A 57,671-nucleotide genomic window follows, 5' to 3' on the forward strand; every position below is an offset into this window, starting at 1 on the left:
CCATTTTCATCGCTGTGGCTGGCGCCCCACGTGGTGGAATTCTCGACGCGTCATCCGGAGATCGCGGTGAACCTGAGGGTGTTTGACGACGAACCCGACTGGCAGAATGACACGATCGATATCGCGATTCTGCGTGTGCCGTTGACGAACTTGACCAGCGATACGCCGGACCCGCATCCGAGCGATCGGGCGCTGGTCCGCGAGACTGTGTTCCCCGTGTGCAGCCCGCTGTTGCTGGACCCACGGACCACTACGCCGCAGACGCTGACCGAGCATCGGTTGCTGCAGGAGGAGCACCACGAGTCAAGTCGTGAAATAGACTGGCAGACGTGGTTTGCGCTGCTCGGAGCGGGAGCGCTTCCGGAGCAGAATCTGGTCCGGTTGAGCAGTTTCAGCCCGATCATCGGCGCCGCGATTGCGGGAAAGGGTGTTGCGCTAGGCCGTTCACCGTTGATCGATTTTGACTTGGCCCACGGCCGCCTGGTTCGCCTGTTTCCGGAGCATGAATTGCCGGGGTCTTGGCAGTTTGTTATTCGCTTGCATCCCGAGCGCTCGTCCGATCCGACGTTGATCCAGTTTCAGACTTTCATGCTCGAGCGCTCGGCGATCTGACTCCTTCGAGTTTGTTGATAGCGCGCGCTGCGCTGAAAATCAGCGACTCTGCTTTGATCGATATCAGAAAATCTTCGTTGGTCGGATTTATCGGCTTGTTTAGACTCCATTTCATCTTGTCATAACAAGTTGAAATGACTGCTCCCACTGCCACCTTGCTGCCACTGTCCGCCGCCCCGCTCTATGCCCGGTTAAAGGAAGTGCTGCGCGCCCGCATCCTTGACGGGACTTATGCGCCGCATGGGCAAATGCCATCCGAGCATGAGCTCTGCGCAATGTTCGAGGTCAGCCGGATCACCGTGCGACAGGCGCTTGGCGACCTGCAGAAAGAGGGCTTGCTGTTCAAGATCCACGGCAAGGGAACTTTCGTTTCCAAGCCAAAAGCCTTTCAGAACGTGACGTCGCTACAAGGCTTTGCAGAGGCGATGTCATCGATGGGATATGAAATCGTCAACCAGTTGCGCACGTTCAGGGTAGTCAAGGCCGATCGCCACGTCGCAGGCCGCTTGAATATTCCGGAGGGCTCGGGGGTCGTCGAAATCCATCGGGTGCGGCTGCTCAACCGAGCGCCCGTCTCACTGGAAATCACCTACGTACCCGAGGCGCTCGAAAAGCGTCTTGCGAATGCTGACCTCGTGACCCGCGACATCTTTCTGATCCTCGAGAACGACTGCGGACTCGCGCTCGGTCACGCCGATGTATCGATCGATGCGATTCTCGCCGACGACGAAATCGGCGCTGCGCTGCAGGTCGAGGAGGGCAGTCCGGTGCTGCGGATCGAACGCCTCACCCATTGCGCTGACGGCACGCCAATCGACTATGAATACCTTTATTTTCGGGGCGATGCATTCCAGTACCGGATGCGTATCGACCGGGAAAAGAAACGCAGGAATGCGAGGAAAGCGCGATGAATACACATGTTCTCGAATACGACGTCGTGGTGGTAGGAGGCGGAACGGCTGGACCCATGGCCGCAGTCAAAGCGAAGGAACGCGATCCTTCGCTCAGGGTGTTGCTGCTGGAGAAGGCCAACGTCAAGCGTAGCGGCGCAATCTCCATGGGCATGGACGGTCTCAACAACGCGATCGTTCCCGGGCACGCAACGCCCGAGCAATACACGCGGGAGATCACCATCGCGAACGACGGCATTGTCGATCAGTCGGCGGTGTACGCCTATGCGCGGCATAGCTTCAAGACGATCGAGGAACTGGATCGCTGGGGTGTCAAATTCGAGAAGGACAGCACCGGCGACTACGCTGTCAAGAAGGTGCATCACATGGGTTCCTATGTGCTGCCCATGCCTGAAGGGCACAGCATCAAGAAAGTACTTTATCGCCAGCTCAAGCGCTCACGTGTCGCCATCACCAACCGGATTGTCGCGACCCGGCTTCTGACCGACGCAACCGGACGTGTCTGCGGCGTAATGGGTTTCGATTGCCGCACCGCCGACTTTTATATCGTGCGCGCCAAGGCTGTGATCCTGAGTTGCGGTGCCGCAGGCCGGCTGGGGTTGCCCGCGTCGGGATACCTGATGGGCACCTACGAAAACCCGACCAACGCAGGTGACGGCTACGCCATGGCCTATCACGCCGGGGCCGCGCTTTCCAACCTTGAGTGTTTCCAGATCAATCCGCTCATCAAGGACTACAACGGTCCGGCTTGCGCGTATGTGACCGGACCGCTTGGCGGCTTCACGGCGAACGGCAAGGGCGAGCGTTTTATTGAATGCGACTACTGGAGCGGCCAGATGATGTGGGAGTTCTACCAGGAACTGCAAAGCGGCAATGGGCCGGTGTTCCTGAAGCTCGATCATCTGGCGGAGGAAACGATCAAGACGATCGAAGACATCCTTCATACCAACGAGCGCCCGAGCCGCGGACGTTTCCATGCGGGACGAGGAACCGATTACCGGCAGCAGATGGTGGAGATGCACATCTCGGAGATCGGCTTTTGCAGCGGTCATAGTGCGTCGGGCGTGTATGTCAACGAGCGCGCGGAAACCACGGTGGCGGGTTTATATGCAGCGGGCGACATGGCTGCGGTGCCGCACAACTACATGCTCGGCGCGTTCACTTACGGCTGGTTCGCGGGATGGAACGCGGCCGGCGATGTCGCGGGCCGCGAGTTTTCACCGCTCAACGACGAACAGATCGAGGCGGAGCGTCAACGGATCTATGCGCCGCTCGAACGCGAATCCGGACTTGCCCCGGCGCAGGTCGAATACAAGTTGCGGCGCACGGTGAATGATTATCTGCAGCCGCCCAAGGTCACACGAAAGATGGAGATCGGGCTGCAGCGGTTCGAGGAAATCAGCGCGGATATTGGCGAGATGAAAGCCAATAACCCGCACGAACTGATGCGCGCCGCAGAGGTTCGGGCCATCCGGGACTGCGCGGAGATGGCCGCACGAGCGTCGCTCTTCAGGACCGAGAGCCGCTGGGGACTTTATCACCACCGGGTGGATTATCCGCAGCGTAACGACAGCGAGTGGTTCTGCCATACGCACCTCTTCAAGGATCAGTTCGGCAGGATGACGAGCGCGAAACGCCCGGTCGAGCCCTACGTGCTTCCGCTCGACAACGACGAGAGCGATGCGTATCAAAAGTTGCGCATTGGCGAGCGTGTGCGCGCGCCTGCAGCCGTGCCGGAATCTGCTTGAAAGGAGCCTCCATGTCCTATACGTCTCATGAAATTTTCCATCGCAGCACGGCGCCCGTCACTGTCGACGAAGACAAATGCATCGCTGACAAGGGCTGCACCGTCTGTGTGGACGTCTGTCCGCTCGACCTGCTGGCGATCGACCTGTCCAAGGGCAAGGCCTTCATGAAGTTCGACGAATGCTGGTACTGCATGCCGTGCGAACAGGATTGCCCGACCGGTGCGGTCAAGGTAGAGATTCCTTATTTGCTGCGCTGACACGGCGTTCAGATTCGCGGCGTACCCACTATCTACTCGGGGTTGAGTAATGAACATTCGGACACTGCTTCAGGCTTGCACGGCGTTGGCCTTCATCATGGCGTCATTGAGCGCCGCGCAGGCGGAAACGATCCGCGTGGCTATCGGCACGCAGGACACCACGATCAACTGCGCGACCGGCGGTCTCATGATCCGGGAGCTGCATCTGCTCGATAAATATCTTCCGCACGACGGCAAATACAAGGACGTCCAGTACGACGTGCAGTGGAAGGACTTCACATCCGGCGCACCGCTGACTAACGAAATGGTGGCGGGCAAACTCGATTTCGGCGCGATGGCGGACTTTCCCGGCACGCTCAATGCGGCCGCATTCAAGAAGGCCGGCAAGCGCAGCGAGTTCATCACGGTCCTGTCGGGCAGCATAGAGGGTAGCGGCAATGGCATTGTCGTCCCGACCGGGTCCCCGATTCATTCTGTGGCCGACCTGAAGGGCAAGACAATCTCTGTGCCGTTTGCATCGACTGCGCATAGCATGCTGCTGCGCGCGATCAAGGCGCAAGGCTGGGATCCGGACACTGACGTCAACATCATCACGCAGGCACCGGAAGTGGCGGGCAGTGCGCTCAAGGCGCACAAGATTGACGCACATGCCGACTTTGTGCCGTTTGCCGACCTGTTTCCGTACCGCGGCTTCGCAACCAAGATCTATGACGGTTCGCAAAGCCACGCGCCGACTTTTCATGGCGCGCTCGTCGACGCGGACTACGCGAAGAAGTACCCGGAAATTGTCATCGCCTACTTGCGCGCGACCATTGAGGCGAATCGCCTGATGGCGCAGGACCCGGAAAAGTACAGCCTGCTGATCGAGAAAGTGACGGGCATTGAAGCGCCGGTCGACTACCTGTATCACGGGCCGCTCGGTTTGCAGACCCGCGACCTGACCTGGAAGCCGGAGTATCGCCAGGCAGTGGCGAGCGCGATCGACACACTCAAGCTGCTGAAAAAGACGGACGTCGAGCTCGATGCGAACAGCATCATTGACGACCACTTCATCCGGGAGGCGTTCAAGCAGTCCGGCCTCGATTACGATGCCGCGCTCAAGAACTACGCGAAGCAGCCATTGACGGCCAATGACGCGCAAACGGGCAAGAGAATCACCCATTTCAACGACGTCGCTCAAGTGTGGGTCGAAGGTGAAGACGCTGTTCGCAGTTACGCGCAACCACAAGAAGCGTTAAGCGCGCAGGAAGCATTGACGAAACAGGGCAAGACTGTGCGCGCCGTGTTTGTGCAGGATCACACGAGCGGGTTGAAGCTGTTGGCTGGGCAAGCCTGGTATGTCCGCTCTGGCAACAGGCAAATTGCGGCCTTCCTGCTGCGCGCCGGTGCGGATGATTACGCAAAAAAGGTCAGCGGCCAAGTCTCGGACTATGCCTCGGTTCGCGCTGATGCAGCTCAGGCCGTGGCCGCACGCTGACGCTCGACAGGTCCGACGCCTTCTACAGGAAATCGATAATGGCCACTTCGTTCGAAAGCACCGAAAGCCGCGACTTGCCGGCGCTTGACCGGCCGCGTTCGTCGGCGGTGTTGACGCACACGCCTGTCAGCCGTTCGATCTGGCGTTGCGCGTCTCTCGTCGCCTGCCTCGGCCTGTGGCAGATCGCAACGCAGTACAAGGTCTCGCTCGGCTTCGTGACAATGGCGAATGTTCCCGCACCGACTGAGGTTGCGCAGGCGTTCTGGCAGCTGCTGCATTCGCCCAAGCTGCCCATGCACCTGTTCGCCAGCATCATGCGGGTGCTGGTTGGATTCAGCGCGGCGGCTATGGTCGGGATTGGTTTTGGCTTGGCGATCGGACGGTATCGCGCATTCGAAGATACCGTGCTGCCGTCGCTGGAAGTGCTGCGGCCCATTCCCGCAGTGGCATGGATTCCGCTGGCGATCCTGATGTTTCCATCGTCGGAGGTGAGCATGATGTTCATCACGTTCATCGGCGCGCTGTTCCCTATTCTGCTCAATACCATTCACGGCGTGGAAGGCGTCGATCCACGCCTGGTTGCAACCGCGCGCAGTCTCGGCACCCGTGGCCTGTCACTGTTCAGCGAAGTGATCCTGCCGGGCGCGGCGCCTTCCATCCTGACCGGTTTGTCGATAGGCATGGGCACTGCGTGGTTCTGCCTGATCACGGCCGAGATGATCGCGGGGCAGTACGGCATCGGCTATTTCACGTGGGAGTCGTACACCTTGCAAAACTACGCCGATATTGTCGTCGGCATGCTGCTGATTGGCGGCCTCGGCATGGGCAGCAGCGTGCTGGTCAAAAGGCTCGGACTGATGCTGATGCCGTGGCACCGGCTGAGCGAGGCGCGTCGATGAATATTGCGTTCACCGAGCTGTTGACCGAGGCGACCTTGGGCCGTGTGGACGTGCGTTCGCTAAGCGTTGACGTGGGATTATCGAGCGAACGATTTACGGCGCTCGACCGCCTTGATTTCACCGTTGAGCCGGGCGAATTCGTCTGCGTGCTCGGACCGTCAGGTTGCGGCAAGTCGACGTTGCTGGGTGCAATCGCGGGACATGTGGCGCCCACCGGCGGCGAGATCGCGGTCGATGGCAAACGGGTCGAAGGCCCGCATCGAAACCGTGGCCTTGTGTTTCAGCAGCACACGTTGTTTCCGTGGAAACGGGTGATCGACAACGTTGCGTTCGGATTGAAGATGAGCGGGTTCGGCCTGGAGGAACGACATCGCGAGGCGCTTGCGCTGCTCGAACTCGTCGGCCTGCAGGGCTTCGAGGCGCGTTATCCGGCGCAACTGTCGGGCGGCATGCAACAGCGGGTGGAAATTGCACGCGCGCTGATCAACCGGCCGCACATCCTCCTGATGGACGAACCGTTCGGTGCGCTCGACGCGCAGACGCGGCGGATGATGCAGAGTCTCTTGCTTGACGTGTGGGCGCGTATGCGCACGACGGTGATGTTCGTGACTCACGATATAGACGAGGCGCTGTTTCTGGCCGATCGCATTCTCGTGCTGTCGCGCCGGCCCGCGCGAATCGTCGCCGATATCGTGGTGCCGCTCGCCCGTCCACGCGATGACGAGAGCACGGTTGCGGCGGAATTCATCGATATCAAGCGCCGTTGCCTTGCGCTATTGCGCGAGACTAAATGACCGTGGGTTGCACGCCATCCCGACTATTCATGCCTTATTTGAAAGCCCACTCATGACTGTTTACTCTCCGCTGACTTTCGATCCGGACGCGCCTGATCCCGAAGCGGCGGCCGTGCTGCCGCGCTTGTCCGATACTGACCCTGTGGTTCGCCGCATTGCGCTCCTTGAACTCGCGGATCTGGAGGACGAAGACCTGTTGCCGCCGATCGTCCATGCCCTGCGCCATGATGAATCGGCTGATGTCCGACGGGAGGCCGCGCGCGTGCTGGCGGCCTGGGAAGGGGCGGAGGTTGTCGACGCGCTGTGCCGTTCTCTTCTCGACCCTGATGAAACGGTGCGCCTTGCTGCGGCACAAAGCCTCTCGGAACTCAAGGAGGTGACGTCTGGCCACGTGTTGCTGGAATGGGTCGCTGATCCTGCCCCGTTCGTACAGGCCGCGATACTCCGGGCGTTGCGTGAATTGCGCCTCTCCGATGCGCTGGCCCCGGCTCTGCGAGCACTCTCGCATCCGCTTGCGTCGGTGCGTCTGGAGGCAGTCGGCGTCGCAGGCTGGCTCAAGGACGAGCGCGCGCTTGCGCAACTCGCGCAGGTGGCCGCTGGCGATACCGATCCCGACGTGCGCCGGGCCGCAGTGGGTTCTTTGGGACTGGGCTCGGAGCCGGCGGAAGCCATCGTCGATGCTTTGCTCAGTGCGTTACGCGACAATGCGTGGCAAGTGCGTGAGGAAGCCGCCGCGACGCTGGGCAAGCTGCGTGCGGGCCAAGCCCGCGACGCGTTGATCGCGTCGCTCGACGATCCTTACTGGCAGGTCAGGCTGAAGTCCGCGCGAGCGCTCGGCCGGTTGCGCGACCCGCGTGCGGGAGCGGCGCTCTCCGGGCTGCTGTCGCATTCCATCAGCAATCTGCGCAAGGAGGCGGCGCTTGCGCTCGGCGAGCTCGGCGACCGTGGTTTGCTGCCGGCTTTGCAAGCTGCTCAAGGCGACCCCGATCCGGAAGTACGCAAGGCCATTCGCATCGCGCTGCAACAGATCGAAGGTCTTCCAGCATGAACGTACCCGAACGCATCGATCTCGACTCGCGAGCCCATACCCTGACGCTGCACTGGCCGGGGGCGCGATTGCAATGTATCAGCCACGCGGCCTTGCGCGGCGCATGCCCATGCGCCGGATGCCGTCGTATTCGCCTCGCCGCAGGCCTCGTGCAGGCACCCGAGGATGTCGCAGTCGTGGACATTCATTCGATGGCGTATGGCGTGCAACTCATCTTTAGCGACGGTCACGCGCAGGGGATCTACCCCTGGCCGTTTCTCGAAGCACTCGGGACGGTTGCCGCATGAGATACGCCCACGGACAATCACCGACGCGGTGAACTCAGGGTTCCGACTGCGAGCACGACGAAGATAAGAATCCCGATGGCGACCTGCTGCCAATAGAAGTTCCATCCGATAAGAAGCAACCCGTTTGCCGCAAAGCCTAGCAACAGGACACCTGCCAGCGTTCCCGGCACGTTGGGACGGTGCGAAGAAGAAAGCGTCGCGCCTATGAATGTGGCACCAATTGCGTTGAGCAGGTAACCGTTGCCTGCGAGCGGCACATACGCCTTCACGTTCGACGACAGGATCAACCCGACCAATCCGGAACTCACCGCGCTCAACGCGAACGCGAGGTATAGCAACGCGCGCACGGGAAGACCGGAATAGCGCGCGACGCCTGCCTGAACGCCGAGCACAGTGATGCCGCGCCCATGCCGTGAGCGCGCGAGCAGCAGGTGTAGGAAGCAGGCAAGAGCTACGACAAGATACAGGGGCAGTGCGACACCGAAGAGACGGCCATGACCGAGCGTCGAGAAAGCAGGCGGCAAGATCTGGTTCAGGAGGTAAATGGGCTGTCCGCCGTCGGTCGCGAGTTGCTGGATGCTCTGGCCTATGAACAATGTACCAAGGGTGGCCAAAAAGGGCTCCACGCCGAACGTTGCAATCAGTATGCCGTTGAACAACCCAACCGCGAGGGCCGCGCCAAGTGCCGCGACGATCGCGATCGGCAGGCCGACGTGTCGCGCTACGAGCGTCACGAATGCAAGGCTGGCGAGATCGACGGCCGTGCCGACCGAGAGATCCACCGCGCCGAGCGACGCCACCACCGTCATGGCAAGGGCCACGATCGCGAGCGGCGCGACCGTATTGAGCAGCACGCTGTCGATGTTCGAGAGCGTGGCGAACGCAGGAGCGAACACGGCGAAGAATGCGATTGCCGCAGCGAAGGCGAAGACCAGCGCATAGCGCGTCAAGCTGTTGATTGGGGCGGTACGCGCGAAGGGACGAAGGATGAGCTCACGCATGGCTGCGCTTCTCCAGGTTGCGTCGACGCAGCAGCGCCGTGAGCGAAACGACGAACAGGATCAATGCGCCTTCAACGCCGCTGATCCAGTAGCTCGACACGTTGTCCAACTGGAAGCCGTTCGCGACAAGACCGAGGAACACAACGCTCAACCAGGTGCCTGCCACGGTCGGCACGAGTCGTCGCGAGAACACGACACCAAGCAGCGCGGCAGCGATCACGGCGAGAAGATTGTCTCCGGCGCCGGGTGCGCTGCCGCTCAGAAGTGCAGTGGAGGCAAGGGCAGCGATGCCGGCCGACAGCCCGCACACTACATAGCTCGCCGCGACGTAGCCTTCAACGCTCAGTCCAACCGCACGGACCGCTGCCGGATGACTGCCCGATGCGTGTAGCCTCAGACCGAAGCGCGTAAAGTGTCCGAGCCAGACGAACATCAGGCCCACACCGACAAACGCATAAGAGAGCCATGGAATGGCGAACGGGCCGTTGTCGAGAAGGGCGGCAAGCGTTGGCCCGGTTGCGGAAACGGTCGAGTTTTTAGTCACGACCAACTCCAGCCCCGCCACGATGTTCATCGTGGTGAGCGTTGCAAGAAGGGGAAGCATGCGCAGCACGACAACCGCGAACGCATTGAATACGCCAATCGCCGTACCGGCTGAGAGCGTGAGCGCGATTGCCGCCGGAGACGCTAGACCGTTGGCTAGCGAAGTCGCATAAACAGCCGCACAGAAGCCGAGGTTCGCTGCAATCGAGAGATCGATGCCGCCGGCGATGCCGTTCACGCCACCACCGATCAAGACGAGCGTCAGGCCGAATGCAAGCGTGCCGATCACCGCCGACTGCTGCATCACATTGGCGAGATTGCCTACGGTGAAGAAGAGTGGCGAGCTTGCCGCGAAGACTACCAGCACCGCGAGAATGGCTAAAAGCGCGCCGCTTTGCAGCCACCATTGCGGCAGTTTGAAGGATCTGGCGAGAGCGAGCACGTTGCCGCGCGATTGTCTGGTTTGAACTTGACTCATGCTTGCACCGCTTCATGACCGTGGGTCGAACTCGCGCTCGCGCTCGCGCTCGGACTCGAACCCGAACCGGAACCCGAACCTGCCGCGCTCGCCCAGCCGAGGATTTCCTGATGGCTGGTCTCTTTCGAGACCAGCTCCCGCACAAGCTTCCCGCGCGCGAGGATAAGAATCCGGTCGGTGATTCCCTGCAATTCGATGAGGTCGGTCGAAAACAGCAGCACCGCTGCGCCCTGCGCGGCGAGTTCGTCGATGACCCGGTAGATTTCTGCTTTCGCGCGAATATCGACACCCACGGTGGGTTCGTCGAGCAAGTACAGGTTCGCGCGCGTGCTCAACCATTTCGCCAGGACGACCTTCTGCTGATTACCGCCAGAGAGCTGACGCGCAGGCGGTGTGGCGTCGGTGAGCGGCGCTCAACGTGCAGTTTCGATGCACGATATGCACGCGCGAAAGGTCAACGAAAACATTCGTTATTTTTCCGATGGTACTACTTAGGTATACAAATTTTTTCGCAATGGGCCGGGCGAGGTCGGAAGTGTTCAATCGACGTGGAGGTGAACGACCTCGATCTGCACCAAAACGAAGGCATCTGACGCTCAAGTACCGCCTGATTGAATCCCCCAAACTGGTGCCAAACGGTGATTAGCATTCAACGAACCATTCTTAGACCTTTGAAGTCCCCGTCCTTAAAATCGCGCAACACTCATTCAACGTTAAAGAGAGTGTCAACATGATGCGCCGGGCCCTACGCGTGATGACTGTTGTTGCTACTTTCACGATGTCGCATGGCGCGGCCTTCGCAGCGGATTCCGCACCTTTGAAGGTGGGCGTGCGTGGCGGGGAAGATGAGCAGATCTACGCGCGCGCTGGTCATTCTGCGCGATCACAATCTGATCACGCTGCGCGACGAATTTGACTCGTTCACGGGATCGGCAACGCTGCACGTGGGCAGCGTTCGTGCTGCTTGGCGCGAACCTCATACCGTTCGTTGCGCGGATCGCGCGGGTCTCTATTGTGCAGTTCGCCGGCGAATGGCTTGCACGTCGCACTGACCATAAGCGTTGAGGGATTCGGACGCGCGGAACGGGTGATGACTCACATTGAATGAATCCAGGAATCGATAGGTTCATAAGTCGCTTGGAGTGGGTTGGACGCGCAACTACCATACTTAGGATCCCATCTTAGTCAGGATAGTCAATGAAACTCACGCAGGTTACCCTTCTTGATCGCATGCAGATTGGCCGTGACTATAACCCAACGTATCTGGCGCAATATTTTGATGTGACCACCGCGATCTTGCGCGACGAACTCTGCGCACTTGCCCAAGAGGGGTTCGTAAAAATGATCAATAAAGCGGATGGGAAAATAGCATTCCGTCGGGTAAGAAATGACTTCCCCGTACAAGGTGACAACCCCGCCGAGCAGATCAGGAGTGTCGCAACTTTCCCCGTTACACGTCGCTTGACGGGCATTCTTAGCGACTATGGTGCCTCATTGGCAAGCGTTCGAGATCTCGCGCTATCGACACGAAGGGCCTAGTTTTGCAAATAGGCTCGGTCTCAAGTAAATATTTTCCTTACGAGACATTGATGCGCTGTTCCCACTCCCCGTCGCGCGGGCGTCAGGGCATCGCCCTACAAAACGCCATGGTTCGGGGCCTTCGCGCTCAGTGCCATAGGGGCGGCCAGTTCAGGATCTTCGATAACTCATCCACTATTACGCAATATCGCTTCGCAAGAGAAGGAGAGGGGTGAATTGCAGGTGCGCCCCATTTCCCCGACCGAGCTCGATCAACTGCTGCTTCTCTATCACCACCTGCACGCTGCAGATGAGCCGCTCCCGGATGTATCGGTCATTCGCTCAGTCTGGAACGAGCTCATGGCGGACCCTGGCCATACCTTGTTCGGCGGCTACAAGGATGGCGAGCTGGTTTCCAGCTGCACGCTGACTGTCATACCCAATCTCACGCGTGGTTGCAGGCCCTATGGCGTCCTGGAGAACGTCGTGACTCATAGCGCTCATCGCGGGAAGGGTTACGGCCAAGCAGTGCTTAGGGAGGCTTTGGCATCAGGCTGGTCGGCTGGTTGTTATAAGGTCATGCTGCTGACGGGAAGAAAGGATAGAGCAACCGTCCAGTTTTATGAGTCAGCGGGCTTTGACGGGCAGGAAAAGCTCGCATTCATTGCGAAGCCACGACGGTAACCGTCAGCGGCCGGCTTCTCGACATCAACTTGTTCGGATGCCGTCACTCGTCAGCGAGCGAATGGCTGTGATAACAAACGCAGGCGAAATACGCGTCAAGTTCTGGTGAATAGCCGGCGACGCGCTAACTCGACATCGGAAAATCGATGTGCGCGGCAAGTGATCAAGCGTGCAAGTCCGACACATCATGAATCCCGGGCTGCGCTTCATGGAGCGTTTTATGAGCATTTCGACCGGCCTAAGCGCAGGCTGGCTCGATATACGCCGATCTAGACCTCGCTATAGTGCACCGCGCACCGAATCCGGCCGTGCTTGCACGAAAAAATCTCCAGCAGCACTACTGCGCGACATCGAATTTCGCATATTCCGGCAGAAAAGCCGTGCATTTACATGGTCTGCTTTTTGCATTAATTCATTGATCTTGAATACAAGACGGAATTCAAGATAATTCAGTCGGATACTTTATGACGACGCGTCCAACGTCTGCCTGACCGCGCGCGCCCGTCATCACCGGGAGCGAAACAAGTGTCTACTCAAGCCGTAGTTCATCCGGTCGATGAAGTCTTGCCGTTTCCACTTCTATTCGTGTTAGGGCTACAGCACGTATTGGTGATGTATGCGAATGCTGTCGCGGTACCGCTGATTCTGGGTGGGGCGCTACATCTACCGAAAGAACAGATAGCAATGCTGATCAATGCAGATCTATTCGCGTGTGGTATCGCGACCTTGATTCAGACGATTGGCTTCGGCCCTGTCGGCATTCGCTTGCCGATCATCATGGGCGTGACGGCCGTTGCGATCTCGCCCATGTTGGCGATGGCAGCCATGCCGGGGTGGGGCTGACTGGCATCTATGGCGCGGTTCTGGTCGGCGGCCTCTATGCGTTGTTGGTGGCCCCGTTGATCAAATACGTTTTGCGGTTCTTTCCTGCCGTGGTGACCGGCACGATCATCACAATGATCGGCGTGTCATTGATGCGCGTCGGCGTCGCCTGGGCGGGGGGCGGGGCGGGTGTCGCCGACTTCGGTGCAACCGGTTATATCGGCATGGCAGCCCTGGTGCTCGGGGTGATTCTTCTGGTGATCAAATTTGGGCGTGGTTTCGTGGGGAATATGGCGGTGCTGCTGGGTATCGCGGTCGGTTACCTGGTGGCAATTTCACTCGGCTGGACTGACTTCTCCGGCTTGTCCGCCCAACCCTGGGTGCGTGTCGTGTTGCCCTTGCAATTCGGCTTGCCGACCTTTTCGCTGGTGCCTTGCCTGACCATGTGTCTGGTGATGACGATCGTGTTCATCGAGGCGACCGGCATGTTCTTGGCGATGGGCGCGATGACCGGCTGCACCGTGGGCGCGGAGCAGATCAAACGGGGCTTGCGCGCCGACGCAGTGGGAACACTGGTCGGCGGATTGTTCAATACTTTTCCCTATGTTTCCTATTCGCAAAACATCGGTCTGGTTGGTGTTACAGGCGTCTATAGCCGCTGGGTCTGCGTCACGGGTGGCGTGATCATGCTGTTTCTCGGGCTGGTGCCGAAACTTGCTTACATAGTTGCGTCAGTGCCGCAGGCCGTATTGGGAGGAGCGGCCTTCGTCATGTTCGGCATGGTGTCGGCAACCGGCATCAAAATTTTGTCAAACGTCGACTACACCACGCAGCGGCACAATGTGCTTGTCATCGCGATCTCGATCGGATTCGGGCTGATCCCGATTATCTCGCCAACGTTCTTTCACATCATGCCGCAAGTCTTGCGGCCGATTTTCACCGATCCAATCATGATGACATCTATCACGGCGGTGGCATTGAACGCCTATTTCAACCGGACGTCCGGCGCGTCGGCGAGCCAGGATGCAATGCATGCGGCGCAACAGGCCGAAACGCTGTGAGCTAGCTCGTGTGCGGACAATCAGGCACTGGCGAGCAACCTCTCGAAGATCCCATTAGACTGACCACTCGCGCGACGGCCGGACGCCGTCGCTCTCCTTGGAGGAGTCTGCGTCGCAAGGTTGTCATTTCCCACTGACCACAGGAGCTAAACGCACGTCACGTTCCGACGTCGGCGAACTCACAACCGCATTGCCGCGATCACGTCTGCCGGGTGAGAACGGAAACGAAATTCGCCGTTTCTGGCTGCTTCGGCCGGTTGAAGATGTCGTCTGCCAAACCGGATTCGATCACGCTGCCACCGCTAAGGAAAACGACCTCGCGAGCAATCGATGCGGCCAGACGTAAATCATGCGTAGCAAACAGCATGGTCATGCCTTCTTTCGCGAGCTGGCTCAATACGTCGATCACTTCGGCCGCGAGTCCGGGGTCGAGCGCAGAGGTCGGTTCATCGCACAGAAGAATGTCCGGAGAGGGCGCCAGCGCTCGCGCAATGGCTACCCTCTGCTGTTGCCCACCGGAGAGCGTGGCCGGCCAGGCATCGGCCTTCTGCGAGATGCCTACCTTCTCCAACAGCGCGCCTGCTCGTGCCCGCGCGCGCTCCTTGTCCCATCGCTGCACGGTGATGAGACCCTCCATCACGTTCTGTATCACCGTCCGGTGCGGGAACAATTGAAAGCTCTGGAACACCATTCCCGTCTTGCGGCGTATTCTGAGTACCGAATCGCGAGACGGTTTCTCCGTGCTGCTGAATTCGACCCGCTCGTCACCTAGCGTGAGCGATCCGGTGTCCGGAATCTCAAGCAGGTTCACGCAACGCAGGAGCGTGCTCTTGCCGCTGCCTGACTGCCCGATCAGTGCCGTGACCGTACCCTGTGCGAGCGTCAGATCGACCGACTTGAGCACATGATGTGTACCGAAGGTTTTCTGGATTTTATCGAGGGCGATCATCATTGGCCCCTCTTGAACAGAGCATGTTGGCCGAGTCTTCTTTCAAGGTGAACCTGAGCCGAGGACAACACGGAACTGAACACCAGGTAGATCAATGCCGCTTCCGAGTACAGGATAAGCGGTTCATACGTTACCGAAGCAATCCGTTGAGCCGCCTGAAAGATCTCCGGCACGGTGAGCACCGCGGCAAGCGAGGTGTCCTTGATGAGCGAGATAAACGAGTTCGCCAAGGCAGGCAGGGCGACCCGCGCAGCCTGCGGCAAGATTGTCCGACGCAGTGCTTGCGAGCGCGTCATGCCCATTGAATACGCGGCCTCCCATTGTCCATTGGGAATCGATTCAACCGCACCCCGGATCACTTCCGAGTTGTAGGCGCCCACGTTCAGCGAGAAGCCGATAATGGCCGCAGTGAGCGGGTCGAGCACGATACCGACGTTGGGCAGGCCGTAGAAAATCACGAAGAGTTGCACCAGTAACGGTGAGCCCCGGATCAGCCACACGTAGAACTGTGCAATCTTCACCGCCCATCGCGGTCCAAACAGCCGCACAAGTGCGGTTGCAAATGCCAGTGTCAAGCCTAGCGCAAACGATGCAATGGTGAGCGGCACCGTGAACACGAGGCCTGCGTACAGGAGTGGCCAGAGTGACTCGACCATCAAGTGGAGCCATGCCGGCATATTTTCGGCTCTCTAAGAATGAGGTATGGGCGGTGCTGAGCGCGATGCTACTTCGATACATCCTTGCCGAAGTATTTCGTCGATATCTGCTTGTAGGTACCGTCTGCCTTGATCTCGGAAAGCGCTTTGTCAATGGCGGCCAGAAGCTGGGGGTTGCCCTTCTGGATAATGACGCCGGAGTACTCGCTGTCAGCCGAATTGTCGATTGCAGCGATCTTTACCTTAGCGTCCGGCTTGTGCTTCTTGAAGTCGAGGAAGGAGAGACTGTCGTTCACCGTTGCATCGACGCGGCCTGACGTCAGCAAATCAATTGATTCGTTGAAGCCCTGCACGCCCACTACGTCAGCGCCGTGATCTTTCGCGATCTTGCCGAAGTTGCTGGTCAGGGTATTGGCTGATTTCTTGCCCTTCAGATCGTCGAAATTTTTGATCGTCGTGTTATCCGAGCGCACGATCAGGGCCGCATGGGATGCGATATAGGGCTGCGAGAAATCGTACTTGGCCTTGCGGGCGTCGGTAATGGAGACCTCGTTGATGACCGCGTCGTAGCGGTTCGCGTCGAGCCCTGCAATCAGCCCGTCCCACTTGCCTTCGACAAACTCCGGTTTAACACCTAGGCGTTTGGCGATGGCCTGACCGATTTCTACGTCGAAGCCTGTCAGCTTGCCCGATTCGTCGTGATAGGTGAAGGGTGCGTAAGTGCCTTCGGTCCCGATCTTGATGACACCGGCGCTCTTGATGCTTGCCAGGTCGTCGGCTGCGAAGGCAGTAGAAACAGCAGTCAGTTGCACGATGCCGGCAAGCAGCATGACGTTTAGAATTTTCATGACGGGTGACTCCTTAGGAATTATCTTTTGTCTGTTTCATCTTCGACTAGCTAAGACGCAACGCTTCGGCGCGACTTTAACAAGGGGGTTTGGTTTCACAAAGCATATTGATGTAGAAGGATATGTCTGGATCGAATAAAGGCGGCGCGGGTCGTTTGTCTAGTAGCCCCGGTGGATATCGACAAGATCTTCCAGCGACGTACCGTGAGTAAAAGCGCTGAAATTGCGTGCGAACTTGGCGGCCAGTTCGGCCGCATTGTGCGGGCCGATCGCCGACGTGTGTGGCGACAGGCGGATGCGCGGATGCGTGTAGAACGGATGCCCGGCCGGCAGCGGCTCGGGCTCGGTGACGTCGAGCGATGCCGCATCAATTCGGCCGTCAGCAAGCGCCTCTAGCAATGCCTCGTTATCGATTAATGAACCACGCGCGACATTAATCACGTGTAATCCCGGCTTCGCTCGAGCAAGCAACTCTCGACTGACAATATGACGGGTTGCTGCAGTAGCCGGCGCCGCGAGTACGAGATGGTCTGCTTCTCGAACCAGTTCGCCGATATCGGCAACAAGCGTGACGCCCGGCAGGTCCGGCGCGGTAGAAGCTTGGCGCCGCACTGCGATGACCCGGGCGCCGAGCGCAAGCGCTTTCTGCGCAAGAGCCTGCCCGATCGAGCCCAGGCCGAATATGCCGATCGTGCTGCCGTGCACGGTTGCGAGGGGCGTCAATGCCCATTGCTGCGCGTCGTGAATCCAGATGTCCGGCAGACGTTTCGCGTGAGCAAAGATTGCTGCCAACGCGAATTCTGCAATGGCTGTTGAGGAGGTGCCGCGCGCGGTAGTAACGGGCAGGCCTTCGAAGAACCAGCCCGGATAAAAGTCGATCCCCGATGAACCAAGTTGTACCCAGCGCAGCCCGAATGGCCAGCCGGCGGGGGCATGCTCCGGTGCCCGTGCGCCTCGTATGATGATGGGCGCGGCGACCAGGATCGACGTCTCGTCAGGTAGTTCGGCCGGCACCCCTCGGGGGATACCTACTACCCGGACACCAGGCAGAAGCGCACGCACTGCATCATTGAATGGCTCGGCGAGCTGGCTGGCTATTGTGACCATGGATTATCAGAAAGGGGAGTAGCGGTACGCCTGATCAGGGAGCGCTGACGGATTGATCAGGACTGCAGGAAGAAGATAGGAGGAAGCGTAAGACCTGGCGAAGCGCAGCGCATTGAATTTGAAGCGCACGTCGGGGCGTCTGAAACAGACGCGCCGACGTGCGTATGTAGATACAGGCGGGAAAACCTCAGAAATCGAAGCCCGGCCCACCCGCACCCGGTCCGCCCGCTTGCCCTGCAGGGGCCGCGTTTTTCGGCGCTTCAGTTATCGTTGCATCGGTCGTGAGCAGCAAGCCCGCGATCGATGCCGCGTTTTGCAATGCAGTGCGCGTGACCTTGGTCGGATCGAGCACACCCGATTCGACCAGATCGCCGTATTCACCGGTCTGCGCGTTGTAACCAAAGTTACCCGTGCCCTCGGCGACCCTCGCGACGACGACGCTTGCTTCCTCACCGGCATTCGTGACGATCTGACGCAACGGTTCTTCCAATGCGCGCAGTACGATCTTTACGCCGGCGTCTTGATCTGCGTTGGCGCCCTTCAGACCGCTGATTGCCTGCTTGACGCGGATCAGCGCGACGCCACCACCCGGCACGATACCTTCTTCAACTGCCGCACGCGTCGCGTGCAGTGCATCGTCAACGCGGTCCTTCTTCTCCTTGACCTCGATCTCGGTGGCACCGCCCACCTTGATGACCGCCACGCCGCCGGCCAGTTTCGCGACACGCTCCTGCAGCTTTTCGCGATCGTAGTCTGAACTCGCTTCTTCAATCTGTACGCGGATCTGCTTGACGCGTGCCTGGATATTCTTCGTGTCTCCGGCGCCGTCGATCACGATGGTGTTTTCCTTGCCTACTTCAATGCGCTTGGCTTGGCCCAATTCCGCCAACGTCGCCTTTTCCAGCGTGAGGCCGGTTTCTTCTGCGATCACCTGGCCGCCGGTCAGGATCGCGATATCCTCTAGCAGTGCCTTGCGACGATCGCCAAAGCCCGGCGCCTTGACTGCCACTGTCTTCAGAATGCCGCGGATGTTGTTGACCACGAGCGTCGCGAGCGCTTCACCTTCAACGTCTTCCGCGATGATCAGCAATGGCCGTCCCGCCTTCGCGACCAGTTCCAGTACCGGCAGCAGATCGCGAATATTTGACACCTTCTTGTCGTGCAGCAGAACAAACGGATCTTCCAGAACGGCGACTTGTTTATCCTGATCGTTGATGAAGTAGGGCGACAGGTAGCCGCGGTCGAACTGCAGTCCTTCGACCACATCGAGTTCATCGTCGAGGGACTTGCCGTCCTCGACCGTGATCACGCCTTCCTTGCCGACACGGTCGATCGCTTCGGCAATCCGCTGGCCGATCGACTCCTCGCCATTCGCCGAGATGGTCGCGACCTGGGCGATTTCCTTGCTGGTCGTGGTGGGCTTGCTGATCTTTTTAAGTTCTTCGACTGCGGCGATCACGGCCTTGTCGATACCGCGCTTCAGGTCCAGTGGATTGAGACCTGCAGCCACGTATTTCAGCCCTTCGCGTACGATCGCCTGCGCCAGCACGGTCGCTGTGGTGGTGCCGTCACCGGCGTCGTCGCTGGTGCGCGACGCGACTTCCTTCACCAGTTGCGCGCCGATATTTTGCAGCTTGTCGGCCAGCTCGATTTCCTTCGCTACCGACACGCCGTCTTTCGTCACAATCGGTGAGCCGAAGCTGCGCTCCAGTACTACATTACGGCCTTTCGGGCCGAGCGTTACTTTCACTGCATTGGCGAGGATGTTGACGCCTTCGACCAGTTTCGATCGTGCGCTGTCGCTAAAGACAATTTCTTTGGCTGCCATTTCTGAAGCTCCGTTATTGTTGGGTGACTACGGCGACAATGTCTTCTTCGCGCAGTACGAGCAGTTCGTTGCCGTCGACCTTGACTTGCTGGCCCGAGTATTTGCCGAACAGCACGCGTTCGCCGACCTTCAGGTCGGGCACGATGCGCTTGCCATCGTTATCACGCTTGCCGGGGCCAACGGCAATGACTTCGCCCTGGTCGGGTTTTTCTGCGGCGCTTTCGGGAATGACGATGCCCGATGCGGTTTTTGTTTCCTGGTCGAGACGTTTGATGATCACGCGGTCGTGGAGCGGACGAAGGCTCATAGTCGGTTTTCCGTTGGGGTCAATGAGTAGCACTCCTTGCAGCCGGGCGCTAACAGGAATTGAGTATAAGAATGTGTCGAGGCTCGATCCAATAACGAATACTTGAAACGTTATCCGCGTTTGGCATTTCAGCTTGCCGCGCGTTTCTGTATAGCCTGTACATAGCGATTTTCCGGACGCGGAAGTCCCAGGTTCTCGCGTAGCGTCGTGCCTTCATACTCGGTGCGAAAGAGTCCGCGTCGCTGCAATTCAGGCACGACCAGTTCTGCAAACTCAGTCAGCCCGCCTGGCAACCATGGCGACATGATGTTGAAACCGTCGGCGCCTTCTTCTTCGAACCATTGCTCCAGTTGATCCGCGATACTCTCCGGAGTGCCCACGACCTGCTGGTGTCCGCGAGCCCCGGCTATGCGCAGATACAGGTCGCGAATGCTAAGGTTCTCGCGCCTCGCCAGGTCGAACAGCAGTTGCTGCCGGCTTTTGCCGCCATTCGTTTCAGGCAAGTCGGGCAACGGCCCATCGACGGGGTACTTTGATAAATCGACACCGCCAGTCATTTTCGACAGCAGTGCGAGGCCGACATCGGGATGAATGAGGTCCTGCAGTGCGTTGAACTTTGCACGCGCCTCGTCGTGGGTTCTGCCGATCACCGGGAAGATGCCCGGCATGATCTTCAGATCGTCTGGCTTCCGGCCATATTTGGTGAGCCGCCCCTTTACGTCCTGATAGAACGCCTTGGCTTCATCGAGTGTCTGGTGCGCAACGAAGATCACTTCCGCGGTCTGCGCGGCGAGCTCGCGGCCGGCATCCGATGCGCCGGCTTGCACGACCACCGGCCAGCCCTGCGGCGAGCGAGCGACATTGAGCGGGCCGCGCACCTTGAAATGCGCGCCGCGATGATCCAGCGTATGCAGTTTGTCAGGATCGAAATAGATGCCGCTTTCACGGTCGCGAAGGAAAGCGTCGTCTTCCCAACTGTCCCAGAGGCCTGCGACGACGTCGTAGAATTCGCGTGCACGCTCGTAACGAACTGCGTGAGCCGGGTGTTGCTCGAAACCGAAGTTCAGCGCTTCCGTCTCGCTGCTGGACGTAACCAGGTTCCAGCCTGATCGGCCGCCGCTCAAATGGTCGAGCGAGGCAAACTTGCGTGCGACGTTGAATGGTTCATTGAACGTGGTGGAGACCGTCGCGATCAAGCCGATGTTTTTCGTCACTACGGACAAGGCGGCCAGTAGGGTTAGGGGTTCGAAGTGGTCGGCGCGGGCCGTGCGCGAGAGCGACGCGAGATTCGTATCGCGGATGCCTACACTGTCCGCGAAAAACACCGCGTCGAACTTCGCGCGTTCGGCGATCTGCGCGAGTTCAGCATAATGTGAGAAATCGAGGCCGCCAGCCAGATGCGTATCGGGATGACGCCAGGCAGCGATATGGTGTCCTGTCTCCATCAGGAAAGCACCCAGCTTGATCTGCCGCTTGGCCTTGCTCATTGTTTGCTCCACGTCGTTGGGTGGTTCGGATGGGGGGATGCATATTCTTGGCCGTGGACACGTTTTCAACAATCAACGATTTTTGCTTTGCATATTCAGTGCAATGGCTAATGCATGGCGTTAAACCACAAATACGTCCGCGAGGTTGCCGCTCAGGCCGTCGGCGGTGAGCGTATGGTTGTGTACGCGTTTGTTGTAGATAGTCACCTGCTTCAATGTCACCAGGTCGACGATCGGCAAATCACGTCCGACTATCTGTTGAAACTGCCTGAAGTAATCCACTCTTTTACGCGGGTCGTTTTCGACAGCCGCGGTTTCCAGCAGCCGGTCGACCTCCGGGCTTTCGTAATGTGTTGCGTTCGAGAACGGTACGCCTTTTTTGAAGTTGTGCGACCAGTAGAGACGCTGCACACCGACCGTCGGATCGAAGGTATTACCCAGGAAGTTCGCGTCGAGATCGAAGTCACGATCGGTATAAATACGCTTCACATAACTGCCGAAATCCTGCGAGCGCACGGTTGCCTCGATGCCGGCGCGCCGCAGGGTTTGCCGCAGATACTCCGCCAACCGGACGAACGTGGGGTCATAGGGGTTGTAGTCGAGATTCAGCTTGAAGCGGAAGCCGTCGGACTGACGTGGAAAGCCCGCCTCGTCTAATAGTTGTTGCGCACTGGCAAGGTCGTACGGCAACGCTTTCGCGGCGGGATCGTAGAACTGGGTAAGCAGCGGACTGATGGGTGACGGCGAGATGATCCCGTAGCCGTACCAGACCGAGCGAAGGATCGCTTGTCGATCGATCGTATGGGCGATCGCCTGCCGCACTTTCGGATTGGCGAGGTAGCGGTTGTCGAGATTGAACTGCAGTTGAGTCAGTGCCGCGTCGTAGCTGTAGCCACGCGTTTCGAGCGCCAGATGCGGCAAAGCCTGTAGCCTGGCAATGTCGGTCAACGGGACCGGATTCTCTCCAGCGAGATCCAGTTCCCCCGTTTCCAGCGCAACAGCGCGCGCTGCCGGGCCGCTCATGAAGCGCACTACCAGCTCGTCGATGTAAGGCTTCGGCGCATCCCAGTAGTCTGGATGACGGGCGAAGACGGCGTGACTGCCGCGCGCCCAGGTTTTGAAAATGAAAGGTCCGGTCCCTACAGGATTAATATTGTGAGGATTACTCAGCGGCTCGCTGCCGTCGTATAAATGAGCGGGCAAGATGGGCGATTCGGACGCAGCCAGCGCGTAGATGAGGTAGGGCGCCGGTTTCGACAATCGCAGTACAGCAGTGTGAGCATCCGGCGTCGCGACTTCGATCACGTTCGCGAAGGTCGAGCGTCCTCGCGAATGGTACTGCTTCAGCAACCCGATTGATGTCGCAACATCTTTCGACGTAAACGGCTTGCCGTCGTGCCAGCGTACATTCTGACGAAGCGTGAAGCGGTATTCACGGCCATCCGCGCTAAGGGTCCACTGCGTCGCCAGTTGAGCTTGCGGGCGAACGTCGAAGTCGTAGCTCAACAATCCTTCTGTCACTTTCGGACTGATTTTTTGCTCGGCGCCTGCAGTGGTCGCGAAGTTGATTAACGCGTTCGGCTCGGGATTGACCAGCAATGTAATCCTGCCACCCCGTCTCGGCGCTACCTCCGGCGCCGCTGACGTGCCGACGGCACTGGCTGCCAGCGATGTCAGCGGAGCCAGTGCGACTCCGGCCGCGCCGCTCGCCAGACTGAGGAGGGTGTTGCGGCGGCTGGACTGAAAGGGTTTGCGCTGAATCATCGATAGTTCTCAAGGTTGGCAATAGGGTTAAAGCAGTCGGGTTAAAGCAGTTGGGTTAAAGCAGTTGGGTTAAAGCAGTTGGGTGAATGCAGTTGCGCCGGATGGGGACGCCACGCTTGGCGTGTCGCACCTCAAGTCGCCACACGCGCAATCATAGGATCCGAGTTAGCGTACGGGCCTAAGGCGCGGGACTCAACGAAGCAATTGCGGGATCTTTATGATTAGCGAGGTGGTTGGCCTAAGTCGTGGTTTGATTTACCCGTATTGATTATTCCGTCTGACGCTTAGCACAACACGAATCGATGGTTCGTCACGGCCCGGTGCGCTGTTACATTTCCGGCTGTGATGCACCGCTTGTGTGCTCGCTCTATCTACAACTGCGCAGACCAACACATAATGAAAATCAAACTTCTCACCGCAGCTTTCATGGGGTCGCTGCTGATCATGTCGAGCCTGGCGCATGCCGATCGCCTCGACGATATCAAGAAGGCCGGCGTGCTTCGCGTGGCGACTTTTGACAGCAATCCGCCGTTCGGCTTCGTCGATCCGAAGACCAACAAGATAGTCGGGCTCGACGTGGACTACGCGAAAGCCGTCGCTGACAAACTCGGCGTGAAGCTTGACATCCAGCCGACCAACCCGGCCAACCGCATCGCATTTCTGACATCGAAGAAAGTGGATCTGGTTTTCGCCAACTTCACTATCACCGACGAACGCAAGAAGGAAGTCGATTTCAGCACGCCGTACTTCGCGTCGGGCACGCAGTTCATCGCGAAGAAGGGCACGCTGAAGTCGCCGGATCAACTGAACGATTTACGTATTGGCGCGGATAAAGGCACGACTAACGAGCAACAGGTTCGCGCTCAATTCCCGCGGGCAACGATCGTGGCCTATGACGACACACCTTTTGCATTCGCTGCGCTTCGAACGGGCAACGTCCAGGCGATCACGCAGGATGGTCCGAAGCTCGTCGGCTTGCTTGCTAACGTGCTGGACCGCGACAAGTACGAAATCCCGGCTTTCACCATATCGAACGACTATGAAGGCGTGGGTGTTCCGAAGGGTGAGCCGAGGCTGCTGGGTTTCGTCAACGACACGCTGACGGGTCTCGAAGCAAACGGTACCGCGAGCCATATCTACGACCAGTGGTTCGGGCCGAAAAGCCGCGCGCCGCTGCCGCGTCTGTTCAAGATCGGTGATCCGCAGAAGAGCTGATCGCTACGTGTTTCATCATGCCCGGTTCGACCGTGGACGGTCGAACCGGGCATTTCAATCCAATCTTTCCATCCGTATTTACCTGAATGATTCCAATGAACGGATGGCTTGCGCCGAAGTACCTGATCTGGCTGCTGCAGGGTTTCGGCATGACGCTCGGATTGTCAGTCACGGTGATGGTCACGGCGACGTCATGTGGCTGCCTGCTGGCACTTGCGCGCACTTCGCGCTTGGCGCCGGTGCGTCGTGCCGCCGCGCTCTATGTTTTGGTGTTTCGCAACTCGCCGCTGATCGTACAGCTGCTGTTCTGGTATTTCGGCGTGGCGACGCTTTTGCCTGAAGCGACAATGGTCTGGTTAAACACCCCGCATGCGGTGGATCTCGGCCTGTTCAAGTTGCATTGGCCATCGTTTGAATTTGTCGCCGGCTGGATCGGGTTGACGTGCTATTCAACCACGTTCATTGGCGAAGAATTTCGCTCGGGATTATCGGGTGTTCCAACGGGGCAGCACAACGCGGCAGCCGCGCTTGGACTCACACCGTTCGCTGCATTCGTTCACGTGATCTTGCCGCAGGCGGTGCGCATTGCGACGCCGCCCTTGTTCGGGCAGTACATGAATATCGTCAAGAACTCGTCGTTGACCATGGCGATCGGGCTGGCCGAGTTGTCGTATTCGTCGCGTCAGGTCGATACGGAAACCTTCAAGACGTTTCAGGCATTTGGCATGGCAACGGTGCTGTACATACTGACCATCGCGATGCTGGAAGTTGCGCTCGTGGTAGTCCAGCGCAGCGGTTCGCGAGCGGCGGTGCGCCGATGAACAACGCCTTTTCCGCCATCCTGTCCAATCTGCCGTACTTGCTCGTCGGCACGTTTCCCGATGGCCCTTTAGGGGGCGCCGCGCTGACGCTGGTGATGGCCTCGATCTCCGCCGTGTCGTCCGCGATCCTCGGGCTGGCAGGCGGCATTGGATTGGCCATGACGCGTAGCACGGGCCACTTGATCCTGCTCGCGGTAATCGGATTCTTCCGCGCCATACCCGTCCTGATGCTGATTTTCTGGACCTTCTTCTTGCTGCCGGTTCTGCTTCACATCAACGTTCCCGGTTTGGCGACTGTCGTGGCCGCGCTATCGCTGATCGGCGGTGCCTACCTGTCGCACTCGGTTCACGCGGGTATCGAAGCGGTGGGGAGAGGGCAGCGGCAAGCGGCGCTGTCGCTTGGGTTGACCCGCTGGCAGGCGATGCGGCATGTACTGCTGCCGCAGGCCATCCGCATCATGGCGCCGTCGTTCATCAACCAGTGGGTGTCGCTCGTCAAGGACACCTCGCTGGCGTACATCGTTGGCGTGCCGGAACTCGCGTTTCTCGCCAACCAGGTAAATAGCCGGCTCATGATCTATCCGGTGCAGATATTTCTGTTCGTAGGTCTCGTCTATTTGATTCTATGCACATCGCTCGATGCATTGGCGACTCGCCTGCTGCTGGGACGCGCGCAAGGCGCTGAGCAGCGGGTGACAGCGCCGCCAGCGGCTATTGTCCCGGCTCCGGATTGAGGTCAACGTCGGCCTCGCTTGCTTTCAATAATTACGCGAAAGGCGCACGCCCGTTGCGCGATCTTTTCTCGTCCAACGATTACCGATGTGCCTAAGCCTGCTTTAGAAATACGTTTTTATTGGTTCAGCTTCTGATCGGCCTCTTTCATAGTGTCAATTGATGGCTATAGACGGTTGCATTTCCCCTGGCAACCGTCTCGCCTCGCTGAGTTTTCAAGTGACAGTACAAGGAGACGTCATGGCAGTTGAATTGGAAGAACGCGTAACTCACGAATCTCATGCGGCATTGGACGCAGCGCGCGCAGCAGCGTCAGCGAACCAGCTGCCTTACGCGGGAGGCATTTCACCTCGCGACGCGTTTGCGCTGATCGAGTCGGGTTCGGCGGTACTCGTGGATGTCAGGACGGCCGAAGAGCGCAAGTTCGTGGGTTCCGTGCCGGGCAGCATCCACGTGGCTTGGGCGACAGGCACGTCGCTTACGCGCAACCCGCGCTTTGTTCGGGAACTGGAAGCAAAGACTGGCAAGGACGCAGTGGTGTTGCTGCTCTGCCGCAGCGGCAATCGTTCAGCGCTTGCCGCGGAAGCTGCGACGAAAGCAGGCTTTACTCAAGTGTTCAACGTCCTTGAGGGATTCGAAGGGCGACTGGATTCGCAACAGCGGCGAGGCGTGCAGGATGGCTGGCGCTTTCAGGGTTTGCCGTGGATTCAGGATTGATCTAACTCTAATGGCTTGACGCCGAAGGATCTCCGACTGTGGCCGCATTTGACATCGACGACATCGTCCAATCGCTCCAGACGGTGCGCCAGCAATGGCGCGAAGTGCAGAAGCGCTCGCTCGAGCCGGGCGGGCGCGAACTACCCGCGCGAGAGGCGCTGGCCGATATTCTAGAGACCTTGAAGGGCGTGCTTTTTCCAATGCGGCTTGGGCCGCACGATCTGCGGCAGGAAAGCGAAAACTTCTACGTGGGGCATGCACTGGATTCAGCCTTGCATGCGCTATTCGCCCAGGCACAACTCGAATTGCAATACCGCGATCGTCATCTGTCACGTGACGATGAGAACATCGCTACACGTGCAGGCGTTGCGGTTCGAGCGTTCGCGGCCAGGCTTCCCGAGATCCGCACGCTCCTTGATAGCGACGTGCTCGCCGCCTATCACGGCGATCCGGCCGCCGGCAGTGTGGACGAGGTGCTGCTTTGCTACCCCGGCGTTCTCGCCATGATTCATCACCGGCTGGCGCACGAGCTATACAAACTCGACCTTCGCCTGCTTGCGCGCATTGTGGCTGAACTGGCGCACGGCGCAACCGGCATAGACATCCATCCAGGCGCCCGGATAGGCAAAGGATTTTTTATCGATCATGGGACGGGCGTGGTGATTGGCGAGACCACAGTCATTGGCGATCGCGTGCGAGTGTACCAAGCTGTTACGCTCGGCGCGAAACGGTTCCCCCGCGATGCAGAAGGGCATCTGGAGAAAGGGTTGGCGCGGCATCCGATCGTGGAAGATGAAGTCGTGATCTATGCGGGCGCCACGATTCTCGGCCGCGTCACGCTTGGCCGGGGGGCGGTGATCGGCGGCAATGTGTGGCTCACCCACGACGTTGAACCGGGTGCGAACGTCACGCAGGCCATCTCGCGCAATGACGGCGTGCAACCGCGCGTTGCGGCGACCGTGTCATGACCGAAGTCGTCCGCAACTTCGGCGCAGCCGTCAGGCTTTTACGTGAGGCGCAGGCCTGGTCGCAGGAGCAGCTAGCCGAGCACGCCGGCCTGAACCGCTCCTATATTGGTGAGATTGAACGCGGCAGGGTGACGGCATCCATTATTACGGTGCACAAACTCGCCCGCGCGCTCGACGTTCCCATGGCGGAGTTACTACAACCCGAGCCAGTGACCGGGCCAGGGTGATCATTTTTTCCGAAATGCCGTCTATAGCATGTTGAATGATCGGGGTCGTCGTCTTGATAATGACGTCTCCTGATAAGCATTCCCGTTTTTCTTCTATAGACTTTGGAGCTTCACATGACGGCAACTGTGGGCGGCCAGACGGCGCTCGGCGATAACGCAGCACGGCAACTAGCCAATGCCACCAAGACCGTTCCCCAGCTATCGACTATCACCCCGCGATGGCTCACGCACTTGTTGCAGTGGGTCCCGGTCGAAGCTGGTATCTACAGGTTGAACCAGGTCAAGAATCCCGAGGAAGTGAAGGCGGCGTGTACGCAACGTGAAGACGAAAGCGAGCTGCCGCGAACGTTCGTTCCTTACGACGAAAACCCGCGTGAGTATTTTCTTAACGCGGTCAGCACGGTCCTCGACGTGCAAACCCGTGTGTCGGATCTCTATAGTAGTCCGCATGATCAGATCAAGGAACAGCTGCGCCTGACGATCGAAACGATCAAGGAATTGCAGGAAAGCCAGCTCATTAACAACCCCGATTACGGCCTCCTGGCGAATGTTGCTGAAGAACAGCGCGTGTTTCCGCTGACTGGCGCACCGACTCCTGACGATCTCGATGAACTGCTGACGCGCGTCTGGAAAGAGCCCGCGTTTTTCCTGACTCATCCGCTCGCCATCGCGGCTTTTGGGCGCGAGTGCACGCGTCGCGGTGTGCCGCCGCCGACCGTGAGTCTGTTCGGTTCCCAATTCCTCACGTGGCGTGGCATTCCGTTGATTCCGTCGGACAAGGTTCCTGTTGCCGATGGCAAGACCAAGATCCTCTTGCTGCGCGTAGGTGACAAGCGCCAGGGTGTGGTTGGCCTCTTCCAACCGGGCGTTGCAGGCGAGCAAGGGCCGGGGCTTTCAGTGCGCTTCATGGGTATCAACAACCATGCGATTGCCTCGTACCTGATTTCGCTGTATTGCTCGCTCGCAGTGCACTCGCCGGACGCACTGGCGGTTCTGGATGACGTGGAGATCGCCAAGTACCATGACTATCCTGACACCTACAAGTAAGCCAGTGAACAGCGCTTCGCTTCCTGATGTTCCGCCGGGCGCGGCGCCCGTGGGCTTGCCGGATGCCGCCATGTTGTCGCGTCTTGCGAATGCGTTCTTTTCGGCCTTGCCGGGGAGTGCTACGCCCGCGCTTGCGAGCCTTGGCAGTGGCAGTGGTGAGTCGCTCTCGGCAGGGTTGCCGGTGGCGGCACCCGTGCTTGCTTCGGCGAGCAACCCGGCGCCCCCTGGGTCGCCGTTGGCGGGGCCGGGCGGTGCAGGGACGGGTGTGCCGGGCCTGAGCCTTCCGCAGGGCAAGGCGCCAGGCGCCAACCTGCTTCCTTCGTCGCCCACGCACGTATTGTCATTGGGCAATCGGGTGCCGGCGCTGGCGCCGCATGCGGTTTCGCAAAACAACGTACCTGACTCGGTGACGAGCGCCGCACCGGCGCTGGAACCTCGCTTCGGCGGCGCTGCGCTGGGCGTTGGCGCGCCTGATGCCGGTCAACGTGATCAATCGGCGTCGCCGTTTTATTTCCTTCGAGACACGAGCGCAAGCCGAGAATTGCCGTTGCCCAGTCATGATGTGCCCACGTCCGAATCGCTCGGCTTGCCCTCTATTGACGACTTGCGTTCGTTCAACGGACACGAGCGTTCGGTGTCGACGAGTGGTGAGCCTGACCGTAGCGGTTCGTTCTACTTTCTCGACAATGCCCGTGCGCCACATTCGAATGAACACTTGCCGCAGACCGGTTCCGCGCATCCCCCCTTCGATGTCAACGCTATTCGTCGCGACTTCCCGATTCTGCAGGAGCGCGTGAATGGGCGTCAGCTCGTGTGGTTCGACAACGCTGCGACCACGCAGAAGCCGCAGTCGGTTATCGACCGTCTGTCGTATTTCTACGCGCATGAGAACTCGAACATTCACCGTGCTGCGCATGCATTGGCAGGACGCGCGACCGACGCATATGAAGGTGCGCGCGACACGGTGAGGCGCTTCATTGGCGCCGCATCGGCGGAAGAAATCATCTTCGTGCGCGGCACGACAGAAGGCATCAACCTGATCGCGAAGACGTGGGGCGTCCAAAACGTTGGCGAGGGCGACGAGATCATCGTGTCGCATCTGGAGCATCACGCCAACATCGTGCCCTGGCAGCAACTCGCCGCACTTAAGGGCGCGACGCTGCGTGTGATTCCAGTCGACGACTCGGGTCAGGTCCGTCTCGACGAGTATCAGAAGCTGCTCAACAGCCGCACGAAGATCGTTTCGGTAACGCAGGTGTCGAACGCATTGGGTACCGTTGTGCCCGTGCAGGAGATTGTTGCGATGGCGCATCGTGCTGGCGCCCGGGCGCTGGTTGACGGCGCGCAATCGGTCTCGCACATGCGTGTGAACGTGCAGGAAATCGATGCTGATTTCTTTGTGTTCTCAGGCCACAAGCTGTTCGGTCCTACCGGTATCGGCGTGGTCTTGGCAAACGCGATCTGCTCGAGGACATGCCGCCGTGGCAAGGCGGCGGAAACATGATCGCGGACGTGACGTTCGAGAAGACAGTGTTCCAGGCACCGCCAAATCGCTTCGAGGCGGGCACGGGCAACATTGCCGACGCAGTAGGTCTTGGGGCTGCGATCGACTACATGACGCGCGTGGGCATCGAGAATATCCGGCGCTACGAACACGATCTGCTGGCCTATGCGACGAGCGTATTGCAGCCGGTGCCGGGCGTGCGTTTGATCGGTACCGCGAAGGACAAAGCCAGCGTATTGTCGTTCGTGCTGAAGGGCTACGAGACGGAAGAGGTAGGGCAGGCGTTGAACGAAGAAGGGATTGCCGTGCGTTCAGGTCATCATTGCGCCCAACCGATTCTCCGGCGCTTTGGCGTGGAGGCGACCGTGCGGCCGTCGCTAGCTTTTTACAACACGTGCGACGAAGTCGACAGGCTCGTGTCCGTCGTGCGCAGGCTTTCGTCGCGGCGGTAGGCTGAAGCTGGAAATAAGTAACGAGTAACGCAGCGCGCGGTCACCGCGACCGCGCGCTGACAGAAGGGCGCCACCTGGTCACGGTCCCCATATGCGACTGTAAGGGGATTGGCTCCGGAAGGTCGTTCAGCCGCCGCGTTCCCTGGGCCACTTTGGGAACGGCCAAACGTCCGCGCCTGGTTCAGCCACGCGGATGACCTTAGCGGTCCGCCCGCGGCATCCACACGACGTTCGAAGGCCGCTTCGTACGTAACTAGACGGAAAGATCTTCCCGGACCCGCAGTCACACTGGAAAAACCAGCGTGCGCCGTTCTTGCCGTGATTCACGTAGTGGGACGCAGTAAGTTGGCCAAAGCGATTGCCGGCCGCGATTTCAATCTGACGCAAGCAGCCGCACGATAGCGTCTTACGGTACTTGACGCTCTGAGCGGCGAGCACCTTTTCGACGCCGCACGCGCACCTGAAAAGCCAGCGAGAACCGTCCTCGCGGGATAGAGCGGTAAGCCTGCCAAACGTCCGACCGGTGATATCGATTGCCATCTTGAGTCAGCTCAAAGCAAAACTGCTTGTCGTAAAGGTTCCAGGGCTCTCATTTCGTGCAGGCGATCAGAACGTGGATTGCCGGCGAGTATGCTGGATAAGCCTACGCTACCGGGTCAGTTCCTTGCAGATCGCCTCGATTAGTTGAGAAATCATACCAACATCATCGTACGAGCCGCGCCGTCGTGATATTAAAGCCCACGCTCGCAGTCATATCCCCACAACAAAGCTCTTTGCATCGCTCAACCCGATCGTTGGGCACCTCATTCGCGCGGGTTTACCGTGGGCTAGCCGGAACATCGTATTGCACAACGATCACAACTCTGCGATTGGCTGCGCGGGCAAATGGATCGTCTCCCATCACAGCGGGTATATTGTCCGCGCGGCCAATCGCCGCGAGCCTGTGTGGCTCGATGCCCCGATCGACCAGGAATCGTACGAGCGAGCCGGCCCTCGCGGACGAAAGCTCCCAATTTGACTCGTATTTTGCCGTCGATATCGGCACGGAATCAGTGTGTCCTTCGACCAGGATCTGTTGCGCCGAGTGTTCCTTGAGCGCCGCCGCCACCTGGTCCAGCACTGCGTTTGAATCCTGCATCAGATGCGCCTCACCAGAGCGAAAGAGTATCTTCGCATTGATTTCGATCTCGACGCCGCGCGCACTTTCGATTACCCGGATTTCCTGCTTGTCGCGCATAGCCTTCAGTGCGGAAATCAGTTCTTTCCTGGACGCCTGGACCTGTTCGAGCGCCGCAGTCCGGGGCGCTTGAACGTTCACGTCGTTTGCACTCCGCTTCTCTAACGGTGCAAGCGTCAGACTTTTCGTTTCAATTTCCCGATGCTGGGCTAGCTGCATCGCGTACAGCGCGATGAATAGCACCATCAGGGTGGTCACGAGATCCGAGTACGAAATCAGCCACCGCTCGGAGAGTATCTCAGCCTCGTCGTCGAACTTGGGATTGGGTTTGAGTTTGGTAGATACTGAGGACATGATCTTCATGCGCCTCTAAGTAATATCCGCCACAAGGCGGGCTTCGATCAACTGCGGAGACTCTTTGCGGGAGATGGCAAGCAAGCCGTCAAAGTACAATTTCTTGAAGCGTAATTCGCTATCGATCCGCGCCTTGATTTTTCCGTAGATAGGCAGCAACAGGATGTTGGCGAGAGCCAGTCCGTACAGCGTCGTGATAAAAGCGACCGCGACACCCTGACCAAGCTGAGCAGGTTCCAGGAGGTGCCCGGTCACCTGAACCAGACCCAGCACCGCGCCCAGGATGCCGAAGGTAGGAGCATAACCTCCGGCCTGCAGCCATATCCGCGCCGCTGCCATCTGATTGCGCTCGTACGCGTCCAGTTCTCTTTGCAACGCATCCTCGATCACGGCAGTCGGCACACCATTGGCGATCAGCTCCAGTCCTCTCTTGGCAAAGGGGCTGATGCCTTCGGGATCGATGGTTTCGAATGCGAGCATCCCTTCCACTTTTGCTTTATGACCCCATTCGAGCAAGATGGTCAGGTTTGCCCGATCCACTGGTTTGGCGTTGGTGAAAACCATGCTGAGTTGCCTGACCCCGGCCGAAAACTTGACCCACGTGTTCTGAACCATCACGGCGCCGATCGTGCCGCCCAGCACAATGACAATCGCTTCCACCTGAAAGAGCGTCAGGAAGCGGCCACCTTCCAAAGTGAACCCGGCCACGATAGCGACGATGCCAAGCAGCGCTCCGCACAGCGTTAGGATGTCCATTCGATCTCTCGTTTATATTTTGACGACTGTGACTGGTTTCGATGCTGATCCGCCGTACTGGCCAGATATTCAGGTTCCGACCGAAAGCTGTTCGGGGGCGTCGGCTGCAGGCCCGGCTTTTATCGACTTGACCAGTTGAATGAAGCGTTCTTCGATGTCCTGTATCTCGAGAGGATTGATCACGAGGTCGCGCCGCATGATCCACGACGTCTCGCTTTGCCGTGCCTTGGTCATGACTGAAAGCAACCGTTCAGAGACCGTGTGGTCCGTCGCCGAAGCGAGCAGTTTCGCGAGATCGTAGGTATCGAACGCGCTGACGGCATCGAATAGCGTGCGGTCGTCAATGAGATCAAGGTCCGTAAGCGATTCGAGTTCGCTGGCTGGTCGCGCCTTTTTCTTGGAGAAATAAGCTACGCCGTTCTTTTCGATGTACGTCAGTACTTTGGTTCGCCGGAACGCGAAGATATCTTCGGCAATTTCCGCACGCGAGAGCTTATCGAGTATCAACTGTCTCTCGACGCCGATAAGCGCCTCAAGGTCAGACAGTTCTATCAATTCCAGTTCGCTGGCGATCGAAATATCAAGATCGTGGTCACCCACTCGTTGAGCACGTTCGATGATTCGCACGGGATCGAACGTGACAACCTGCCTGCTGATGGTGTCTTCGGCGGCGGGAGTCGGGAGGTTGCCGAGAAAGTCCGCGTGACCGGTTTCGAGCATGACGAGGTTGAGTTTCTCCATGCGTTTGAGCATGGCCATGACATGCACGCGCGGATGCCCTGCTATTGCCTGGCACCGCTTGCAGACGTCAGTAAGCGCGATTGACACTTCATCGGATTGGAGCCGGCGAGCTCGTGGTTCCCGACTTTCACCTCCCGCCATCAAGCTGAGCACGTGGGCGTAGGAGACAATGCCGGGCAAGAAGTCAGCGTTCGTGTATGTCGCCAGGAGTTCGTCCTTTCTTTTGTTTCTGCGAATCAGCGTGCGCATCAAGTGGCGAAGGAGCGGTGAGACGCGCTCCAGTTCTTCTTCGACGAGCTTTGCTTCGATCACGCTCAATCGGCAGAAGCTAAGCGCCTTCGCGGTCGACCCGCGCGGCTCCGAAGGCAACAACGCGGACTCTCCGAAGCACTCTCCCTTGCCCAGGGTCGCAAGGACAACACGCCTGTCGTCGCATTTCGCCGAAATCTCGACTTTTCCTTCGGCAATCACATAGATCGCCGAGGTTCCGATATACCCTTCCGAGTAGATGACTTCACCCGGTGCGACTGTCCGCAGTCTGGACAAGGTTTCCTGATTCAATGTAGCCCCCGAAGTGTTGACGCCCGGTCCCATTTTTGTTTGTCGGGCACTCAAGCGTTTGGCCGATATTTACGTGTTCTGGGTGCAATATCGGCCCTTTTTGGGAACTCTTTAGCGACGGTTACGCAACAAATTGATCGATTGGAGGAGGGCGTAAGAGCGCTGCTCCCGGGCGCGTTCTAACGATCATTTTCTGCAAATACGCAAACGTTAAAGCGGGTCCGCAAGGGCCAATTGGCGTCAAGCTTGCATGGGAAGACCGAATGCGTCAGCGGGTAAAAGCGCGGTGTTGCGGCGAGCGCTTAATAGACGGTTTTGCCGCAGCAAGGCGTGAGGAGGAACTGAGATCACTGCGCAAAGCATTGCTTGAATTTCAAGGTCGTAGCATTGATCTTCGTTTGTAACGCTTTCATTTTTGCGATTTCAATAAATAAGTATTGCTATGCATTTATCGCCATATAACCCATCAGTACGATGGCACTTCGTTGTTGCGAACGCGAACCCGACGCCTCGCTGCCAGTGAGCGCGTATAGCGCTACAGCTTCTCATTCCCCAGTCTCGCCGCGAGAAAATCAACCAGCAACCGGGTCCTCTGCGGCAACATCCTGGTCTTGAGCCACATCGCATGCAGCGGCAATGGCGACAGCTCGTAATCTGACAGCAAGACTTCGACCATGCCGGCATCCAGCCAGTTGCGGATCTGCCAGAACGCCGCTACTCCGATCCCCATTCCGCCCGCCGCTCCAGCGTTGACGGCGGCCACCTGGTTACTGTCAAATCGGCCCGCTACACTAACGTTGATAACCTTGCCGTTACGATCGAAAAAGCGCCATCGCGCGGGATGCTCCACGCCGGTCCGAATGACGCAATCGTGCTTCGTCAAGTCCCGCGGATGTGCCGGCCGGCCATGTTCAGCAAGATAACCGGGTGCAGCAAACACGACGCGGCGAATCGTCCCGATGCGCCGCGCGACCAATCTGGAATCCGGGATTTCGCCAATGCGAATCGTGACATCCGCGCCGCTTTCGGCGGGATCACGATACTCATCGCCCAGATCCAGTGACAGGCTCAAATGCGGATGCCGTTGTAAAAACTCGGCGGCAAGCGGCGCGACATACTGTGGCCCGAACAGCGTCGGCGCGTTCACACGCAAGCGCCCCGTGAGCTTGTGGGCCTCTTCGGCCAACTCCGTGCGCGCCAGTTCAAGCTCGGACAGTGCACCTTTGATACGTTGGTAATAGCGCAGGCCGGCAGCGCTTGGCCGGGACGTGCGCGTCGTGCGCACGATCAACGTCGAGCCGTGCGCACGCTCGAGCTCTTGCAGTGAACGACTGACCGCCTGCAGCGAGCGCCCAAGGCGGCGCGCGGCGCTTGTCAGGCTGCCTTCCTCAACGACCGCCACCAATGTTTCGAGATCACGTAGCGCGTCCATCCGACTATTCTCCCGATTTTCGTGAGGATGAATCAAACTTTACGCTGATTATCATTAACTGGCACTGGAGTAGCATCGATTTACCCCCACTTCCGGCGTGCTGATCATGGACTTTCCCGCTCTCCGATGTAACACCAATGCCCCTGCAGAGTTGCCGGCACGGGCCGTTGCCACCTTCTGGTTTGCAGCAATGGTCGCTGTCGCCGTGTTACCGCTCTATGCATCGCAAACATTGATCGGGCCGCTGGCGACGGGATTGCATCTCGGCGCGTGGACTACGCTCGTGACGGCGCTGACGTTGTTCGGCTATGCGGTTGGACTGGTCGGGCTCGTGCCGTTGGTCGATCGCTGGCCGAACCGTGCATTGATTGCTGCGACGCTGATCGCGCAAATCGTCTGCCTCGCAGGGGCGGCCGCGGCCTCTGCGGCGGCGGTGTTTCTGGCGGCATCCTTCGCTGTCGGCGTGACCGCGAGCGTCGTGCAGATGCTGGTGCCGGCAGCCGCATCGCTCGCGCCAGCCGCATCGCGCGGCAAGGTGGTAGGCAATGTAATGAGCGGCCTGATGCTAGGCATCCTGTTGTCGCGGCCGATTGCAAGCGTCGTCGGCGGTGCGTTCGGCTGGCGCGCATTCTATGCCGGTGACGCGCTGCTGCTCGCCGGCGTTACGCTCGTCGTGGTGCCGCGTCTACCCGACGTGCGGCCAGTGGGCACGCCGCCGTATCGCGACTTGCTCACATCGATGGGGCGACTCGTCGCGCAGGAGCCAGTGCTGCGACGGCGTGCGCTGTACCAGGGATTGCTGATGGCAGGGTTTAATACCTTCTGGAGCAGCGTGGCTATCGTGTTGACGCGTGCGCCGCTCCATCTGGGCAGCACTGCGGTGGCGCTGTTCGCACTGGCCGGCGGAGGCAGCGTTTTTATCGCACCGCTGGCCGGCCGGGCGGGCGATAAGGGTTGGACGGCGCGAGCGACGACCTTGGCACATTTCATCGTCTTGGGAGCGGCATTAGTAGCGGCGTTTTCCCTGGTGCCCGGGATGCCCCGCATGGCGTCGATTGGCCTGCTCGCGGCAGCGGCATTTTTCATCGATGGGGGCGTGATAGCCGATCAGGCGCTCGGCCGTCGCGCGATCAATTTGCTCTCGCCCGAATCACGTGGCCGGGTGAACGGCCTCTATACAGGTCTGTTCTTTCTCGGCAGCGCCGTGGGCGCAACGATCGCTGGACCGGCGTTCGCTCATTGGGGCTGGCCCGGCGTATGCACGGCAACGCTAGCGTTTTTTGCCGCAGCCGCCGTGCTGCATGCACGCGAGAACTCACACGGCGCATGATTGCCGCAACCCGCATCTTGAGGAGAATTGCCATGTCATCCACACGCGCCACCATGCGCTATCGCAGCATCGACATCGATGGACTAGACGTGTTCTATCGTGAAGCAGGCCCCGATGACGCGCCGGTGATTCTGCTGCTGCACGGCTTTCCGTCGTCGTCACGCATGTACGAAACGTTGATGCCGTTGCTCGCCACGGACTACCGCGTGATTGCCCCGGACTATCCCGGCTTCGGGCACAGTAGCGCCCCATCACCGGATCAGTTTGAATACACATTTGATCATCTTGCCGATGTAATGACGCGCTTGGTCGACAAGCTCCAGGTGCAGCGCTACACATTGGTCATGCAGGACTACGGCGGTCCCGTTGGATTGCGCGTCGCTCTGCAACGGCCGGAAGCGATCGAGACGCTGGTCGTTCAAAATGCCGTAGCGCATGATGAAGGGCTCGGTCCGTTATGGGACACGCGCAAGGCGTTCTGGAAAGATCGTGCGGCGCACGAACAGGCGCTGCGCGCCAACCTCCTTTCGCTCGCCGCAACGAAGCTTCGTCATGTTGGTCACAGTCCGGATCCGGAGCGCTACGACCCGGACAGTTGGACCGACGAGTTCGCGTTTCTGTCGCGTCCCGGTCAGATCGACATTCAGACCGAACTCTTTTACGACTATCGGACCAACGTCGAGCGCTATCCGCAGTGGCAAGAGTATTTGAGGAAACACCAGCCACCTACGCTTGTCCTGTGGGGCAAAACCGATCCGTCGTTCTCAGTTGCGGGCGCTCATGCGTACCGGAACGATGTGCCGGACGCGGAGGTTCATCTACTCGAAGGTGGCCACTTCGTGCTCGATGAGGCATGCGATGAGGTGGCCCTGCTAATGAAGCGTTTTCTCGACGCCAAGCTGAAAGACGGGCGTTGTCAGGTCGATGTGCCGGGCGAGTAAGAGGGCGAGGTGAAGAAAGCGGCATCGCTCTATTACGGCCACCCGTTCGCAGGTAGTTAAAAGGACTGGCGCACCGCGTGCGGAATCTTGCATCGTATTCGTTTATACGGCATCCTGACCAAGACCGATCAGGTGCTGGTCGACATCGAGAGATCCCGAAGACTTCCTGTCAATGTTTCAATGACGACTTCCCGTAACCGCGCTGCGGCGGGCTGCAATGATCGTCCACCGTCATGCAGCGAGACGCTCAATGTAGGAGGTGCTACCGCCGGCAACCCCATCGCGTCGCCTACCGTCTGCAAACAATTCGGTAAGCCGACTGTCGTGCGCAGCGTCACGCCCAGCCCAGCTTCAACAGCGGCCCATAGCCCGTGAAGACTAGGACTGGTGAATGCAATACGCCAAGGTAGACCGGCATCGTCCAGTGCGGCAAGCGCGCGTTGACGAAAGAAGCATGGGGTCTGGTACATCACGAGCGAGATGGGCTCGCCGGGCGCCCACAGCCTCTCAAAGGATACCGGCCCGATCCAGGCCAACGGCAACACGCCCACCAGTTCGGCATCACTGCGTGCCTCATTACCGAGCGCAACGACGAGATCCAACTCGTCCTTGTCGAGGCTCTCCAGCAGGTGCCGGTTCCGATCTACAACTGCTTCGATCCGCACCGCTGGATGCGCGCGTTTGAAGCGGCCGAGAACCTCAGGCAACCAGGCTTCCGCGAAATCGGCAGGAAGACCGATACGCACGATTCCATCGATGGTGAAGCCGCGAACGGCGGAGACCGCTTCGTCGTTGAGATCCAGAATTCGACGGGCGTAGGCCAGTACCAATTCACCCGCCGAAGTGAGCGCGAGACCCCGTCCTTGCTTCTGGAAAAGCGGCTCGCCAACCTGCGCTTCGATCTTGCGAATCTGCTGGCTGATCGCCGACTGCGAACGGCCGAGTCGATCCGCTGCCCGATTGAAGCTGCCCAGTTCGTGAGCGATCACCAACGTGCGAAGCACGTCCATATCAAGATTCACGCGGACCATAGTTCAGTTTTTCGAAGGCGTTGAATAAGAATTATCGAATTTTCTTATTATTCTAAAGCGCTTAGTGTCTGCACATTCAGATTTCTACGGGATGGGCCGCGTGACACCACAGACCGTACGCCTCTATGGCGTGTCAATCGCAACTGCCAAAGTCGGCACGGGCTTCTTCTTCCTGATCAACACCTGGCTAGTCATCGGCATTACGGGTCGGCCCTCGAGTGCAGCAATCACGCTTGTGATGACGGTCCTCCCGGGCGTGCTGCTGTCACCGTTCATTGGTGTGGCATTGGACCGGTGTCAGCCGGCACGCCTTGCCTGCCAGGCGGACCTTTTCCGCTGGATCGTACTGGCGGGCTACGGCCTTCTTTATGCCGCAGGTCGGGCGACGGCCCCAACCGCCTATGCGGTCAGCTTTCTTATTGCGTTCGGAAATGAAATCCAGGTCCTGTCGTGGCGGACGGCCGTTGCGCGGGAGGCCTCGCCCGACGAATTGTTTCGTCTGAACGCGTTGACCGTGGTCACGGGGCAATCCGGCCAGATCCTGGGTGCCGCCGCGTCCGGCATCGTGCTCGCGGCCATCGGTGCGGCCGCTACGGTCGGTGTCGCCAGCATGACCTATCTACTCGCCGCGCTCTCCGGTTTTGTCGTCGCGCGGCGAATGCGCGCGGTCGAGTTCGACCCGCACGCATCCGGGAGCGGTGCGAAGAAACATCTGAACGATTTGCGCGCGGGCATGCGTCATATAGCAGAGCGCCCGGAGATCGCGTTTTTCTACGGGCTCATGCTCGCAAACATGACGGTCATCTTCGGCATCAATGCCATGCTGGCGCCGTTCGTGCGCGAGGAGCTTCGTCTTGGCGCCGACGCTTTCGGGAAGATCGATGCGGGCTATGCGCTCGGCGCGATCGTCAGCGGTCTCGTCATTGTTCGGCTCGCGGACCGATTTGGTCGGCGCACCATCCTTGTACTGGGATTTCTTGTCGCTGCGTCCAGTCTGCTTGCCTTTGCGCAATGCCGCGGATTGCTCGCCGCATTCGTGACCTATGTCGGACTAGGCGTGAGTTTTCAGAGCAGCGTCATTGCGCTCAGTGCCGCGCAGCGGGCAACCGATCCGCACTATCAGGGGCGCGTGAACGCAAGCTTCAACGTGCTCAACGGCGCTGCCGGCCTCCTCATTTACGGCATCGTCGCGATAAGCGCCGGACATCATCTCTATCGCCAGCTTTACGTCTGCCAGGCAGCGACGATGCTGATCCTCATTCCGATCGTCGTCCTGGCGAGCCGGCGACACCGCATCAACCAGTTCCTGGTACGCGACGACCAGGCGCCTTCGCTGAATTTTCGGTCGACTCTGATGCCGGCCTGCCAGCAAGGCGTCGGACGGAGCTAAACACTTTCGTTCGAATTCCTTATGAGATTTTAAAAAGATGAAAAGAAACACTACGCTAAGAACCGCCCTGATCGGCGCATTGTGTTTGACCGGCGTGCTGTTGGCCACGCTGGCGAGACCGGCGGATCAAACCACCCGCCAGGGCGCCTTGGCGGGGACTTGGTCCCTTGTGGCTGCCGACGTCATTCGGCCCGATGGCACGCGAGCCCGGGACTACGGCGCCGCTCCGAGCGGATTGCTCATGATCGACAGTCAAGGTCGCTACTCGCTGCAGATATTCAAGGCCGAACGGCCGCGCTTTGCATCCGGCAACAAGCTGACTGGGACAGCGGTCGAATTCGAGGCGGCCGCGCTCGGCTCCAGCACGCATTTCGGTACGGTCAATGTCGATCAGGCTGAAAATACGATTACGTTTTCCGTCCAGGGCGCTTCTTTTCCCAACTGGGAGGGAGAGCGCCAGATCCGGCGTTACGAACTAAGAGGGGACGAACTGAGCTATCGCCTGGCCCCTCGGCCGGATGGCGACGTGCCGATCTCAATCTGGAAGCGGATGCGCTAGAACTTGTTTTTATTGATGACCTGCGCCACGGAATGTCCAGATCGTTCACGTAAATATGCACGGACCAGGTTGCCAAGCTCCGCCTTTAGTGCGGACGACCCGAGTTCACCGTGCCGCGCGGCGGCATGGACCACCCCTTCAACGGCAGCCGCGAGCACACGTCCTGCGACGTCGTCTCGCGCTCTATTGCGCTTACTCGAACTTGCTACGATCACGGCGCGGTATCGTCGCTGATATTCCTTTTCAAATGCATCGTCATTCGAACGCCCAGCAAGCGGTACTTCGTCAAGCAAGACTCGATGCAACGCATGATCGACCGAGTGCGCCGCGATAACACCATCGATCAGGCGCGCCACGCGCTGGTCGAGCGTATCCGATTCATTCCAGTCGCCTGAAATGGACAACGCGGCGAGCACGGCGTCGAGATGACACTGCCGGATTGCCTCGGCAAGCGCGAGTTTGTTCGGAAAATACTGATAGAGCGACCCGACGCTCACGCCAGCAACCACGGCCACTTCGTTGGTCGTGAAATCCGCCCAGCCCCGCTGCCCCAGAACGCGAGTCGCCGCTTCAATAATGGTGTCCACCATCGCTCGCGAACGCTGCTGCCGTGGCGATTTGCGCATGGTCTTGGAGTGCGGAGGAATGCGAGTATCCAAAATTAAGGCTCCACGTCAAAATGCGAATATACGCTCGCGTTCTAGCGAAAGGTGAAAAGCGCACATTTTCTGCTTCAATCCGAGGACCAGATGATGATCGCGCAGCCTCCACTATCCCGTGAGTAGAATCAAACACCACGTTCCAATCACCATCTGGGGAAACGGCAATGAGTGCACAGGCGCTTTTGATCTCTCTGTTTCAATACAAGGCTTGGGCTGACGAAGAGCTGATTGCAGGGTTGACCCAACTTGGCAATGGGACACCTCACGCCGAGTACTACACGGCGGTCCGCATCCTCAATCACGCCCATATTGTCGATCGAATTTTCGTCGCTAATCTTCAGCGTATGAGGCATGCCTATGCAACAACGGGCACTGACGAAGTACCGCAACCGGAAGATCTCTTCAATGCAATCAAAAAAACGGATCAATGGTATATCGAGTACGTCGCCCGTTTGGGCAGAACGCAATTCAATGAAGCGATTGAGTTCCCGTTTACAGACGGGACGCCTGGTCAAATGTCGCGCGAGGAAATGCTCGGGCATGTCATTGCCCACAGCGGATATCATCGTGGCGAAGTGGGTCGAATCATGACTCAACTAACCACATCATCACCGCGTGACACCTTTACGGGCTATCTTCACGAAGTCGAGCCTGCGCGTCGCGAACGGATGCGCTAATTAGCGGCAAGCAAAGCGAATTCAAATCCGTTCGCTTGCAACTGCTTGCGCAAGTTGCAGCGCCAGCGGCGTCAGCGGTTCACCACCCGCGCTGGAATGAATGCCCAGACCAGAAAGGCGGACAGGGTCAGCGAACCGGCAACCAGGTACAAGCCGGACGACAGCGTGCCGGTCTGGCCTTTCAGCCAGCCAATAACGGTCGGACTGACGAACCCGGCCAGATTCGCGGTCGAATTGATCAGCGCGATACCGGCGGCGGCGCCTACACCGCCCAGAAACGACGTGGGTAAAGCCCAAAACATAGGTAAGGCGCTGATGATGCCGACCGCCGCCATCGTCAGCCCCAGCATCGACAGCACCGAACTGCCTCCCACGTTGGCACACAGCACGAAGCCGCAGGCAGCGAACAGGGTGGGCACGACCACGTGCCAGCGTCGTTCGCACCGCTTGTCCGCGCTGCGGCCAATCAGCAGCATGCCAACCAGCGCAGCCGTGTAGGGGATCATCGTCATGAAGCCGATCAGCGCCGGACTCTTGATGCCGGTGCCCTTGATGATGGTCGGTTGCCAGAAGCTCAGTGCATACGAGCCCATGATGATGCCGAACAGGATCAGCGAGAGCAGCCAGACGCGGGCGGAGCAGAACACCTGGCTTACCGAACCATGTGTCCTGGTTTTGCCTTCCATGTCGAGATCGAACTGAACTCGTGCGCGGTCCTCGGCGCTGAGCCATGTTGCGTGCGCCACCTTGTCGTTGAGCCGGCGGTAGACCATTACGCCGAGCAGAATGCCCGGCAAGGCTTCAAGGATGAACAACCACTGCCAGCCATGCATGCCAGCGATGCCGGCCGTCGCTGTCATGATGTAGCCTGACAATGGGCCTCCCAGGATGCCCGACACGGGATTGCCCGCGCTCAGCAACGCCACCATCCGGCCGCGTCTGTGCGACGGGAACCAATAGGTCAGATAGAGCAGCATGCCCGGATAGAAGCCGGCTTCGGCAATGCCAAGGAGAAAGCGGAGGAGGTAGAAATGCATCGGTGTACTAACCCAGGCGGTACACATCGAAAGCACCGCCCAGGTGATCATGATGCGGGCAATCCAACGCCGCGCGCCGAGCTTGTGCAACAGCAGGTTGCTGGGCACTTCGAAGAAAAAATAGCCGATGAAAAACATGCCGGCGTCAAGACCATATACCGTCTCGCTGAACTGTAGATCGTTCAGCATTTGCAGTTTGGCGAAGCCGACATTGACGCGGTCCAGATAGGCCACCACGTAGCAGGCAAGCAGCAACGGCAGGAAGCGCCAGGCGATGCGCGTATAGACCGCGTCGGCGGCCTCGGTCACGCTGGCGCCAGCCGCCACGCTGTGAGGGTGGGTATTCAAGGGGTGTCTCCGATTTGTCGATTGCGATCGAGGCGGCATCTGTGCTCGCAGTGTCACTTTTTCAGAGCGTTAGAAGAAGCACCTTCCGGTGCGTTTAGACCATAAAATATTTTTTGTCTGGGTGATCTTCATCGGTTAAGCTAAAACGATGAATACCGAATATCTGGAAAGCTTTGTGGCTGCCGTCGATTGCGGCTCGCTGGCGGAAGCGGCGCGTCGCCTTGACGTGACGGCGGCCGCGCTGGCGGCCCGCGTCCATGCTCTGGAAACGGACCTCGATATGCAGTTGCTCAAGCGTGCGGGTCGGGTGGTCAAGGCGACAGAAGCCGGCCTCAAGATTCTCGAACCGGCGCGCGCGCTGTTGCGCGACGAGCGCAACCTGCGTGTTATTGCGAGCGACGGTGCGCGGGTCGGCGAGTTGCGGCTTGGCGCCTTCGTTTCCGCTCTCACCAACGTCCTGCCGCCCGTGCTCAAAAACCTCTATGCGCGCTACCCGGAGTTGGCTTTGTTCATCACCCCGGGCGCATCCATCGAGCTATGCCGCAAGGTAGGCAGCGGCGAGCTTGACGCGGCGGTAGTGGTCGAGCCGCAGTTCGCCATTCGAAAGACCTGCGAATGGCGCCCCTTCCTGGATGAACCGCTGGTGGTCGTGGCGCCGGCCGCGATGGCCGGCCGCGACGCGCACGAGGTGCTGCGCAACGAGCCATTCATTCGCTACGAGCGCTCGGTGCTGGGCGGTCAGTTGGCCGATCGCTACCTGCGCGATCATCAGATCCATCCCCATCAGCGGCTCGAGATAGACGGTCTTCTGGCGATCGCCGCGCTGGTCGACCAGGGTATCGGCGTATCGCTTCTGCCGGACTGGGTGTCGCTCTGGTCGAGTGGCATGTCGCTGGCGCGGCTGCCGTTACCGGGCCGCGCGCCGGTGCGACGCAGCGGCTTGATCTGGGCAAGCAACGGCCCGCACGCGCCCCTGGCTCGCGATTTTTTTCAGGAGGCGCAGGCGATTTTCCGTACTGTACGGCCCGTGTCTCGGGGTACGACACGCGGTAGCTAGCCCTTCGGCGTCGTTTCGAGCGGTGCTGCACACATGCTTTGCGGGACAACGTTCAGGTTCATCATGGAAGAGGCCGGACGACAAAAATACCTGTTCCGGATGTATTCAAACAACCGACACCTGGCATCTCGCGATCCTGCCGGCATCTGAGCCACGATAGATCGCTCAGCTTTGCGTTGATATTGGCGATGCAGAGGGTCGGGCAGGCTGCGGCCGAGCAGCGAGTTCACCGCGTTGCGCGCAAGCGGTTAATGCGATGCGGTCGGGCATGTCACGGATCGCCGCCCAAGCCCTTTGTAGAAGACAGCTTACGGTGACCTAATGCACTACACGCCACGTTTTTAATCCCCATCGAGACACGGGTTTACCCTCTCATTCTAAAATTTATACTTAGTAATACGGAGTGTTTGACGCAAGATGCATGGACCTTTTGCGCTATTCGTTTCTACTACGGGTTTTCCATGCAGGATTGGATCTTCACCCGGTCATTAAACTTTTCCCCGAAAAGGCCGTTATTAGACTGAGGATTACTGTCGGGCTCGGTGCGATTGGCCTTTGAGCAACGCACTTTTCCCGCCAGGCGGCGATCACCACGTTTGTCATCGTGTCCTCAGCAATCCGCTTGCAATGCTGAAAGAAAGCCCCGGTGGCGAACATAATCTCGGCCGCACGGTTGTCTTGCGGGCGCGACAACGCTTGAGCTTCCGCCTCGCAAGACATTGCAGCAGGCCGGGCTGAATCCTAGAAGACAGAAGCGGACCATGGCTTTGCCGGTTGAATGAGCACGGGACGAAACCGCTCTTCACGAGATGCGGCAACCGCCGCGCGACGTGCGGAACCCACCGCAACGAGGAGGGCACTCGTCTTCGTGCTCGATTCCATTGGTTTATCAACGAAAGTTGGGGCGGCTGCTAGCGTCAAGATAGTGCTGAGTTCATTAGTCGGGCACCTCCGTTGACAAACGTCCCGCGCGCTGGTGACTTGTACTGACAAGAACGGCGGCCATGCAGAACCGGAGCAGGCATCATGAGTCTCGTTACACGAAACCTGGATAACACGGACAGTCGCATCGAATTGACAGCTCAGGGAGTAATGGCCGCTCAGATCATCCGCCTGCGTCGGCTAGATGCGAAGGTGCGCCCCGCGCTTCGGCGTCTGCTCGAAGCCTACGTGCTGTTCCCGCTTTTTGCGGCGATGCTGCTCGTGCTCGCGTGGACGGCCGTCATTCATCTGGTCACTGTAGAACATGCGGTTGCGCGGGGTTCCGCGGCGGAATTGAGTCGCGAACTCGCCGATACCTACGAAGCGCAATTGGTGCGTGATCTCGTCGCCATAGACCAGGCGCTCAAGACGGTCAAGTATGTGTACGAGACGAGGGGGAGCGTGCGGTTGTCAGAGCTGCAGGACCAGGGCCTGCTGCCGTTTGCGATCGTGTTCAAGGTGGCAGTCACTGACAGCGATGGCCGTTTGCGCGATGCGACCCGGGTGCAGGCGCCCGCAACCGTGCTGGACCAGCCGTATTTCACCGTGCAGCGTGATCGCACCAATGACAGTCCGGCGCCGTTCGTAAGCGGGGTTACTCGCAACGCCACGACTGGCGTCCCGGAAATTATCTTCAGCCGGCGGCTCAAGAACGCAGCAGGAGAATTTGCCGGGATCGTGATGCTCTCCGTGAGCCCCGGCTATTTCACGAACAGCTACGACCACTCGCGCATGGGCAACGAAGGCGTGTTGGCGCTGCTCGGCACGGACGGCGTAATGCGTGCCGAGCAGGTGGGCGATCGGTCCTCTTGGGGCGCCATCCTCTCGACGACAGCCATGCGGGTCGCCGAAGAATCGTCCGACCTGTCCGACCTTCCGGGTGTGCAGCCCTGGGATCACGGTGTGCGCCGTTATACCAACCTGCGCCAGTTGCAGGGCTTCCCGCTCATCGCCATAGTCGGTCTCGCTCAGGAAGAACAACTTGCGCCGTTCCGGAGTCACCGGCGCGCTTACGTGCTGTGGGCAAGCTTGGGCAGTGTCGCGCTGGTCCTGCTGGCGGCCGCACTGAGCCGTTCGAGCTGGCAGCTCACTGTAAGCCGGCGGCGTGCACGGCGGGCTCAGCAAACCTACTACGCTGCATCCGAAGCCAGTCTCGATGCCTTTTTTGTACTTCGCAGCGAACTCGACGCGAGCGGCAACGTTATCGGCTTCGTCGTGCAAGATACGAACCGGCGCGGTTTCGACTTGTCCGGGCTACCACGTGACGGTTTGATCGGTTGCTCACTGGACCTCGCGTTTCCTCGATCCCGCAACGACGGCATGCTTGATGAGTTTGCAAGCGTCGCGAGGACTGGCGTGGTCGAGGAGCACGAATGGGTCCACGAGCGCCCGCACGCCTCGTCGATTTGGTTGCATCGGCAGGTCGTCCGCGTGGAAGACGGCGTGGTAGTGATGATGCGCGACATCAGTTCCCGGAAACACGCCGAAGTCCGGCGCGCGGACCAAAATCGGGTGCTGGAAATGATCGCCACCAGCACACCACTGCCAGAAGTGCTGTCCTCTATGATCCAGCTTCTTGAGTCGCAGATCACAGGGGCGGTGTGTGCCGCCTTGCTGTGTGATGACGACGGCCGGCATTTTAAATTGGGCGCTGCGCCCAGCTTGCCCGAGCGCTATGGTAAGCAGATACGCGGCTCGTTGATTGGCCCGGATGCGGGACCGAGCGGTCGTGCGGTCCATTGGCGCCGGCCGGTGTATGTACCTGACGTAACGCAGGATGCACACCTGAGTGTTCAGATGCAAAGCTGCGGCGTGCATGGCTACGGCGCATGCTGGGCGCAGCCCATTCTGTCGCATGACGGTTGCGCGCTAGGTGTACTGACGATGTTCGTACGGCATTCCCATGAGCCGACATCGGACGAGGGGCAGGCCATTGCAATGGCGACGCGCATTTCCGGCATCGCGATCGAGCGCAGCCAGGCCGAGCAACGCATCCGCCACATGGCGAATCACGACGCGCTAACGGGCCTTCCCAATCGTACCTTGCTCGCTGATCGTCTGAATCAGGTCTTGCTGCACGCGCAACGTTATCAGCGCGGCGTGACGGTGGTATTCATCGACCTCGACAATTTCAAGCTGATCAACGACAGCCTCGGTCATCGCGCGGGTGACAACCTGTTGAAGATTGTGGCTGAGCGCATGGTGCGGTGCGTACGGCGCACCGATACTGTGGTGCGCCTCGGTGGCGACGAGTTTGTCGTCGTTCTGTTTGACCAGGCACAGGAGGGAGTAGGTATCACGCAGACCATCGAAAAGATTCGCGATGCGATCCGCGAGCCGGTCAAGCTGAACGATCAGAATTTTCAGGTGACGTGCAGCATGGGCCTCGCGAGCTATCCCAACGACGGCCTTGACGCCGATACGCTGCTGATGAACGCCGACGCTGCGATGTATCGCGCAAAAGAGATGGGCCGCAACAACTACCAGTTGTATACGTCCGAAATAAACATCAAGGTGCACGAGAAGCTGCGACTCCAGGAGCAGTTGCGGCACGCGCTCGCGAACGAGGAATTTCGTTTGGTGTATCAGCCTCAGGTCGATTTGCAAACCGAGAAGATCTTTGGCGTGGAAGCGCTGTTACGCTGGGATCACCCGACAGAAGGGCTGGTCTCCCCAACGACATTCATTCCGCTTGCGGAGGAAACAGGGCTGATTGTGTCGATCGGCGACTGGGTGCTACATACGGCCTGCCGCCAGAACAAGGCCTGGCAGGATGCAGGCATGGCGCCCATGACCATTTCTGTCAACGTTTCGGCGCGGCAGTTCCTGCAGAAGGATTGGGTGGGGCGGGTAGCGCATGCGCTGGCAGTGTGCGGGCTCGATGCACAGTATCTCGAACTCGAGCTCACCGAGAGTCTCATCATGCAGGATCTCGATGGGGCCATTGCTATCATGACGCAGTTGCAGGCCATGGGCGTGCGCCTGTCTATCGACGACTTCGGCACTGGCTATTCCAGCTTAAGCGCGTTGAAACACTTCCCGATCGTGCGCTTGAAAATAGACCAGTCGTTTGTGCGTGAACTACCTGACGGCGAGGATAACCGCGCCATCGCGCGGGCTGTCATCTCGCTCGGACGGCAATTGAATCTCAAGGTCATTGCCGAAGGCGTTGAAACGGAGAAGCAACTTAATTTCCTGCGTGACAACGACTGTCACGAAATCCAGGGTTATCACTACAGCAAGCCGGTTACGCCGCGCGAGCTGGAACAATTACTGAGGGAACCTTTCGCTTGGCCCGCGCAGGGGGGTGTTTAGTCCGCACCTCGCTGGCTCACAAGCCGCCAGCGCTACAGGGTCCCCTCAAATCGCGCGAATTCAATCCAGTTCGGGTTTTTGCCGACCGGATAGTGTTCGAGCGCCGTGAGCGCACCGGTTTGCTTGTCGATGCGATACACACTCATCTGAGTTGACAATTGTCCTACTGCCAGCAGATAGTTTCCCGATGGATCGATATTGAATCCACGCGGCTGTTTCTCAGTCGGCCATGTGCCAATTCGCGTAAGCGTGCCCGTTTTCTTGTCGATGCGAAACGAGGCAAGCGTGCTCGAGGTCCGTTCCGATGCAAACAGGAAGCGGCCGTCCGGCGTCAGATGAACATCAGCACCCCAAGGCTTGTCGCCAGAAAAATCCGCCGGGACGATCGAGACGGTTTGCACCGGCTTGGCTGTGTCGTTCGCGGCATCGAAGGCAAGGACATGGAGCTTGCCGTCTAGCTCATCGATCAGATAGGTGAACCGATGATCCGGCGAGAAGACGAAATGGCGGGGGCCGGATTTCGGCGGTAGTGCATAGGCCGGCACTGCGTCCTGCGTGAGTTGGCCGGTCACTGCATCGAATTTCAGTCGCAACCACGCGTCGGAGCCGAGAACAGAGGCAAATACATAGCGGTTATCAGGAGCGCTCCTGATTGCATGGGCCATCGGCCCCGTTGGAATGACCTGCTGCGGGTCGCCGGCTAGACCGCTCGCGTCAATGCGATTCAACGAAAGCAGGTTGCCGCCGTACGAGGCGGAGAACAGATAGCGACCCGTGGCGTCGGTGGAGAGGTAAGCCATGCTCTCGGCCAACGACGAGGTCTTGAGCAGGATCAGGCGGCCGTCCAGCGGGTTGATCGCGAAACTCAGCACGCGATACGGCTTGGAGCGCAAGCCCGCATAGAGATGATGGTGGTCGGGGGAGAGCGCTAGCGGCATGGCGGTTCCACCAACCGGAAGCGTTTCGACCTTCGAAAGCGCGCCGCTCGATTGGTCTAGCCGGAACACCGAAATATCCTCGCTGTCGGCATTCGAAACATAGACGTAAGTTGCTGCCTGCGCCGCGTTCACAAGGGCGGCAAACGCGAATGCGCCCGCGATGGCACGCCAGATCATTTTTATTTTCATCGAAGGATCAAATTGAGTGAGGTGTTTGGTCTCAGCGGATAAATGAAGAATGGGCCGTGCCTTCGTGGATAGGCTTGATTCGCAGGTCCATTCTCAAGCTGCGTACACGTTCAATTGCGAGGCCGCCCGAAAGCGGCGTTCTGCTGACCGCCCCTTGCCCACCTGAGCAGCTGAGCGGCGCAGCCGTCCTGGTTTGCCGGCACGGCAATCAGACGTTGGTTCCGGCTGTTAAAGGAGCGCGCAGTTCGACGCGTTCGATCTTCCTGACGATGACCAGGTAGCTGAACACGGTGAAAAGCGCGTTGATGCCGACGAACACCAGCGCGCCGTTGAAGGATCCGGTCTTGGCCACGAGATAACCGATCACAATCGGCGTCACGATGCCTGCGACATTGCCGAACATGTTGAAGATCGAACCGGACAATCCAATTGCCTCCTTGGGCGATGTATCCGCGACCACCGCCCAACCGAGGGCGCCAATACCTTTTCCAAAGAAAGCCAGCGACATCAGCGCGACGACAACCCAGTCTGTCGTCACGTAATTGCACCCGATGATGCATACGGATAAAAGCATGCCGCCAACGATCGGGACCTTGCGCGCAATGGTCAGGGAGTGGCCGCGCCGGATCAGCGCATCCGAAAAGACCCCGCCGAGCACCCCTCCCGTAAAGCCACAGATAGCGGGCAATGAAGCAGTGAGTCCGGCTTGCAGAATGGTCATGCCCCGAGCCTGGACGAGGTAGATCGGAAACCACGTCAGGAAGAAGTAGGTCAGGACGTTGATGCAATATTGGGCCAGGTACACGCCAAGGAGCATGCGGTTCGACATCAGCTGGCGTACATAAAACCAGGTTCCTGGATGGCCCGCATCGGCATAGGCGGTCTTTCTTTGCGGATGAATCAGGCCACCGCCGTTCTCGATGTGCTCAAGTTCAGCCTGGTTGACGCGAGGATGGTCGCTCGGGCTTTTCATGACTTTGAGCCACGTCAGGGCAAGCACTATGCCTGTGGCACCCATGACCAGATAGACGTTTTGCCAGCCGAACGAGTGGGTGATCCACGCCATGAGCGGGGTGAAGATGACCGCGGCAAAATATTGGGCCGAGTTGAAAATGGCCGATGCGGTGCCGCGCTCAGCGGTGGGAAACCAGCTTGCAACCACCTTGGCGTTCGCAGGAAAGGCAGGTGCTTCGGCCATGCCCATCGCAAAGCGTAAAACGAACAATGCAATGACTGCCGCGCCTGCGCTGCCCGCAAGACCGATCGAACTTTGCAGCAGGGTGAAGAGCGACCAAAGGAAAATGCTTGCGGCATACATGCGGCGAGCGCCGAAACGGTCGAGCAGCCAGCCCGCCGGTAGCTGCGACAACACATAAGCCCAGCTGAATGCAGAGAAGATGTATCCCATGCGAATCGCGTCGAAGCCAAATTCGCTGCGCATCGCGGAGCCGGTGATCGAGAGGGTGGCGCGGTCGGCGTAGTTGAGTGTCGTGATGATAAAAATCATCAGCAAAATCAGGTACCGGACGTTCGTGCGCTTGGCGATGCCGGCAATGCTTGCAATGCGGCTTGATTGCATGATGTGTCTCCGATCGTTCTAGCTGGATAGCATTTGAATATCGATGCGCAGAACTGCCCGGGAAGGTGTGCGCCGAGGGCTGTCATGCCTGGTGACCGTGTCGGTCATTCGGCACTGACGCCGGAATCAATCCATCAATGCTTCGTTGCTTTTAAGAAAAGTGCGTGGGAGCGAATGCGTTCCCACGCACTTTTCGTTTCTCACTGCATGCTCGTACTTCATCAGCAGTTGCACCGCCTGGAGCGATCTGCTTAGCGTGCTATTGCGTGCTATTGCGTGCTATTGAGCGCCCAGTTTCTGGATGAGTACATCCAGTTGGGCCATTTCATCTTCGTCGAGGTCGGTGAGCGGCGCGCGAACCGGGCCTGCACTGTGGCCGACAAGCTTGGCGCCTGCCTTGACGATGCTCACCGCGTAACCGGCACGACGGTTGCGAATGGCGAGGTACGGCAGGAAGAATTCATCGAGCAGCTTGCCGACGGTTGCGTGATCGTCCGCTGAGATCGCACGATAGAAGTCCATGGCGGTCTTCGGAATGAAATTGAACACCGCCGACGAATACACCGGCACGCCGAGCGCTTTATACGCGGCTGCGTAGACTTCAGCGGTCGGCAGGCCGCCGAGGTACGAGAAGCGATCGCCCAGGCGGCGGCGGATCGTCACCATGTTCTCGATCTCGCCCACGCCGTCCTTGAAGCCGATCAGGTTGGGACAACGATCGGCCAGACGTTCCAGCACATCGGCGTTAAGCTTTGAGTTGGCGCGGTTGTAGACAATCACCCCGATGTTTTTCACCGCCTTGCACACCTGTTCAACGTGCGCGCCAATGCCTTCCGGACAGGCTTCCGTCAGGTAATGGGGCATCAGCAAAATACCGTTTGCTCCCAGGCGTTGCGCTTCCTGCGCGTACTCTATTGCTACGCGCGTCGGGCCGCCGGCGCCGGCGAGAATGGGCACTTTGCCCTTGCAGGTTTCAGTGGCAGTGCGGATTACGTTCGAGTAATCGCTTTTAGTCAGCGAAAAGAATTCGCCCGTACCACCTGCGGCGAACAGGGCGGTCGCGCCATAAGGCGCTAGCCATTCGAGGCGCTCAGCGTAGGTGTCGGCGCGGAAGTCGCCTTGCTCGTCAAAGTCGGTAACAGGGAAGGACAGCAGGCCATCCGACACGATTTGCTTGAGTTCTTGCGGTGTTGTCATGAGTAAACATCCGAATGATCTTAATTGTTAGTCATCGTACAACATAAGCGACATGCCTTCAACAAGTCCGCTGTAAGTATTGATACTAATGCATTCTTAGCGGTTTGGGTGTCAAAATGATTGCGCAATCGTTGTATGATGACAGATGTTTGTTAGCGCAATATATAGTCAATCCGGAAAAGGATGAGTCAAATGGAGCAGCCCCCTCTCTATATCCGCGTTCACCCGCAGGACAACGTCGCGATTGTTGTCAACGACGGCGGTCTGCCAGGGGGAGCGGTCTTCCCTGACGGTCTCGTGTTGCGCGAGCGCGTGCCGCAAGGTCATAAGGTGGCGCTGGCGGATCTCGCCGAAGGCGCCGAAGTCATCCGCTACAACGTGGTGATCGGGTATGCGCTCAAGGCGCTGCCGAAGGGCAGCTGGATCAATGAGCACGTGATTCGTATGCCCAATCCGCCTGGACTTGAAGGCCTGCCGCTCGCAACGGTCAAACCGCCGGCGATGCCGCCGCTCGAGGGCTTCACCTTCGAGGGGTATCGAAACGCGGACGGTTCAGTCGGTTCACGCAACATCCTTGCGATTACGACGACCGTTCAATGCGTGGCCGATGTAGTCGAGCACGCGGTCGTGCGGATCAAGGCCGAACTGCTGCCGCGTTACCCCAATGTCGACGATGTCGTTGGCCTGGGGCACACGTATGGCTGCGGCGTTGCTATTGATGCGCCGGATGCGATGGTGCCTATCCGCACGGTTCGCAACATCAGCCTGAATCCGAATTTCGGCGGCGAAGTGATGATGGTGAGCCTCGGTTGCGAAAAGCTGCAGCCGGAGCGGCTGATGCCGCCGGGGACCATTCCGATCGCGACCGTTGACAACGTGGAAGACGTAGCCGATATCGGCGACCTCGCGCATGACTTGAACGGCGATGTCGTGGTCCTGCAGGACGATGCCCACGTCGGCTTCCAGTCGATGATCGACTCGATCATGAGGATGGCTGAAGGTCATCTCCACAGGCTCAATAACCGGCGCCGCGAAACCTGTCCGGCGTCCGATCTCGTGGTCGGCGTGCAGTGCGGCGGCAGCGACGCATTTTCAGGACTCACGGCCAACCCCGCGGTCGGATTCGCCTCGGATCTTTTGGTTCGCGCAGGCGCCACCGTCATGTTCTCCGAGGTCACCGAGGTTCGTGATGGTGTCGACCAGTTGACCCGTCGCGCGGCAACGCCGGAAGTGGCGGAGGCGATCATCCGCGAGATGCGGTGGTACGACGATTACCTGCAGCGTGGCAGCGCCGATCGCAGTGCGAACACGACACCGGGAAATAAAAAGGGCGGCTTGTCGAACATCGTCGAAAAGGCGATGGGCTCGATTATCAAATCAGGTAACGCCGCCATTTCGGGGGTGTTGTCGCCTGGCGAAAAGGTGAAGCAGAAGGGCTTGATCTATGCGGCGACGCCGGCAAGCGATTTTATCTGCGGCACGTTGCAACTCGCGGCAGGTATCAACCTGCATGTCTTCACGACCGGACGCGGCACGCCCTACAGTCTGGCCGAGGTGCCGGTCATCAAGGTCGCAACGCGCTCGGACCTGGCGCGCCGCTGGCATGATTTGATGGACGTCAATGCAGGCACCATCGCGACTGGAGACGCGACTATCGAGGATGTCGGCTGGGAACTATTTCGGCTGATGCTTGAAGTAGCGAGCGGCCGCAAGCAGACGTGCGCAGAAAAACTGAAGTTGCATAACGCCCTTGTCCTGTTCAATCCGGCTCCGGTGACCTGAGGTGTCGGCTGAGGGCCGTGCCCGGGAAACGCTGGGATAACCGCGGCAGACGTTAGAATCGCCGGCGTTATCTAAGAGGTCGGGATGGAACACATTGACGAATGCAAGCAGGGCGATGCGATTGGCGCTCGTGTTGAAAGCGTGACCCTGATCGACGTCGCGCGCGTCGCCGGCGTCGCACCGATGACGGTATCGCGCGCCTTGCATCGGCCCGAGCTCGTGCGCAGCGCGACACAGAAGAAGGTGCTCGATGCGGTCCGTGCGACCGGGTACGTGCCGAACATGCTGGCCGGGGCGCTCGCAAGCAGTAAGAGCAGCCTGGTCGCCGTCCTGTTGCCTACGATCGCCAGTTCTGTCTTTGCAGATACCGTCCAGGCGTTGATGGACGGATTGACCGCTGCCCGATATCAAACCTTGCTGGGATTGACGGGTTATTCGCCGCAACGTGAGGAGGAGCTCGTCGAGGCCATTCTGGGGCGCCGACCGGATGGGGTCGTGCTGGCGGGTACCGACCACACGAATGCCACCGTCGAACGGCTGACCCGGGCGAAGATTCCCGTCGTCGAGATATGGGACCTGACCGATACCCCGATTGACATCGTGATTGGTTTCTCACACGAAAAACTTGGGGAGGAGCTTGCGCGACACCTCATTAAAAAGGGCTATCGACGCTTCAGCGTTTTGTCGGTCGATGATCCTCGTGCGCTTCGCCGTGCCAATAGCTTTATTCACGAACTGCAGCGCCACGACATCGACAACGTTCGTTTTGTAATACGTCACGCTCCCGCTACGCTGCAGGTGGGGCGCGAAGGGGCGTCGGCGATATTGGAGGGAGGCGCGCCGGAGATTGTTGTCTGCAGTTCGGATACACTCGCGCAAGGGGTGCTTGCGCAAGCGGCAAGCCGCGGATTGAAGGTGCCTCAGGATCTGGCCGTGATGGGGTTTGGCGACCTGAGTACGGCGGCACACGTGTATCCCGCGTTGTCGACCGTGCGTGTCGATGGCGCCGCCATTGGTGCATGCACTGCACAGGCGTTGCTTGAGCGGTTCTCTAGAGACAATCAAGGGAAGAACTATCCGGTGCGTCTGGATACGGGTTTTGCGATTATCGACCGGGACAGTGCCTGAGCGATGCGCCGCGATGGAATGGCAGAGGTGGCGAGGGCGCTGAACGGCCTGCTTGCTGCATCCTCTATTCGCAACAACTTGGTGCAGGAAAATATCTATGTGGCCCAACTTTGAGAGTAGCCACTGGCCAGTTCCGCCTCGCGACGCTTACAGATAAGCGTCCAGTGCATTGGCCGCCACGAAGAGGGCGATCGTCTGTTTCACGTGTGAGCGGATGTCGCCGCGGACATCATCAAGATTTTCGCCCATCAAGGCTCTCATGAGCATCGGCGAGACGATCGCATCCAGGATCTGGGTCGCGAGAGTATGCGAATGCCGTTTATTCGCAGCGCGCGCTTGGGGTTCGAGGGTGCGCGCGGAGTGTTCGGCGATCATCGTCGCCACCGCTTCTATTGCGCGCGACCTGCCGGCGTCGCTCGTCAGTTTCGCAAGCGATGGAAACCGCGGCGCGTCCGCAACCACCATTCTGATCAGTCCGATCACCTCGTCGCTGAGCAATCGCGTGATGAGCGTTTGCGTCACCGATACCAGCCGTTGCGCAAGCGCCGCAGATTGCGGTGCCTCAAAAACGACTCGCAGGCTGCGTTCGCAGTTTCGTCTGACTACATCTGAAAACAGCGCTTCCTTGCCGCTGTACCGGCTGTAGAGCGTAGCCTTGCCCGCGCCTGCCGCCTCGGCGATGCGTTCAAGCGATGCCCCGCCAAAGCCGTATTGAAGGAACATGGCTGTGGCGGCATCGAGAATCCGCTCTTCGACGTCGCCTGCCATCGCGTTGGACGGACGGCCCTTCTTGCGTGAAAACATCGACCTGATCGGGCAGGACATTGTCCCTGCATCGGCATTTTTCGGGGTCCGGCTCACCGCTGTTCCTTGCATGAAATTACTTGGTGGAATTATCGCAGGCTTTTTGAATAGAACGATACCGTTCCGTTCTATTGTAGAATACATCTCAATATTATTTTGGAGATTGCAATGGCCGGAAGTGAAAGCGATAACAGCACGCCCTCCGGCGAAGACAAAGCCGATGCCGATCGCACCGAATCAGGCAAAGAGCAAGAGCAGGAAGCGTCCACGCCGATGAGCCCGGCGCGCAAGCGCCTGAACGCGATCATCGGCGGGGCGGTGCTGCTGGTCTGCGTGGCGGCAGGCGTCGCTTACTGGCTGCATAGCCGGCACTACGAAAGCACGGACGACGCATTCATCGATAGCAATCAGAGCCAGATCGCGTCGCAGGTGAGCGGGCGTGTCGTCGAACTGCTGGTCGCCGATAACCAGCACGTCGAGAAAAACCAGCCGCTGCTGCGGATCGACCGGCGCGATTTTGAAGTCAAGCTTGAACAAGCCGAAGCGCAGGAAGCGAATGCGGTCGCACAAGTCGCGCAGGCGCGTGCCGACCTGCTTTACCAGATGGCCAGCCTTGCGCAGCAGACGGCGCAGGTGCGGGTCGCGGAAGCAGACCTGACGCAGGCGAAACAGGATCTGGCCCGGTTCACGGGAACCGATCCGGCCGCCATCACGCGCCAGCAGCTGGAACAAAGCCAGGCGACGACCAAGAGCGCGTTCGCCAAGCTCGATAGCGCGAAACAGGCGGTGCAGGCCGGCGAGGCCCAGGTTGCGTCGCAGAGGACGAAGATCGACGCCGCGCAGGCGTCGGTGCGCCAGAACCATGCCGATGTCGACAATGCGAAGCTGCAACTGAGCTACACCGAGGTGCTCGCCCCGCAAGCAGGGAAGGTGACG

49 protein-coding genes and 4 pseudogenes (2 of these 53 running past the window's edge) are annotated in these 57,671 nt (G+C 59.1%); 31 read left to right on the forward strand and 22 right to left on the reverse strand.

What is annotated here, in order from left to right:
- The 9 genes from BSU04_RS36680 to BSU04_RS36720 all read left to right on the forward strand — a co-directional run.
- A protein-coding gene (locus tag BSU04_RS36680; protein ID WP_089165123.1) for a LysR substrate-binding domain-containing protein crosses the window boundary here: on the forward strand, positions 1–612 show its 3' portion. Its footprint begins 327 nt before the window's first position; only the last 612 of its 939 coding nucleotides appear in the window; its start codon lies beyond the left edge, outside the window; its stop codon occupies positions 610–612.
- Between the two features lie 134 nt (positions 613–746).
- Positions 747–1,523, forward strand: a complete 777-nt coding sequence (locus BSU04_RS36685; RefSeq protein ID WP_089165124.1) for a GntR family transcriptional regulator — start codon at positions 747–749, stop codon at positions 1,521–1,523.
- Positions 1,520–3,271 (forward strand): fumarate reductase/succinate dehydrogenase flavoprotein subunit, encoded by a 1,752-nt coding sequence (locus BSU04_RS36690; protein ID WP_089165125.1) that lies wholly within the window; start codon positions 1,520–1,522, stop codon positions 3,269–3,271. Before BSU04_RS36685 ends, BSU04_RS36690 begins: the two co-directional genes overlap by 4 nt.
- Before the next feature lie 11 nt (positions 3,272–3,282).
- Positions 3,283–3,528 (forward strand): 4Fe-4S dicluster domain-containing protein, encoded by a 246-nt coding sequence (locus BSU04_RS36695; protein WP_089165126.1) that lies wholly within the window; start codon positions 3,283–3,285, stop codon positions 3,526–3,528.
- A 97-nt stretch (positions 3,529–3,625) separates the two neighbouring features.
- Entirely contained in the window at positions 3,626–5,005 is a 1,380-nt protein-coding gene (locus tag BSU04_RS36700; protein ID WP_373452910.1) for an ABC transporter substrate-binding protein, read from the forward strand.
- A gap of 38 nt (positions 5,006–5,043) precedes the next feature.
- Positions 5,044–5,904 (forward strand): ABC transporter permease, encoded by an 861-nt coding sequence (locus tag BSU04_RS36705; protein ID WP_089165128.1) that lies wholly within the window; start codon positions 5,044–5,046, stop codon positions 5,902–5,904.
- On the forward strand, positions 5,901–6,698 hold the full coding sequence (locus BSU04_RS36710; protein WP_089165129.1) for an ABC transporter ATP-binding protein: 798 nt from the start codon (positions 5,901–5,903) through the stop codon (positions 6,696–6,698). The genes BSU04_RS36705 and BSU04_RS36710 overlap by 4 nt, the downstream gene beginning before the upstream one ends.
- Positions 6,699–6,750: 52 nt before the next feature.
- Positions 6,751–7,746: a HEAT repeat domain-containing protein gene (locus BSU04_RS36715; protein ID WP_089165130.1), complete on the forward strand. Its 996-nt coding sequence runs from the start codon at positions 6,751–6,753 to the stop codon at positions 7,744–7,746.
- Complete coding sequence (locus BSU04_RS36720) at positions 7,743–8,033, forward strand: gamma-butyrobetaine hydroxylase-like domain-containing protein (protein ID WP_089165131.1); 291 nt, start codon at positions 7,743–7,745, stop codon at positions 8,031–8,033. The genes BSU04_RS36715 and BSU04_RS36720 overlap by 4 nt, the downstream gene beginning before the upstream one ends.
- Positions 8,034–8,050: 17 nt before the next feature.
- On the opposite strand, the gene BSU04_RS36725 is transcribed toward BSU04_RS36720, so the two are convergent.
- From BSU04_RS36725 to BSU04_RS36735, 3 genes and pseudogenes are all read right to left on the reverse strand, one after another.
- Positions 8,051–9,034 (reverse strand): ABC transporter permease, encoded by a 984-nt coding sequence (locus BSU04_RS36725; RefSeq protein WP_089165132.1) that lies wholly within the window; start codon positions 9,032–9,034, stop codon positions 8,051–8,053.
- Positions 9,027–10,055, reverse strand: coding sequence for an ABC transporter permease (locus tag BSU04_RS36730; protein WP_089165133.1), 1,029 nt, complete (start codon positions 10,053–10,055; stop codon positions 9,027–9,029). Before BSU04_RS36730 ends, BSU04_RS36725 begins: the two co-directional genes overlap by 8 nt.
- Positions 10,052–10,429: pseudogene (locus BSU04_RS36735) on the reverse strand (sugar ABC transporter ATP-binding protein); the annotation flags it as partial. The gene BSU04_RS36730 and the pseudogene BSU04_RS36735, both read right to left, overlap by 4 nt.
- A gap of 474 nt (positions 10,430–10,903) precedes the next feature.
- Here BSU04_RS36735 and BSU04_RS49015 point away from each other — a divergent pair.
- The 4 genes and pseudogenes from BSU04_RS49015 to BSU04_RS36755 form a co-directional block, all read left to right on the forward strand.
- Positions 10,904–10,996, forward strand: a pseudogene (locus BSU04_RS49015) (metal ABC transporter substrate-binding protein); the annotation flags it as partial.
- Between the two features lie 256 nt (positions 10,997–11,252).
- Entirely contained in the window at positions 11,253–11,594 is a 342-nt protein-coding gene (locus tag BSU04_RS36745; protein WP_089165136.1) for a hypothetical protein, read from the forward strand.
- A gap of 222 nt (positions 11,595–11,816) precedes the next feature.
- Positions 11,817–12,257 carry a GNAT family N-acetyltransferase gene (locus BSU04_RS36750; protein ID WP_256983739.1) on the forward strand — a complete coding sequence of 147 codons (441 nt, stop codon included), beginning with the start codon at positions 11,817–11,819 and terminating at the stop codon, positions 12,255–12,257.
- 612 nt (positions 12,258–12,869) lie between these two features.
- Positions 12,870–14,140: pseudogene (locus tag BSU04_RS36755) on the forward strand (nucleobase:cation symporter-2 family protein).
- Positions 14,141–14,339: 199 nt separating this feature from the next.
- On the opposite strand, the gene BSU04_RS36760 reads toward BSU04_RS36755, so the two are convergent.
- From BSU04_RS36760 to BSU04_RS36795, 8 genes are all read right to left on the reverse strand, one after another.
- Positions 14,340–15,089 (reverse strand): amino acid ABC transporter ATP-binding protein, encoded by a 750-nt coding sequence (locus BSU04_RS36760; protein ID WP_089165202.1) that lies wholly within the window; start codon positions 15,087–15,089, stop codon positions 14,340–14,342.
- Positions 15,089–15,766: an amino acid ABC transporter permease gene (locus BSU04_RS36765; RefSeq protein ID WP_089165138.1), complete on the reverse strand. Its 678-nt coding sequence runs from the start codon at positions 15,764–15,766 to the stop codon at positions 15,089–15,091. The genes BSU04_RS36760 and BSU04_RS36765 overlap by 1 nt, the downstream gene beginning before the upstream one ends.
- A gap of 47 nt (positions 15,767–15,813) precedes the next feature.
- The gene (locus tag BSU04_RS36770; protein ID WP_089165139.1) at positions 15,814–16,593 is read right to left on the reverse strand and encodes an amino acid ABC transporter substrate-binding protein; all 780 of its coding nucleotides are present in this window, start codon (positions 16,591–16,593) and stop codon (positions 15,814–15,816) included.
- Positions 16,594–16,752: 159 nt separating this feature from the next.
- Positions 16,753–17,700, reverse strand: a complete 948-nt coding sequence (locus tag BSU04_RS36775) for a D-isomer specific 2-hydroxyacid dehydrogenase family protein (RefSeq protein WP_089165140.1) — start codon at positions 17,698–17,700, stop codon at positions 16,753–16,755.
- A gap of 187 nt (positions 17,701–17,887) precedes the next feature.
- The gene (gene groL, locus BSU04_RS36780) at positions 17,888–19,528 is read right to left on the reverse strand and encodes a chaperonin GroEL (protein ID WP_089165141.1); all 1,641 of its coding nucleotides are present in this window, start codon (positions 19,526–19,528) and stop codon (positions 17,888–17,890) included.
- Between the two features lie 13 nt (positions 19,529–19,541).
- Entirely contained in the window at positions 19,542–19,835 is a 294-nt protein-coding gene (locus BSU04_RS36785; protein WP_089165142.1) for a co-chaperone GroES, read from the reverse strand.
- A gap of 128 nt (positions 19,836–19,963) precedes the next feature.
- The gene (locus BSU04_RS36790; RefSeq protein WP_089165143.1) at positions 19,964–21,322 is read right to left on the reverse strand and encodes an LLM class flavin-dependent oxidoreductase; all 1,359 of its coding nucleotides are present in this window, start codon (positions 21,320–21,322) and stop codon (positions 19,964–19,966) included.
- Positions 21,323–21,442: 120 nt separating this feature from the next.
- Positions 21,443–23,086 carry an ABC transporter substrate-binding protein gene (locus BSU04_RS36795; protein ID WP_089165144.1) on the reverse strand — a complete coding sequence of 548 codons (1,644 nt, stop codon included), beginning with the start codon at positions 23,084–23,086 and terminating at the stop codon, positions 21,443–21,445.
- Between the two features lie 396 nt (positions 23,087–23,482).
- Between BSU04_RS36795 and BSU04_RS36800 the strand changes: the two genes are divergently transcribed.
- From BSU04_RS36800 to BSU04_RS36835, 8 genes and pseudogenes are all read left to right on the forward strand, one after another.
- Positions 23,483–24,301, forward strand: a complete 819-nt coding sequence (locus tag BSU04_RS36800; RefSeq protein WP_089165145.1) for an ABC transporter substrate-binding protein — start codon at positions 23,483–23,485, stop codon at positions 24,299–24,301.
- A gap of 95 nt (positions 24,302–24,396) precedes the next feature.
- Positions 24,397–25,122, forward strand: coding sequence for an amino acid ABC transporter permease (locus BSU04_RS36805; protein WP_089165146.1), 726 nt, complete (start codon positions 24,397–24,399; stop codon positions 25,120–25,122).
- Positions 25,119–25,856 (forward strand): amino acid ABC transporter permease, encoded by a 738-nt coding sequence (locus BSU04_RS36810; RefSeq protein WP_089165147.1) that lies wholly within the window; start codon positions 25,119–25,121, stop codon positions 25,854–25,856. The genes BSU04_RS36805 and BSU04_RS36810 overlap by 4 nt, the downstream gene beginning before the upstream one ends.
- A 238-nt stretch (positions 25,857–26,094) precedes the next feature.
- Positions 26,095–26,571 carry a rhodanese-like domain-containing protein gene (locus tag BSU04_RS36815; RefSeq protein WP_089165148.1) on the forward strand — a complete coding sequence of 159 codons (477 nt, stop codon included), beginning with the start codon at positions 26,095–26,097 and terminating at the stop codon, positions 26,569–26,571.
- 38 nt (positions 26,572–26,609) lie between these two features.
- A complete protein-coding gene (gene epsC / locus BSU04_RS36820) occupies positions 26,610–27,539 on the forward strand; it encodes a serine O-acetyltransferase EpsC (RefSeq protein ID WP_089165149.1) in 930 nt (309 codons plus the stop codon).
- Positions 27,536–27,766 (forward strand): helix-turn-helix domain-containing protein, encoded by a 231-nt coding sequence (locus tag BSU04_RS36825; RefSeq protein ID WP_047846259.1) that lies wholly within the window; start codon positions 27,536–27,538, stop codon positions 27,764–27,766. The genes epsC and BSU04_RS36825 overlap by 4 nt, the downstream gene beginning before the upstream one ends.
- A 114-nt stretch (positions 27,767–27,880) precedes the next feature.
- A complete protein-coding gene (locus BSU04_RS36830) occupies positions 27,881–28,813 on the forward strand; it encodes a family 2A encapsulin nanocompartment shell protein (RefSeq protein WP_089165150.1) in 933 nt (310 codons plus the stop codon).
- Positions 28,788–30,769, forward strand: a pseudogene (locus BSU04_RS36835) (family 2A encapsulin nanocompartment cargo protein cysteine desulfurase). Before BSU04_RS36830 ends, BSU04_RS36835 begins: the two are co-directional and overlap by 26 nt.
- An 817-nt stretch (positions 30,770–31,586) precedes the next feature.
- On the opposite strand, the gene BSU04_RS36845 reads toward BSU04_RS36835, so the two are convergent.
- From BSU04_RS36845 to BSU04_RS36860, 4 genes are all read right to left on the reverse strand, one after another.
- Positions 31,587–32,300: an OmpA family protein gene (locus BSU04_RS36845; RefSeq protein WP_179258564.1), complete on the reverse strand. Its 714-nt coding sequence runs from the start codon at positions 32,298–32,300 to the stop codon at positions 31,587–31,589.
- Between the two features lie 15 nt (positions 32,301–32,315).
- Complete coding sequence (locus tag BSU04_RS36850) at positions 32,316–33,056, reverse strand: motility protein A (protein ID WP_089165153.1); 741 nt, start codon at positions 33,054–33,056, stop codon at positions 32,316–32,318.
- A gap of 69 nt (positions 33,057–33,125) precedes the next feature.
- Positions 33,126–34,358 carry a cyclic nucleotide-binding domain-containing protein gene (locus BSU04_RS36855; protein WP_373452907.1) on the reverse strand — a complete coding sequence of 411 codons (1,233 nt, stop codon included), beginning with the start codon at positions 34,356–34,358 and terminating at the stop codon, positions 33,126–33,128.
- A 535-nt stretch (positions 34,359–34,893) separates the two neighbouring features.
- On the reverse strand, positions 34,894–35,790 hold the full coding sequence (locus tag BSU04_RS36860; RefSeq protein WP_089165155.1) for a LysR family transcriptional regulator: 897 nt from the start codon (positions 35,788–35,790) through the stop codon (positions 34,894–34,896).
- Positions 35,791–35,896: 106 nt separating this feature from the next.
- Between BSU04_RS36860 and BSU04_RS36865 the strand changes: the two genes are divergently transcribed.
- Together BSU04_RS36865 and BSU04_RS36870 are read left to right on the forward strand one after the other, a co-directional pair.
- Positions 35,897–37,120: an MFS transporter gene (locus BSU04_RS36865; RefSeq protein WP_089165203.1), complete on the forward strand. Its 1,224-nt coding sequence runs from the start codon at positions 35,897–35,899 to the stop codon at positions 37,118–37,120.
- 32 nt (positions 37,121–37,152) lie between these two features.
- The gene (locus BSU04_RS36870) at positions 37,153–38,061 is read left to right on the forward strand and encodes an alpha/beta fold hydrolase (RefSeq protein WP_089165156.1); all 909 of its coding nucleotides are present in this window, start codon (positions 37,153–37,155) and stop codon (positions 38,059–38,061) included.
- Between the two features lie 128 nt (positions 38,062–38,189).
- On the opposite strand, the gene BSU04_RS36875 is transcribed toward BSU04_RS36870, so the two are convergent.
- Positions 38,190–39,092 (reverse strand): LysR substrate-binding domain-containing protein, encoded by a 903-nt coding sequence (locus BSU04_RS36875; RefSeq protein ID WP_089165157.1) that lies wholly within the window; start codon positions 39,090–39,092, stop codon positions 38,190–38,192.
- Positions 39,093–39,192: 100 nt separating this feature from the next.
- On the opposite strand from BSU04_RS36875, the gene BSU04_RS36880 reads away from it, so the two are divergent.
- Together BSU04_RS36880 and BSU04_RS36885 are read left to right on the forward strand one after the other, a co-directional pair.
- Entirely contained in the window at positions 39,193–40,482 is a 1,290-nt protein-coding gene (locus BSU04_RS36880) for an MFS transporter (RefSeq protein WP_179258565.1), read from the forward strand.
- A 37-nt stretch (positions 40,483–40,519) separates the two neighbouring features.
- Positions 40,520–41,041 (forward strand): lipocalin-like domain-containing protein, encoded by a 522-nt coding sequence (locus BSU04_RS36885; RefSeq protein ID WP_089165159.1) that lies wholly within the window; start codon positions 40,520–40,522, stop codon positions 41,039–41,041.
- On the opposite strand, the gene BSU04_RS36890 is transcribed toward BSU04_RS36885, so the two are convergent.
- Complete coding sequence (locus BSU04_RS36890) at positions 41,038–41,700, reverse strand: TetR/AcrR family transcriptional regulator (protein WP_256983731.1); 663 nt, start codon at positions 41,698–41,700, stop codon at positions 41,038–41,040. The genes BSU04_RS36885 and BSU04_RS36890 overlap by 4 nt on opposite strands.
- A gap of 167 nt (positions 41,701–41,867) precedes the next feature.
- Between BSU04_RS36890 and BSU04_RS36895 the strand changes: the two genes are divergently transcribed.
- The gene (locus tag BSU04_RS36895) at positions 41,868–42,380 is read left to right on the forward strand and encodes a DinB family protein (protein WP_089165161.1); all 513 of its coding nucleotides are present in this window, start codon (positions 41,868–41,870) and stop codon (positions 42,378–42,380) included.
- A gap of 71 nt (positions 42,381–42,451) precedes the next feature.
- Here the strand turns inward: BSU04_RS36895 and BSU04_RS36900 are convergent, their stop codons facing one another.
- Entirely contained in the window at positions 42,452–43,765 is a 1,314-nt protein-coding gene (locus BSU04_RS36900) for an MFS transporter (protein ID WP_373452911.1), read from the reverse strand.
- A 148-nt stretch (positions 43,766–43,913) separates the two neighbouring features.
- Between BSU04_RS36900 and BSU04_RS36905 the strand changes: the two genes are divergently transcribed.
- Together BSU04_RS36905 and BSU04_RS48245 are read left to right on the forward strand one after the other, a co-directional pair.
- Positions 43,914–44,822, forward strand: a complete 909-nt coding sequence (locus tag BSU04_RS36905; RefSeq protein WP_089165163.1) for a LysR substrate-binding domain-containing protein — start codon at positions 43,914–43,916, stop codon at positions 44,820–44,822.
- A gap of 1,026 nt (positions 44,823–45,848) precedes the next feature.
- Entirely contained in the window at positions 45,849–49,118 is a 3,270-nt protein-coding gene (locus tag BSU04_RS48245; RefSeq protein ID WP_256983733.1) for a bifunctional diguanylate cyclase/phosphodiesterase, read from the forward strand.
- A gap of 32 nt (positions 49,119–49,150) precedes the next feature.
- On the opposite strand, the gene BSU04_RS36920 is transcribed toward BSU04_RS48245, so the two are convergent.
- From BSU04_RS36920 to kdgD, 3 genes are all read right to left on the reverse strand, one after another.
- Entirely contained in the window at positions 49,151–50,233 is a 1,083-nt protein-coding gene (locus tag BSU04_RS36920; RefSeq protein ID WP_256983734.1) for a lactonase family protein, read from the reverse strand.
- Positions 50,234–50,453: 220 nt separating this feature from the next.
- Positions 50,454–51,824: an MFS transporter gene (locus BSU04_RS36925; RefSeq protein ID WP_089165166.1), complete on the reverse strand. Its 1,371-nt coding sequence runs from the start codon at positions 51,822–51,824 to the stop codon at positions 50,454–50,456.
- Positions 51,825–52,103: 279 nt separating this feature from the next.
- Positions 52,104–53,021: a 5-dehydro-4-deoxyglucarate dehydratase gene (gene kdgD, locus BSU04_RS36930; RefSeq protein ID WP_089165167.1), complete on the reverse strand. Its 918-nt coding sequence runs from the start codon at positions 53,019–53,021 to the stop codon at positions 52,104–52,106.
- Positions 53,022–53,213: 192 nt separating this feature from the next.
- On the opposite strand from kdgD, the gene garD reads away from it, so the two are divergent.
- Together garD and BSU04_RS36940 are read left to right on the forward strand one after the other, a co-directional pair.
- A complete protein-coding gene (gene garD, locus BSU04_RS36935) occupies positions 53,214–54,803 on the forward strand; it encodes a galactarate dehydratase (protein ID WP_089165168.1) in 1,590 nt (529 codons plus the stop codon).
- Between the two features lie 84 nt (positions 54,804–54,887).
- Positions 54,888–55,931 carry a LacI family DNA-binding transcriptional regulator gene (locus BSU04_RS36940; protein WP_089165169.1) on the forward strand — a complete coding sequence of 348 codons (1,044 nt, stop codon included), beginning with the start codon at positions 54,888–54,890 and terminating at the stop codon, positions 55,929–55,931.
- Between the two features lie 147 nt (positions 55,932–56,078).
- Here the strand turns inward: BSU04_RS36940 and BSU04_RS36945 are convergent, their stop codons facing one another.
- Positions 56,079–56,735 carry a TetR/AcrR family transcriptional regulator gene (locus BSU04_RS36945; protein WP_179258566.1) on the reverse strand — a complete coding sequence of 219 codons (657 nt, stop codon included), beginning with the start codon at positions 56,733–56,735 and terminating at the stop codon, positions 56,079–56,081.
- Between the two features lie 168 nt (positions 56,736–56,903).
- Between BSU04_RS36945 and BSU04_RS36950 the strand changes: the two genes are divergently transcribed.
- Positions 56,904–57,671 carry the 5' portion of an HlyD family secretion protein gene (locus BSU04_RS36950; RefSeq protein ID WP_089165171.1) on the forward strand. The gene runs 360 nt beyond the window's last position, so only the first 768 of its 1,128 coding nucleotides appear in the window; it begins with the start codon at positions 56,904–56,906; its stop codon lies off the right edge, out of view.

It is taken from the genome of Caballeronia sordidicola, from assembly GCF_002220365.1.
GTDB classification, from domain to species: Bacteria; Pseudomonadota; Gammaproteobacteria; order Burkholderiales; family Burkholderiaceae; genus Caballeronia; species Caballeronia sordidicola_C.

Bases quoted from the DNA above. Each gene is read 5' to 3' on its own strand.
- BSU04_RS36685 (WP_089165124.1), top strand. From the start codon at position 747: ATGACTGCTCCCACTGCCACCTTGCTGCCACTGTCCGCCGCCCCGCTC.
- BSU04_RS36690 (WP_089165125.1), top strand. From the start codon at position 1,520: ATGAATACACATGTTCTCGAATACGACGTCGTGGTGGTAGGAGGCGGA.
- BSU04_RS36695 (WP_089165126.1), top strand. From the start codon at position 3,283: ATGTCCTATACGTCTCATGAAATTTTCCATCGCAGCACGGCGCCCGTC.
- BSU04_RS36700 (WP_373452910.1), top strand. From the start codon at position 3,626: ATGGCGTCATTGAGCGCCGCGCAGGCGGAAACGATCCGCGTGGCTATC.
- BSU04_RS36705 (WP_089165128.1), top strand. From the start codon at position 5,044: ATGGCCACTTCGTTCGAAAGCACCGAAAGCCGCGACTTGCCGGCGCTT.
- BSU04_RS36710 (WP_089165129.1), top strand. From the start codon at position 5,901: ATGAATATTGCGTTCACCGAGCTGTTGACCGAGGCGACCTTGGGCCGT.
- BSU04_RS36715 (WP_089165130.1), top strand. From the start codon at position 6,751: ATGACTGTTTACTCTCCGCTGACTTTCGATCCGGACGCGCCTGATCCC.
- BSU04_RS36720 (WP_089165131.1), top strand. From the start codon at position 7,743: ATGAACGTACCCGAACGCATCGATCTCGACTCGCGAGCCCATACCCTG.
- BSU04_RS36725 (WP_089165132.1), bottom strand. From the start codon at position 9,034: ATGCGTGAGCTCATCCTTCGTCCCTTCGCGCGTACCGCCCCAATCAAC.
- BSU04_RS36730 (WP_089165133.1), bottom strand. From the start codon at position 10,055: ATGAGTCAAGTTCAAACCAGACAATCGCGCGGCAACGTGCTCGCTCTC.
- BSU04_RS36745 (WP_089165136.1), top strand. From the start codon at position 11,253: ATGAAACTCACGCAGGTTACCCTTCTTGATCGCATGCAGATTGGCCGT.
- BSU04_RS36760 (WP_089165202.1), bottom strand. From the start codon at position 15,089: ATGATCGCCCTCGATAAAATCCAGAAAACCTTCGGTACACATCATGTG.
- BSU04_RS36765 (WP_089165138.1), bottom strand. From the start codon at position 15,766: ATGCCGGCATGGCTCCACTTGATGGTCGAGTCACTCTGGCCACTCCTG.
- BSU04_RS36770 (WP_089165139.1), bottom strand. From the start codon at position 16,593: ATGAAAATTCTAAACGTCATGCTGCTTGCCGGCATCGTGCAACTGACT.
- BSU04_RS36775 (WP_089165140.1), bottom strand. From the start codon at position 17,700: ATGGTCACAATAGCCAGCCAGCTCGCCGAGCCATTCAATGATGCAGTG.
- groL (WP_089165141.1), bottom strand. From the start codon at position 19,528: ATGGCAGCCAAAGAAATTGTCTTTAGCGACAGCGCACGATCGAAACTG.
- BSU04_RS36785 (WP_089165142.1), bottom strand. From the start codon at position 19,835: ATGAGCCTTCGTCCGCTCCACGACCGCGTGATCATCAAACGTCTCGAC.
- BSU04_RS36790 (WP_089165143.1), bottom strand. From the start codon at position 21,322: ATGAGCAAGGCCAAGCGGCAGATCAAGCTGGGTGCTTTCCTGATGGAG.
- BSU04_RS36795 (WP_089165144.1), bottom strand. From the start codon at position 23,086: ATGATTCAGCGCAAACCCTTTCAGTCCAGCCGCCGCAACACCCTCCTC.
- BSU04_RS36800 (WP_089165145.1), top strand. From the start codon at position 23,483: ATGAAAATCAAACTTCTCACCGCAGCTTTCATGGGGTCGCTGCTGATC.
- BSU04_RS36805 (WP_089165146.1), top strand. From the start codon at position 24,397: ATGAACGGATGGCTTGCGCCGAAGTACCTGATCTGGCTGCTGCAGGGT.
- BSU04_RS36810 (WP_089165147.1), top strand. From the start codon at position 25,119: ATGAACAACGCCTTTTCCGCCATCCTGTCCAATCTGCCGTACTTGCTC.
- BSU04_RS36815 (WP_089165148.1), top strand. From the start codon at position 26,095: ATGGCAGTTGAATTGGAAGAACGCGTAACTCACGAATCTCATGCGGCA.
- BSU04_RS36825 (WP_047846259.1), top strand. From the start codon at position 27,536: ATGACCGAAGTCGTCCGCAACTTCGGCGCAGCCGTCAGGCTTTTACGT.
- BSU04_RS36830 (WP_089165150.1), top strand. From the start codon at position 27,881: ATGACGGCAACTGTGGGCGGCCAGACGGCGCTCGGCGATAACGCAGCA.
- BSU04_RS36845 (WP_179258564.1), bottom strand. From the start codon at position 32,300: ATGTCCTCAGTATCTACCAAACTCAAACCCAATCCCAAGTTCGACGAC.
- BSU04_RS36850 (WP_089165153.1), bottom strand. From the start codon at position 33,056: ATGGACATCCTAACGCTGTGCGGAGCGCTGCTTGGCATCGTCGCTATC.
- BSU04_RS36860 (WP_089165155.1), bottom strand. From the start codon at position 35,790: ATGGACGCGCTACGTGATCTCGAAACATTGGTGGCGGTCGTTGAGGAA.
- BSU04_RS36865 (WP_089165203.1), top strand. From the start codon at position 35,897: ATGGACTTTCCCGCTCTCCGATGTAACACCAATGCCCCTGCAGAGTTG.
- BSU04_RS36870 (WP_089165156.1), top strand. From the start codon at position 37,153: ATGTCATCCACACGCGCCACCATGCGCTATCGCAGCATCGACATCGAT.
- BSU04_RS36875 (WP_089165157.1), bottom strand. From the start codon at position 39,092: ATGGTCCGCGTGAATCTTGATATGGACGTGCTTCGCACGTTGGTGATC.
- BSU04_RS36885 (WP_089165159.1), top strand. From the start codon at position 40,520: ATGAAAAGAAACACTACGCTAAGAACCGCCCTGATCGGCGCATTGTGT.
- BSU04_RS36895 (WP_089165161.1), top strand. From the start codon at position 41,868: ATGAGTGCACAGGCGCTTTTGATCTCTCTGTTTCAATACAAGGCTTGG.
- BSU04_RS36905 (WP_089165163.1), top strand. From the start codon at position 43,914: ATGAATACCGAATATCTGGAAAGCTTTGTGGCTGCCGTCGATTGCGGC.
- BSU04_RS48245 (WP_256983733.1), top strand. From the start codon at position 45,849: ATGAGTCTCGTTACACGAAACCTGGATAACACGGACAGTCGCATCGAA.
- BSU04_RS36920 (WP_256983734.1), bottom strand. From the start codon at position 50,233: ATGATCTGGCGTGCCATCGCGGGCGCATTCGCGTTTGCCGCCCTTGTG.
- BSU04_RS36925 (WP_089165166.1), bottom strand. From the start codon at position 51,824: ATGCAATCAAGCCGCATTGCAAGCATTGCCGGCATCGCCAAGCGCACG.
- kdgD (WP_089165167.1), bottom strand. From the start codon at position 53,021: ATGACAACACCGCAAGAACTCAAGCAAATCGTGTCGGATGGCCTGCTG.
- garD (WP_089165168.1), top strand. From the start codon at position 53,214: ATGGAGCAGCCCCCTCTCTATATCCGCGTTCACCCGCAGGACAACGTC.
- BSU04_RS36940 (WP_089165169.1), top strand. From the start codon at position 54,888: ATGGAACACATTGACGAATGCAAGCAGGGCGATGCGATTGGCGCTCGT.
- BSU04_RS36945 (WP_179258566.1), bottom strand. From the start codon at position 56,735: ATGTTTTCACGCAAGAAGGGCCGTCCGTCCAACGCGATGGCAGGCGAC.